This window comes from Paenibacillus glycanilyticus (genome assembly GCF_030161375.1).
GTDB classification, from domain to species: Bacteria; Bacillota; Bacilli; order Paenibacillales; family Paenibacillaceae; genus Pristimantibacillus; species Pristimantibacillus glycanilyticus_B.
In genome coordinates this window covers 57672-115342 of record NZ_BSSQ01000016.1, presented here as the reverse complement: position 1 = coordinate 115342, position 57671 = coordinate 57672, and the positions used below count along the sequence as shown (strand labels likewise).

At 49.3% G+C, this 57671-nt stretch carries 45 protein-coding genes, 1 pseudogene and 1 other annotated feature (2 of these 47 cut by a window edge); of the genes and pseudogenes, 15 read left to right on the top strand and 31 right to left on the bottom strand.

Annotation, left to right across the window (positions count from 1 at the left end; genetic code table 11):
- Window positions 1-811 carry the 3' portion of an MFS transporter gene (locus QQK89_RS20575; protein ID WP_284240545.1) on the top strand. The gene continues 743 nt to the left of window position 1, outside the view, so 811 of the gene's 1554 nt are visible here — the last part of the coding sequence; the start codon falls outside the window, past its left edge; the stop codon is at window positions 809-811.
- Between the two features lie 60 nt (window positions 812-871).
- On the opposite strand, the gene QQK89_RS20570 is transcribed toward QQK89_RS20575, so the two are convergent.
- On the bottom strand, window positions 872-1771 hold the full coding sequence (locus tag QQK89_RS20570; protein ID WP_284240544.1) for a DMT family transporter: 900 nt from the start codon (window positions 1769-1771) through the stop codon (window positions 872-874).
- Between the two features lie 220 nt (window positions 1772-1991).
- Here QQK89_RS20570 and QQK89_RS20565 point away from each other — a divergent pair, with 220 nt between their 5' ends.
- The 7 genes from QQK89_RS20565 (at window position 1992) to QQK89_RS20535 (ending at window position 12089) form a co-directional block, all read left to right on the top strand.
- Window positions 1992-3011, top strand: a complete 1020-nt coding sequence (locus QQK89_RS20565; RefSeq protein WP_284240543.1) for a glycosidase — start codon at window positions 1992-1994, stop codon at window positions 3009-3011.
- A 146-nt stretch (window positions 3012-3157) separates the two neighbouring features.
- Window positions 3158-4471: an extracellular solute-binding protein gene (locus QQK89_RS20560; RefSeq protein WP_284240542.1), complete on the top strand. Its 1314-nt coding sequence runs from the start codon at window positions 3158-3160 to the stop codon at window positions 4469-4471.
- A gap of 96 nt (window positions 4472-4567) precedes the next feature.
- Window positions 4568-5440 carry a carbohydrate ABC transporter permease gene (locus tag QQK89_RS20555; protein ID WP_284240541.1) on the top strand — a complete coding sequence of 291 codons (873 nt, stop codon included), beginning with the start codon at window positions 4568-4570 and terminating at the stop codon, window positions 5438-5440.
- Between the two features lie 15 nt (window positions 5441-5455).
- Window positions 5456-6286, top strand: coding sequence for a carbohydrate ABC transporter permease (locus tag QQK89_RS20550; RefSeq protein ID WP_284240540.1), 831 nt, complete (start codon window positions 5456-5458; stop codon window positions 6284-6286).
- A 96-nt stretch (window positions 6287-6382) separates the two neighbouring features.
- Window positions 6383-8170 carry a cache domain-containing sensor histidine kinase gene (locus QQK89_RS20545; RefSeq protein WP_284240539.1) on the top strand — a complete coding sequence of 596 codons (1788 nt, stop codon included), beginning with the start codon at window positions 6383-6385 and terminating at the stop codon, window positions 8168-8170.
- A 13-nt stretch (window positions 8171-8183) separates the two neighbouring features.
- Window positions 8184-9776: a response regulator transcription factor gene (locus tag QQK89_RS20540; protein WP_284240538.1), complete on the top strand. Its 1593-nt coding sequence runs from the start codon at window positions 8184-8186 to the stop codon at window positions 9774-9776.
- A gap of 6 nt (window positions 9777-9782) precedes the next feature.
- Window positions 9783-12089: a glycoside hydrolase family 3 N-terminal domain-containing protein gene (locus QQK89_RS20535; RefSeq protein WP_284240537.1), complete on the top strand. Its 2307-nt coding sequence runs from the start codon at window positions 9783-9785 to the stop codon at window positions 12087-12089.
- Window positions 12090-12189: 100 nt separating this feature from the next.
- On the opposite strand, the gene QQK89_RS20530 is transcribed toward QQK89_RS20535, so the two are convergent.
- The 6 genes from QQK89_RS20530 to QQK89_RS20505 all read right to left on the bottom strand — a co-directional run bounded on the left by QQK89_RS20530 (window position 12190) and on the right by QQK89_RS20505 (window position 18061).
- Entirely contained in the window at window positions 12190-12906 is a 717-nt protein-coding gene (locus tag QQK89_RS20530; RefSeq protein WP_284240831.1) for a GntR family transcriptional regulator, read from the bottom strand.
- Between the two features lie 9 nt (window positions 12907-12915).
- Entirely contained in the window at window positions 12916-13932 is a 1017-nt protein-coding gene (locus tag QQK89_RS20525; protein ID WP_284240536.1) for a sugar kinase, read from the bottom strand.
- Window positions 13925-14689, bottom strand: a complete 765-nt coding sequence (gene dagF, locus QQK89_RS20520; RefSeq protein ID WP_284240535.1) for a 2-dehydro-3-deoxy-phosphogluconate aldolase — start codon at window positions 14687-14689, stop codon at window positions 13925-13927. The genes QQK89_RS20525 and dagF overlap by 8 nt, the downstream gene beginning before the upstream one ends.
- A gap of 1 nt (window position 14690) precedes the next feature.
- Window positions 14691-15794: a DgaE family pyridoxal phosphate-dependent ammonia lyase gene (locus QQK89_RS20515; RefSeq protein ID WP_284240534.1), complete on the bottom strand. Its 1104-nt coding sequence runs from the start codon at window positions 15792-15794 to the stop codon at window positions 14691-14693.
- Window positions 15760-16905: an amidohydrolase/deacetylase family metallohydrolase gene (locus QQK89_RS20510; protein ID WP_284240533.1), complete on the bottom strand. Its 1146-nt coding sequence runs from the start codon at window positions 16903-16905 to the stop codon at window positions 15760-15762. Before QQK89_RS20510 ends, QQK89_RS20515 begins: the two co-directional genes overlap by 35 nt.
- Before the next feature lie 172 nt (window positions 16906-17077).
- Window positions 17078-18061 carry an aldo/keto reductase gene (locus QQK89_RS20505; RefSeq protein WP_284240532.1) on the bottom strand — a complete coding sequence of 328 codons (984 nt, stop codon included), beginning with the start codon at window positions 18059-18061 and terminating at the stop codon, window positions 17078-17080.
- 131 nt (window positions 18062-18192) lie between these two features.
- Between QQK89_RS20505 and QQK89_RS20500 the strand changes: the two genes are divergently transcribed.
- On the top strand, window positions 18193-18759 hold the full coding sequence (locus QQK89_RS20500; protein WP_284240531.1) for a TetR family transcriptional regulator: 567 nt from the start codon (window positions 18193-18195) through the stop codon (window positions 18757-18759).
- A 60-nt stretch (window positions 18760-18819) separates the two neighbouring features.
- Here QQK89_RS20500 and QQK89_RS20495 read toward each other — a convergent pair whose 3' ends face one another.
- Complete coding sequence (locus QQK89_RS20495; protein ID WP_284240530.1) at window positions 18820-19869, bottom strand: SDR family oxidoreductase; 1050 nt, start codon at window positions 19867-19869, stop codon at window positions 18820-18822.
- A gap of 116 nt (window positions 19870-19985) precedes the next feature.
- Here QQK89_RS20495 and QQK89_RS20490 point away from each other — a divergent pair, with 116 nt between their 5' ends.
- The 3 genes and pseudogenes from QQK89_RS20490 to QQK89_RS29740 all read left to right on the top strand — a co-directional run.
- Window positions 19986-20519 (top strand): TetR/AcrR family transcriptional regulator, encoded by a 534-nt coding sequence (locus QQK89_RS20490; protein WP_284240529.1) that lies wholly within the window; start codon window positions 19986-19988, stop codon window positions 20517-20519.
- A gap of 116 nt (window positions 20520-20635) precedes the next feature.
- A complete protein-coding gene (locus QQK89_RS20485; RefSeq protein WP_284240528.1) occupies window positions 20636-21718 on the top strand; it encodes a sensor domain-containing diguanylate cyclase in 1083 nt (360 codons plus the stop codon).
- Window positions 21719-22006: 288 nt separating this feature from the next.
- A pseudogene (locus QQK89_RS29740) lies at window positions 22007-22159 on the top strand (transposase); the annotation flags it as partial.
- A 111-nt stretch (window positions 22160-22270) separates the two neighbouring features.
- On the opposite strand, the gene katG reads toward QQK89_RS29740, so the two are convergent.
- Together katG and QQK89_RS20470 are read right to left on the bottom strand one after the other, a co-directional pair.
- Window positions 22271-24487, bottom strand: coding sequence for a catalase/peroxidase HPI (gene katG / locus QQK89_RS20475; RefSeq protein WP_284240527.1), 2217 nt, complete (start codon window positions 24485-24487; stop codon window positions 22271-22273).
- 165 nt (window positions 24488-24652) lie between these two features.
- A complete protein-coding gene (locus QQK89_RS20470; RefSeq protein ID WP_284240526.1) occupies window positions 24653-25543 on the bottom strand; it encodes a helix-turn-helix domain-containing protein in 891 nt (296 codons plus the stop codon).
- 164 nt (window positions 25544-25707) lie between these two features.
- Here QQK89_RS20470 and QQK89_RS20465 point away from each other — a divergent pair, with 164 nt between their 5' ends.
- Window positions 25708-26541 (top strand): phytanoyl-CoA dioxygenase family protein, encoded by an 834-nt coding sequence (locus QQK89_RS20465; RefSeq protein WP_284240525.1) that lies wholly within the window; start codon window positions 25708-25710, stop codon window positions 26539-26541.
- Window positions 26542-26606: 65 nt separating this feature from the next.
- On the opposite strand, the gene QQK89_RS20460 is transcribed toward QQK89_RS20465, so the two are convergent.
- Window positions 26607-27551 carry an MBL fold metallo-hydrolase gene (locus tag QQK89_RS20460; RefSeq protein ID WP_284240524.1) on the bottom strand — a complete coding sequence of 315 codons (945 nt, stop codon included), beginning with the start codon at window positions 27549-27551 and terminating at the stop codon, window positions 26607-26609.
- A 170-nt stretch (window positions 27552-27721) separates the two neighbouring features.
- Between QQK89_RS20460 and QQK89_RS20455 the strand changes: the two genes are divergently transcribed.
- Both QQK89_RS20455 and QQK89_RS20450 read left to right on the top strand, forming a co-directional pair.
- On the top strand, window positions 27722-28129 hold the full coding sequence (locus QQK89_RS20455; protein WP_284240523.1) for a MerR family transcriptional regulator: 408 nt from the start codon (window positions 27722-27724) through the stop codon (window positions 28127-28129).
- Window positions 28130-28182: 53 nt separating this feature from the next.
- Window positions 28183-28439: a binding site (T-box leader), on the top strand.
- Window positions 28440-28479: 40 nt separating this feature from the next.
- Window positions 28480-29484 carry a tryptophan--tRNA ligase gene (locus tag QQK89_RS20450; RefSeq protein WP_284240522.1) on the top strand — a complete coding sequence of 335 codons (1005 nt, stop codon included), beginning with the start codon at window positions 28480-28482 and terminating at the stop codon, window positions 29482-29484.
- Window positions 29485-29765: 281 nt separating this feature from the next.
- On the opposite strand, the gene QQK89_RS20445 is transcribed toward QQK89_RS20450, so the two are convergent.
- From QQK89_RS20445 to lpdA, 20 genes are all read right to left on the bottom strand, one after another.
- Entirely contained in the window at window positions 29766-31307 is a 1542-nt protein-coding gene (locus tag QQK89_RS20445) for an ABC transporter substrate-binding protein (protein ID WP_284240521.1), read from the bottom strand.
- Between the two features lie 7 nt (window positions 31308-31314).
- Window positions 31315-32076 (bottom strand): response regulator transcription factor, encoded by a 762-nt coding sequence (locus tag QQK89_RS20440; protein WP_284240520.1) that lies wholly within the window; start codon window positions 32074-32076, stop codon window positions 31315-31317.
- Complete coding sequence (locus QQK89_RS20435; protein WP_284240519.1) at window positions 32051-33811, bottom strand: sensor histidine kinase; 1761 nt, start codon at window positions 33809-33811, stop codon at window positions 32051-32053. Before QQK89_RS20435 ends, QQK89_RS20440 begins: the two co-directional genes overlap by 26 nt.
- Before the next feature lie 152 nt (window positions 33812-33963).
- Entirely contained in the window at window positions 33964-35481 is a 1518-nt protein-coding gene (locus QQK89_RS20430; protein WP_284240518.1) for an ABC transporter substrate-binding protein, read from the bottom strand.
- Window positions 35482-35587: 106 nt separating this feature from the next.
- Window positions 35588-36517: a carbohydrate ABC transporter permease gene (locus QQK89_RS20425; protein WP_284240517.1), complete on the bottom strand. Its 930-nt coding sequence runs from the start codon at window positions 36515-36517 to the stop codon at window positions 35588-35590.
- A gap of 15 nt (window positions 36518-36532) precedes the next feature.
- Window positions 36533-37477: an ABC transporter permease gene (locus tag QQK89_RS20420; protein WP_284240516.1), complete on the bottom strand. Its 945-nt coding sequence runs from the start codon at window positions 37475-37477 to the stop codon at window positions 36533-36535.
- Between the two features lie 271 nt (window positions 37478-37748).
- Window positions 37749-43412, bottom strand: a complete 5664-nt coding sequence (locus tag QQK89_RS20415; protein WP_284240515.1) for an InlB B-repeat-containing protein — start codon at window positions 43410-43412, stop codon at window positions 37749-37751.
- Between the two features lie 202 nt (window positions 43413-43614).
- On the bottom strand, window positions 43615-46698 hold the full coding sequence (locus QQK89_RS20410) for a BTAD domain-containing putative transcriptional regulator (RefSeq protein ID WP_284240514.1): 3084 nt from the start codon (window positions 46696-46698) through the stop codon (window positions 43615-43617).
- A gap of 203 nt (window positions 46699-46901) precedes the next feature.
- On the bottom strand, window positions 46902-48641 hold the full coding sequence (locus QQK89_RS20405; protein WP_284240513.1) for an ABC-F family ATP-binding cassette domain-containing protein: 1740 nt from the start codon (window positions 48639-48641) through the stop codon (window positions 46902-46904).
- A gap of 255 nt (window positions 48642-48896) precedes the next feature.
- A complete protein-coding gene (locus tag QQK89_RS20400) occupies window positions 48897-49691 on the bottom strand; it encodes an SDR family NAD(P)-dependent oxidoreductase (RefSeq protein WP_284240512.1) in 795 nt (264 codons plus the stop codon).
- A gap of 27 nt (window positions 49692-49718) precedes the next feature.
- Window positions 49719-50759 carry an AraC family transcriptional regulator gene (locus tag QQK89_RS20395; protein ID WP_284240511.1) on the bottom strand — a complete coding sequence of 347 codons (1041 nt, stop codon included), beginning with the start codon at window positions 50757-50759 and terminating at the stop codon, window positions 49719-49721.
- A 540-nt stretch (window positions 50760-51299) separates the two neighbouring features.
- Window positions 51300-51641, bottom strand: coding sequence for a hypothetical protein (locus QQK89_RS20390; protein WP_284240510.1), 342 nt, complete (start codon window positions 51639-51641; stop codon window positions 51300-51302).
- Between the two features lie 93 nt (window positions 51642-51734).
- On the bottom strand, window positions 51735-52169 hold the full coding sequence (locus QQK89_RS20385) for a MarR family winged helix-turn-helix transcriptional regulator (RefSeq protein WP_284240509.1): 435 nt from the start codon (window positions 52167-52169) through the stop codon (window positions 51735-51737).
- A gap of 209 nt (window positions 52170-52378) precedes the next feature.
- The gene (locus QQK89_RS20380) at window positions 52379-52948 is read right to left on the bottom strand and encodes an NAD-dependent epimerase/dehydratase family protein (RefSeq protein WP_284240508.1); all 570 of its coding nucleotides are present in this window, start codon (window positions 52946-52948) and stop codon (window positions 52379-52381) included.
- Window positions 52949-52999: 51 nt separating this feature from the next.
- The gene (locus tag QQK89_RS20375; protein WP_284240507.1) at window positions 53000-53821 is read right to left on the bottom strand and encodes an N-acyl homoserine lactonase family protein; all 822 of its coding nucleotides are present in this window, start codon (window positions 53819-53821) and stop codon (window positions 53000-53002) included.
- Window positions 53822-53826: 5 nt separating this feature from the next.
- On the bottom strand, window positions 53827-54201 hold the full coding sequence (locus tag QQK89_RS20370) for an ArsR/SmtB family transcription factor (RefSeq protein ID WP_284240506.1): 375 nt from the start codon (window positions 54199-54201) through the stop codon (window positions 53827-53829).
- 226 nt (window positions 54202-54427) lie between these two features.
- The gene (gene rlmH, locus QQK89_RS20365; protein WP_284240505.1) at window positions 54428-54907 is read right to left on the bottom strand and encodes a 23S rRNA (pseudouridine(1915)-N(3))-methyltransferase RlmH; all 480 of its coding nucleotides are present in this window, start codon (window positions 54905-54907) and stop codon (window positions 54428-54430) included.
- A gap of 34 nt (window positions 54908-54941) precedes the next feature.
- A complete protein-coding gene (locus QQK89_RS20360) occupies window positions 54942-55421 on the bottom strand; it encodes a nucleoside deaminase (protein ID WP_284240504.1) in 480 nt (159 codons plus the stop codon).
- A gap of 43 nt (window positions 55422-55464) precedes the next feature.
- Window positions 55465-56109, bottom strand: a complete 645-nt coding sequence (locus tag QQK89_RS20355) for an ankyrin repeat domain-containing protein (protein WP_434481731.1) — start codon at window positions 56107-56109, stop codon at window positions 55465-55467.
- 164 nt (window positions 56110-56273) lie between these two features.
- Window positions 56274-57671: the 3' portion of a dihydrolipoyl dehydrogenase gene (gene lpdA, locus QQK89_RS20350; RefSeq protein WP_284240502.1), read on the bottom strand. The gene runs 75 nt beyond the window's last position; only the last 1398 of its 1473 coding nucleotides appear in the window; its start codon lies off the right edge, out of view — the gene reads right to left on this strand; its stop codon occupies window positions 56274-56276.

Here is a 57671-nt window from a genome sequence, read left to right as displayed (position 1 = left end):
AAGAACGGTCAAGCATCCGATGATTCAATTGTCTATATTTAAAAACAGGTCCTTTAATGGCGCAAACATTGCGGCTTTTGTTCTTGGAGCCGGTTTGTACGGCGGATTCACCTACCTAACCATCCTTATGCAAAATTATATGGGATACTCCGCGTTTGAGACTGGCGTTAAGATGCTGCTCATTAGCGGTTTCACCATTATATTAGGACCCTTAGCCGGAATCATCTCCGGAAAAATCGGCAATCGCTGGCTGATCAGCGGCGCGTTGTTTATTGGTGCCATCGGCATCCTTGCCATTCGCCATATGATCAAGGCGCCTTTTGAATGGGGCTATTTGCTGCCCGGGTTTATTCTTCTCGGAATCAGCAATGCGCTCGTCAACCCGCCAATAGCGAATGCGGCCATGAGCTCCGTTAAGAAACAGCAGGTTGGCATGGCTTCCGGCATTCTTAACGTATTCCGTCAGGTCGGCATCTCGTTTGGCGTCGTTATGCTTGGCATTAAGTTAACCGAAGGCTATAACCATTCGTTGGATCAACATATTGCAGAGATTCACAATGCGGATCCGGAATTAAAAAATCAGATGCTGGAGCTATTTCATAAGGCGGGAGCTTTTGCCGGATCGCAAATGTTTGACAGCAAACAAGCGGAAGCTTTCAAGCAAATGCCTGCTTTTGACGACTTTAAGCGCATCGTATTTAACGCGTTTAACGCGGGGATACAAGACGTGGATTTGCTGATCGCCATTTTATTGCTTATTGGAGCATTGGCAAGCGCTTTGTTGATTCGCAAGAAAAGGGATTCCGTCTAATGTGGAGTTCGTATTAATAAAAGATCCGGGGGCTGCTTGCCTCCGGATCTTTCCCTTCTATTAGACCGGCTTCATTTGCCGGGACTGCGCCCCTTTTGGTTTTCGGCCTCCGAGGAATACGCCGCATAGAATGAACGCTAGCCCTGCGAATAAGGTCCAATGCACAGGCTCGTCGAGCAGCGTAATGCCCCAGATCAATGCTGTGCCGGGCACGAGATAAGTGACCATTGTCGCAAATTCGGCGCTGCCTTCCCGTATCATGTAGTAGAACAAGATATAAGCAATCCCTGAGCCGAATACGCCTAAGCCGATGCATAAGCCCATATTGGTCATGTCGGATAGACGTTCTAGATGAACCTTCTCCGTTGCGAAAGCCATTGCCCCGCTTCCTAGCATGCCGCCAAGCAGCGTACCGAACGTAATCTGGTACATCGTCACTCCTTGCAGACGCCTGGATAACTGGGATCCGAAAGCGTAACACAACGTGGCTGCCAACATCCCGATGAAACCAATCAAATGCACGGACCCGGCCGTCAGCGAACGTAAATCCAGCAAAATAATAAGGCCCGCAAACGCCACCCCCATGCCAACCCACTGCATGCGGTGCGTCGCTGATTGGAAGAACAACGCGCCAACGACAATCGTCCATAGCGGCGTTGTTGCATTAAGAATGGAAGCCATGCCGCTAGTCAATTTCGTTTCGCTAAAAGCAATAAACGCCCAAGGAGCCGCCGTATTGACTACGGCAACGATCATCATGGGCAACCACTTGATGCTTCGCAGCCCAAACGGCTGCCGAAGCACAAGCATAATAATCGTAATGGTGACAAACCCAAACCCCGACCTCAGAAACGCGATCGTCCAAGGGCCAAAATCATGCAATAACTCTTTAACGAAGAAGAAGGATCCTCCCCATATGAGGCTTAATAAAATAAGCGCCCCAGCAAGTCTTTGAGACATTCCTTAACCTACTTTCTCTTTCATAACCGACTGTAACTTTCCGACATTCAAGAATTTTAAATGAACCCGGCTGGATTGTAAATTAGTTTATCCTAATCGAATACACAGCCTGCGATTACTGATAGAATTCGGATGTTTTCTAAATTCGGTGGGATATAACTGCCGAACCTAGAGGGCTATAATGATTTCTATATTAAGTATGAAGCTGGAGGGGACATCATTGAATATTACAAGACACGCAGAAAACCCTATCGTCGTTCCGGGCTTGTACGACTGGCGATTGGCAACCGTTTTCAATCCCGCCGTCATCAAAGATAACGGCAAATACTACATGATCGAAAGAACGGCAGGCTCTCTGACGCCGTGCAAAAATTACCTTGGCCTGCTGGAAAGCACGGATGGCGTTCATTTCACCCACGTTGTAGACAAACCCGTACTGACGCCAGACGAGCTTGGCTTCCCTTACGGCAGCGTGCAGGATCCTCGCATGGTCAAAATTGACGATACCTATTACATGACAATAGCGCTCCGTCCTTGCGCTATGAACTATTATCCGACGGGCACCGGCATTCCGGAACGCTCCATTCCAACGTATCCAGACGGATGGGGAGAAGAAGAAGGACACTGGCTGACTCGCTCTATGCTTCTGTCATCCAAAGATTTAATTCATTGGGATTATGTTTCCACAACGACACCGCTTGAGATTAATGACCGGAACAACATTCTGTTCCCGGAAAAAATCAACGGCAAATACGCGCTGCTTCGTAGACCCGAGGAATACATCGGCGATGAATACGGCACCGAGCAGGCGGCGATCTGGATTTCGTATTCCGACGATTTGAAAACGTGGGATGAACCCGTACTGCTGGCAAAAGCGGAGCAAGAATGGGAAACGAAAAAGATCGGCAGCTCGACACCTCCGATTCGAACAGAGCAAGGCTGGCTTCTGTTCTATCACGGAGTCGATCAGGATACCGTCTACCGGCTAGGCGCAATGCTGCTGGATCTGGAAGATCCAACGATCATCTTGGCGCGTACCGAGAACTATGTCATGGAACCGGAAACATATTACGAGAAATTCGGATATCAAATCCCTAACGTCATCTTCCCTACGGGCTGTGTGCTGGATGAAGGTATCCTGAACATTTATTACGGCGTAACCGATACGGCTATCGCACTAGCATCTGTGCCGCTAGCGGACATGCTGGAGCACCTTCTCGCACCGGGAAATCGGAAGTAAGTCGCATTTTGTAGGATAAAATCGAATGATTATGGGATATTTCCGATTATGAAGATTTTTTATAATGAAAGCGTAGAGCAATTGGGCGCCCTGATTACCGATTTTCCTAATATAAAGCGATTACAACAAAGAAAAGAGGGTCAAAGATGAACCATTTCACGAAACGCACTCTTCTTGTCTCGCTAACGGCTGCATTGGCATTATCGACAGCGGCTTGCGGCAAATCTTCCGACAACAACGCCGACGGAGGAAGCTCTTCGGGCGATACCGTTACGCTTACGATGATGCATCCATGGACGACTCCAAACATTGACAATGATGTCTACAAGGCACGGATCGAACAATTCCAAAAGGATCATCCGAATATCGTAATCAAAACCGACGAGGTTCCGTCCGCTCAATATAAAACAAAGCTGCGCACGCTCGCTGCGGCGAACAACCTGGCCGACATCAACGTCGTTTGGCCCGGTGCCGACCTGGCGCCACTCGTCGACGGCAAACTGCTTGAGCCAATCAATGAATTAATGGATACGTGGAAAGACATCTTGCCTGAAAGCGCTTTAACCCCGTTTAACGTGGACGGACAGCAATATGCAATTCCAACCAAACAGACATTCGTAGATATTATTTATTACAACAAGGACATGCTGTCGAGCGTTGGCTACGATGCGTTCCCGAAAACTTATTCGGATTTCATCGACCTGGTTAAGAAATTAAAAGCATCCAACATAACGCCAATCTCGCTTGGCAACAAAGAGCAATGGCCGCTGCAATCCTCGATGCTGTCCGCTATCGGAGACCGCTTCACAGGCAGCGACTTCCTGCAGAAGGTGTTGACCGGAGAAGCTAAGTTCACCGATCCGGAATTCGTTAGCGCCATCTCCGTCATCGATGAGCTCAGCAAACTGAAAGCGTTCAACACGGACGCGAACAACATGGATTCCGTGCAAAGCCAGGATTACCTGATTCAAGGCAAAGCAGCTATGCTCTTCACTTCCTCAACAGTCGACGCACGCGTGCGGATCAATAACGAAGACGGCGACAAATTTGGTATCGCGTTGTTCCCGAGCGTCGACGGAGGCAAAGGCGATCCAGCGAAGAGCGCGGGCGTTGTCCAATACGGCATCGCTATTAATAGCAAGCTGGACGAACGCAAACAGGCAGCTGCCGAAGAGTTCATGAAATATTTCGTTAGTGAAGACCTGTACAAGGATCTGATCAGCAACGGCGTTGTCGTTCCGGCAAAGGTTGACGTCCCTGAAGATGCCAGCCCTTATCTGAAAGAAATGCTCGACTTAACGGGCAAAGGAACGGCACCAGTATTCGATAGCATCATTCCGACTCAAGTCGTCAGCGTCATTCAGAACGGCCTGCAAGCATTGACCATCGGACGCGGTACGCCGCAGGAAGTCGCACAAGATACACAAGCAGCTATGGATGATTACCTCAAGAAGAAATAACGTTCGCTGAGCAATAATTAGTGCACAGACAGAGAAAACCCGGTCTCCGGGTTTTCTCTGCATACAGAAGAGGAAAAGCTGGAAGGAGTAAGGCAAATGCATACGCTTAAACGGAGCAAGCTGGCGATCTTTATCGGATTGTTCCCGGCGCTCGTCATCTATCTTGGGATTGCCATCGTTCCGATCGGCATTTCCTTCTATTATTCACTCATGGATTGGAACGGAATCGGGTCCAAATCTTTTGTAGGTTTCGACAATTACGTTCGGATGTTTCAAGACGATACATTTTGGCTGTCGGTCAAAAACAATCTTCTCATCATGGTCACGGGCTTAATCGGTCAGCTGCCGCTCGGACTTGTAATGGCCTTGCTGCTCAACAAAGCGTTGAAAGGCTCGGGCTTCTTCCGTACGGTCGGGTTTATGCCTGTCGTTATCTCCTCGGTCATGGTCTCGCTCATATGGGGAATGATGTACAACACGGAATATGGCATGCTCAACAATCTCTTGAAGTTTGTTGGACTCGAAAGCTGGCAGCAAAATTGGCTTGGCGATCCCAAATGGTCCATCCTGTCGATCAGCGCAGCTTACATTTGGCAGAACGTCGGCTTATACATGGTCATGCTCCTAGCCGCGCTTCAAAATATTTCTGAAGAAGTCAATGAAGCCGCAGAGCTCGACGGCGCGACCGGGCTTAGACGAACATGGTTTATTACGCTTCCGATGATCCGGACCACGCTGATGGTCACGATCGTCTACAGCATCAGCAACTCCTTCCGGGTGTTTGACCTTATTCAAGTGTTGACTGGCGGCGGTCCTGCCCATCAAACCGAAGTTATGACCATCCATATGTATAACAGTGCGTTCGTCAATCTGGACTACGGTTACGGCAGCGCGGTATCCATCATGATTTTGCTATTCAGCTTGGTCGTCATCACGATTGCCAACCGGCTCGGCAAAGAAAAAGCCTAGGAAGGAGGAGAAACCATGAAACAAAAATCACCTGTATTCAAACTATTTGCTTACATCTTCTTGGGTTTGTTCGCTCTCATGAATTTAGTGCCAATCTTCTGGATGATTATTAACTCGTTCAAGTCTGAGCAAGAGTATGCCGCACATCCGTTTGCGATGCCGACCGGCATTCATTTATCGAATTACACAAAGGCGTGGGACATCGCCAACATGGATACGTATTTCATCAACAGCTTCTTAATTACGTTCATTTCGTTAATAGTGACCGTGTTTCTCGGGTCGCTTGCGGCGTTTTTCTTATCCCGATTCGAATTCAAGCTGCGCGGCTTCACTTACGCGCTGTTCCTGCTAGGCATGCTCGTACCGATTCACGCGACACTTATTCCGATCTTCCTGATTATGCAGAAGCTGAGCCTGATCGATACGTATATGTCGCTCATCTTGCCTTACACGGCCTTCCACTTGTCACTGACCGTCTTTATTCTGGAAGGGTTCATGCGCGGCTTTCCCAAAGATATGGAGGAATCCGGCATTATGGACGGTGCCGGTATTTTCCGCATCTTCTGGTCCATCATTCTGCCGCTGACGCGTCCGGCGATGGCGACCGTCGTTATCTTGAACTTTATTTACAATTGGAACGAATACCTATTCGCTTTAGTACTGGTAACCTCCAACAACCTGAAGACGCTACCGCTCGGACTATCCAATTTCGTCGGGTTGGAAACGGCGAACTACACGCTGCAAATGGCCGCTCTTACCATTGCGTTCATTCCGATCATCATCTTCTATCTCCTGCTTCAGAAGCAGTTGGTGACAGGCATGACGGCCGGCGCCGTCAAAGGTTAATTTGCGCGATTCGACAACATTAGGCAATCCATATACAATATGACGCACAAGCATCAGGTATGAGCAAGGCGCAGACGACATCGGAGGAGGAGCATTATGGCACACGGCGGGAAAGGCTTTGCAAGGCTAAGCCTTAGAAAAAAAGCGCTTATTATCTTCCTGTTGTTCGTCATTCTTCCGACAGTCGGCGTCGGCTTCATCGTACAATACAAATATCAGAGCGTTCTAAGGGATCAATACGTGAGCGCCATTCATCGGAATCTGGACAACGTCGCCAGCCAGCTTTCGGAGCAAACGAAGATGGTGACGGATATGGCCGACTATTTGATTCTGAGCCCGGACATGCGGCTTTACTTACGATCGTATCCTATGCTGTCCGAACAGCAGAAGGCGGATTTGAAGAACAATATCGAAAATTTTCTAACCTTTCAGCTTATGTCCAAAAGTTATATCCGATCCATTGAGATCGTCGGCAACAACGGCAACTCGATCCAAATGGGAGAGCCGTTCACCGGCGACGAGACCTTGTGGCAGGATAAGGCAAGAGCGATGAAAGGCGGATTGTTCTGGTCGCCAGGCTATGACTTGCATAGCGCCTGGTACGGTCAAGTAAAGCTCTTCTCGCTGATCCGGGTTCTTAATTCATACGTGAATATTACTGAGCCGCTTGGATTGCTCACGATCCGGATGGATGAACAGAGCATCGTGTCCGAGCTAGAGAAGGGTATTCTGGCGAACTCCGGCGGCACGGTATACCTGCTGGGGCCTGAAGGCGAATTGCTTCTGGCATCGAACGGCCAGAAGCCGCGGGATTATGAGCCTTACAAGGAACAGATCATGAAGCTTGCCCGAAGCGACCGCAGCATGAGCACGATCGACGTGGACGGCAAGCCCCATCTTGTGCTTTATAATCACATGCCGGTAACGGATTGGACGCTTGTTGCCATGATTCCGAAATCGCATATCTCTGCGCAGTACCAAGGCGCCGAATGGATGATGACGGCTATTTTGACGGCCATCGTCCTCCTGGCACTCGCGGCATTCTACGGATTCAACTACACAATCATTCGACCTATCCTGCGATTGAAGAAAGAGACGGTTCGCGTAGCCGGAGGGGACTTCAGCGTGCGCGTCCCTATTGAGTCGCAAGACGAAATTGCGGACTTGAGCCGCAAATTCAACGCCATGGTCGGCACGATCGAAGAACTGATTGAGCATAAATACAAGCTTGAATTAAGCGAACGGGAATCCGAGCTCAAGCTGCTGCAGAATCAGGTCGACCCGCATTTTTTATATAACACGCTGGACATGATCCGATGGACCGCAAGGCTGGAGAAAGCGGACAAGTCCAGTCGATTGATCGAAATGTTGTCCAAGTTTTTCCGGGCGCGGGTTGGTAATAACCAGCATTATACGACGCTGGCCAAAGAGATGGAGTTCGTGGAAGCTTACTTGTTCCTGCAGCAATATCGATTGGGCGATAAGCTGAGGTACAAGCTATTTCTGGAGCCCGAGCTAGAGGATGCGCCTAGCCTTAAGGCGCTCATACAGCCGCTGGTCGAAAATTACTTCAAACATGGCATCGACAAGGAGAAATCCGCCCATATCGTCGAGGTGATCGGTTATCGGCACGAGGATGAGATCCGAATCGACGTATCGGATAACGGGAAAGGCATTCCTTCCGAGCGAATGGCAGAATTAATGGAAGCTTTGCAAGACGGCCTGCAGATCGACGGGATGACGGGAAGACGAGGAGCGTTGTTCAACATTCACGAGCGGTTGACGATTTCCTTCGGCGCGCATTATGGCCTCGGCATTGTTGAATCTTCGCCGGAGGGAACTGTCATTCGGCTGCGGCTGCCCATCATAAAAGCAAAAAGCTAAGGCGGTGCACCTCATGAGCAATCAGATGGAGATGGAACAAAAGCTTGCCAGAATGATCATCGTCGATGATGAACCCGTCATTTGCCAAGGTCTGCGGTATACAATTGACTGGGCGGAGCTTGGCATCGAGGTTATCGGAGAGGCTTATGACGGTGAGCAGGCCTTGCGGTTAATGGAGCAGTCTCCGGCCGATATCGTGCTGACGGATATTCGCATGGACGGCATGGACGGACTTGAGCTTGCCAGCCGGCTAAGACAAGACTATCCCGATGTACGCATGGTTATCATTAGCGGCTACGAGGACTTTCAATACGCGCGCCAGGCCATGCGAATCGGCGTACACGATTATTTGCTCAAGCCCGTGGAGATCGACGATCTGACTAAGACGGTGACACGGCTAATTGAAGACATCCGATCGAGCGTACGACAAGACGGAGGGCAGGAAGCCAAGCTCTGGCTTACTAATGTGGCGAGACATGGCATCGCTTACAGTAAAGAGGCACCGTCGGTCTTGCATGGCCACCAATATCGGATCGTAGCAAGTCAATTGGAGAGCTATCAAGAGCGATACGGAGAGCTGACACGAGAACAGTCCGAAGAGTTGCAAGAGAAATGGATAAGCAATATGCTGCGCATCGCGGAGCAGCATCCAGAACTGCGCACGTTCTCCGTCTTCGACCATGAAAATTTGTTGATCACGATGCTTGTCGCCGCTCGAAAGCTGCAAGCATCGGAGTGGGAAGCGCTCCGCCAAGATGCAATGCTCGCCTGTCAAGATGAGCCTTCCATGTACATCGGCGTGTCCGGCATATACGAAGAGCTCGGCGGAACGGCGTCGCGATGCGCGGAGGCCGCAAACCTGCTCAACTATCATGTGTTTGAGCAAACTGCCGTGATCGATGTTCACGCGGAACTGAGATGGAGCGAACGACGGCAACCGGCGGCTCCCGACCTAGCTCAGATTGTACAACAGTTGACCTCAGCCTTGTTCAAGCAAAGTAAAGACGATATGGGAGAGACGATCAAGGAGCTATTCACCTTTTTCAGGGAACAACTTTACTTCCTGCACGAAGCATGGTCCGTTTATGAAGAATTGCTAGCATTGCTGCGCCAGCGTCTGCGCAAGAGCGGGATCGATGGACTGGAGTCTGGAGTAAGCTCGGGCGCTGATCTGTACCGCATGAACACTTACCAGTCGCTTGAACACGCCGTGCGGCGGGATATGGAGAAACTGTTCGATCGCGTCGCGGGGAGCGGAGGCGACCGGTCGTATTGGATCATTGAGAAATCTAAGCGGTATATTGACGAGCATTATACGCATGAGCTCAAAGCTTCCGAAGTAGCGGCATGGCTGAAAATCACTCCGAGCTATTTTAGTTACATTTTCAAACAGAGCACGGGCAAGGGATTCACCGAATATTTGAACGAGCTGCGGATGGAGCGTGCTAAATGCCTGCTCGCCGATACGCACGACAAAGTATTCGAAATCGCGGATCAGGTCGGCTACAAGGAATATAAATATTTTGTGTCGGTATTCAAGTCTTATATGGGGATGACTCCAAAAGAGTACAGAAGCATGCAGGCAGGCAATGCGAAATCGAGGTGAAGCTTAATGGAAACGTACAAACGGCAGGATATGCCGGTTAGCGAGCGCATCGACGATTTGTTGTCGAAAATGACGCTTAAAGAAAAGGTTGGTCAACTGAACCAGCGCATGTACGGCTGGGACGCTTACGAGAAAAAGGAAGACGGCGCCTATGCGCTGACGGACGCGTTCAAGCAAGAAGTAAGCCGATTCGAGGGTATGGGCGCTCTTTACGGATTATTCCGAAGCGATCCTTGGTCGGGAGTCGATTATTCGAACGGTATTTCCGCAGAACATAGCGCAACCGTAGCCAACGAAATCCAACGATACGTCAAGGAGAATACCCGCTTAGGCATTCCCGTATTATTGAGCGAAGAAAGCCCACACGGCCATCAAGCTCTGGACGGTACAATGCTGCCGGTCAATTTGAACGCGGGTTCGACCTGGAATCCGGAGCTCTTGGAACGGGCATATGGCTTAACCGCAGCCGAAATTCGCGGCAGAGGCGCCCATCTTGGTTTGGTCTCCGTCCTTGATATCGTACAAGATCCAAGATGGGGACGCACGGAGGAATGTTTCGGTGAGGATCCGTATTTGGCCGCAGCGTTCACAAGAGCAGCCGTACAGGGCATGCAAGGCGGCGAAGGAGAGCTCGCGAGCGATAAAAGAGTCGCCGTCGTGCTTAAACACCTTAGTGCCCAAGGAGCAGGCATTGGCGGTAAAAATGCCGGGCCAGCCAACATCGGGGAACGCGAACTGCGGGAAATCCATTTGCCCGCAGCGTTTGCCGGTGCGAAGGCGGGAGCCGCAGGATTCATGGCGGCCTATAACGAGATTGACGGCATTCCATGTCATGCGAACCGCAAGCTGTTGACGGATATTTTGCGGGAGGAATGGGACTTCGACGGTATCGTAATGGCCGACGGCCAAGCGATTGACCGGCTACTGGCGTTAACGGGTGGCCATGAAGCTGCCGCCGCGCTCGCTTTGACCTCGGGCGTCGACCTCAGCTTGTGGGACACGTCGTTCACAACGCTCGAAGCGGCAGTGTCGTCCGGAATCGTAGACGAATCTTATGTCGATCGGGCTGTCCGGCGCGTACTTCGTCTAAAGTTTGAACTTGGCTTATTCGATCGGCCTTATACGGACGAATCAAAAGCCGCTTCCGCCATAGGCAATACCGAGTTAAGAGAGCTTAATCTGAACATCGCGCGCGAATCGGTCGTGCTGCTCAAGAATGACCTTAACAGGCTGCCTCTGAATGCGAGTGGCAAGCGTATCGCTGTTATCGGACCTAATGCGGACCGTATGTATAATCAGCTTGGGGACTATACGAGCGTACAGCGGCCGAAGACGGGCTCAACCGTCCTCCAAGGTATCCGCATGACTGCCCCTGCAGATGCGTCAATCGTTTATGCACGCGGCTGCGGCATCCGCTCATCATCCGCGAAAGAGCTGGAAGAAGCCGTTGCGGCAGCCAAGGCGTCGGATGTTGCCGTGTTGGTACTGGGTGGCAGCAGCGCTAGACAGTTTGGCGATCTGTTCGATGGCAACGGCGAAGCGGTTATCGGAGAAGAGACAACGTCCGAGATGGATTGCGGCGAGGGCGTCGATCTAGCGGAGCTGCGGCTGGGAGAAGCGCAACGTCAGTTGGCGGACGCGGTTGCGGCAACCGGCGTGCCGATCGTCCTCGTGCTGATCCAAGGACGCCCTCATGCCATCGAGGAAGTGGACAAGCTTGCGGATGCGGTTCTATGCGCTTGGTATCCGGGTAAGGAAGGCGGCCAGGCGATTGGCGAAATCTTGTTTGGCATCGTAAATCCAAGCGGCAAGCTACCGGTCTCTATGCCGCGTTCATCCTCGCAGCTTCCAGTGTATTACAACCAGAAAGATCCGGGCCGGCTTCGCGTTTACGTCGATATGCCGTCCGCAGCGTTATATTCGTTTGGTCACGGACTCAGCTACACCCGATTCGACTACCCGGAGTTAAGTTTGTCCGCCGCTTCAATCGCCGCCGCAGAACTCGCAAGCGGCGAGCAAGTGAAGGTTCGCGTCCAGGTTCGAAATGCAGGCGATGTTGCAGGTCTAGAAACGGTACAACTGTACTTGAAAGCCCGAGAATCCGGCATTACGAGACGGATCGCGGAGCTAAAGGGCTTCACGAAAGTTGCATTGCAGCCGGGCGAAACGAGAGAAGTCGAGTTCGGTCTTGGTGCCGAGGAACTGGGCTTTTGGGACAATGCCATGAACTTTGGCGTGAAAGCGTGCAAAGTGGAAGTAATGGTTGGCGGCAGTTTGCAGCAAACCATTACAGCGGAGCTTACAATCGTGTAAAGGGTATCATCAGGCAAGCGCCTTATCGAGACATATTCGGTAAGGCGCCTTTTTTATATAAAAAAAAGACCGCTCAAAGCAAACGCTTCAAGCAATCTTATTAAACATCGTAATTGACAACGTACCGATGCAAAGCGGAGTTGTATAACCCTTCGCTATATTCGATTAGTTGGCCCGCCGAGTCGTACGAATAACGGGATCGCATGAGCAGCGGCGTTGCTGCGGCAACGCCTAACTTCTGGGCGATATCATCCGGCGCAAGCGCAACCGCGAATTCGTCGCGGAATTTCTCGGGCGCGGCCTCAAGCTCTCCGAGCATGTCGTATAAGGACTGTGAACCAAGGTCCGAAAGCTCGATGGAGCCAACGCGTTTCGTCACGTAGTGAGTGTAATGGATATAGGGCTCGTCATTAAGGTAGTACAGCCGCTCGATCCGGTAAGCCTGTTCCCCGAACAAGCTATGCGGCAGGTTGCCTGGCCCAAGCTCCGCAGCTTCGGCAGCCAGCAGTTCTTTGCGGATTCGATGGCCGCCTTCGACGAGCACTTCCGTGAACCGTTTTTGTTTGGACAGTTTGGAGACGGACGTGTTGCGAATGACTTTAGTGCCTTTGCCGCTGCCTTTCTCAAGATATCCTTCCTGCGCAAGCTCGGAGATAGCTCCTCGTACGGTAACCTTGCTGACCCCAAATTCCTCTTCGAGCTGAGGCTCGGAGGGAATGATGCTGCCAAGCGGATAGACGCCGTGGAGGATCCGGTCTTTAACGATACTCTTGATTTGCAAATATAACGGCTTTGATTTTCTGGACAAGTGTACGATTGAAACGCACTACCTTTCTATATCGCCGAGGGAGGTTGCCATTGCCTTGCGAATATCGCTTTCGGAGGACAGCGGCGTATCTCCGGTAATCGTGTGGGCAAGCATGCTGGCCGCCGAAGCGAAAGCGATGGTTTCCTCCGGCACCCAACCTTTAAGCTGGCCATGAATAATGCCGCTTGCAAAGGCGTCGCCGGTGCCAATCCGATCATGCACGGCAAACGTCAGCGGCTCCCCGAACGTGAACCGGCCATCCTTGAATAAGTAACCCTGCAGCGTATGCGTATTGTCTTTATTAATGGTACGATGCGTGCCTGCAATCGTTTGTATGCTATATTTTAACGCAACCTTAGGGATTAATTCCAGCAGCTGCTCGCGGCATTGCGCGTAATTGGTTTGCATACCTAACGTCAGCATGGCGTCTTTCTCATTCATAAAGACCATATCGGCCAGCTCCAGCATGCTCTCGTAATGCGTTCTCGCAAAAGCATGGGAGCCCTCGCCCCAAAGGCCAGGCCGGTAATTGCAATCGAACGATACTTTGCCGCCGGCTATTCGGACGGCATGGGCGAAGGCAACCATCTGAGCGCGTACCGTATCGTTCATTGCAAGCGTAATGCCGCAAAAATGCGCGGCGTCGATCTTGCTTGAAGCCGCAGCGAAGTCGTAACCGTTCAGAGCAGCCGTATTAAAGCTGCTCTGTTGCCGATTCGTGTACGTCACCCGGCTTGGCCGCGCTCCAAACCCGCTTTCAAGAAAGTACATGCCGATATATTGGCCGTCTCGCCTGATCAGCTCGGTTGCGAGACCTAGCTTGCGCAAGTGGGCTATTGCCGCGTCGCCAAGCGGATTGTCAGGCAAGGTGGAGACGATATAACTATGATGTCCCAAGTGGGATAACGCTGCGGCCACATTAACGCCGGTGCCGGAGAACGAATATTGAAGCGTATTGGACTGAGTCAACAGCTCAACGCCAGGCACTTGCAGGCGCATCATGATTTCGCCAAACGCAACGATCCGGTTAGGCATATTCGTTCACCAATCGTTTGATAGTGGCGAGTAGCTCGCGTACGTCTTCCACATTCGTCGCGCCGGTCGTTTTGTCGATGATGGACGAATAGACATGGGGAATAATTTGCTTAACGCCGGCTTCCAGACAGATGCGAACAATCGCTTCGAAGTTGTCTTTGTCGATGCCGCCTGTTGGCTCTAGGGCAAACCCCGTTTCCGCGCATGCCGCCGCCACGGCCCGAAGCTCATCTTCGCGGGCGAGACCGTTCATCGGGAAATATTTGAGCGCATTGCCGCCCATGTCACGCACTAGCGCGATGGCCGTTTTGACCGGTACGATGGCATGCTCGTCTTGCGCCGCGCTTACCGGTCCGGTCGAGATATTAACGTAACCTACCTTGCCGGTAGGGGAAACAAGGCTGTTGATCCAGCTATCTTTATCGCCAAGATTAGCGCGGGTTGCGCCAACGGCAGGGAACACTTGATTAATATGCGTGCCGCCGTATTGCTTGGCAATCTCGGCTACAACCGCCGCTTGCCGATTATCTCCCGCGCCAAGACCAATGGAGACTGCCTGATCGATGGCATCGCCATAGGCTTGCATGGCCGCTACGCCGGCTTCGACAGTTGGGTAGTCCTTAGACAATACGCCTACAAGCACATAACCTTCCGCCGCGTCGAATACGGCTTTTGCATTGTCGATGCTGTTAGCGAGCACATTGAGGGCGATACGCCCTTCATAAAATCGTTTTGTTATCGTTGCTGCCCCTGTCATGCTAATGTCCTCCCATTATTTCGCGAATTCGTTCGGCGATTACTTCCATATCGTCACCCATAAGCGGGCGAGGATCTATGTCAAAATAGCCCTGGCGCACGCCATAATCGCGCGTATAGACGGCGATGTCTCCACCTTGCAAACCGTCAACAACGGCTTTGGCCGTCGTGCCCGACAATGCGGGATCGATGGCTACGCGCGCCCGGAAGATGGCTCGGCCGGCTTCGTCCTGCACAATAGTAATTGTAACGCCGGCAAGCTCATTCAACCCCATGAGCTGCTGCAGCGATTCTTTCTCTTGCTCGCTATTGTCTGCCTTCACGCCGTATTCATCCAAAGCCTGCAGCAAGCCAAACGTCGTTTCTTTGCCAACTTTCATGCTTCGTCCAATGCCGTAGAGCTGCGTTTTGAGCCATTCGACGTACGTTCGCTTGCCTGCAACGAGACCCGATGAAGGACCTTCAATCGCCTTAGATCCGCTGTAGATGGCAAGATCGGATACCTTGACGTATTTCTGCAAATCCTCTTCCGCTGCCGCATCAACGATAAGCGGAATGCCTGCACGCTGCGACACCGCCCACGCTTCTTCAACGGAAATCATATTTTTTTGCACGGCATGATGCGATTTGACATACAAAATAGCCGCGGTGTTAGGTCCGATGGCGTCTTCGATATGCTCGGCTTTGCCTTCGTTGGCGTAGCCAACCTCAACAACTTTGCCGCCGCCGAGATAGACCATCGTTTCAACAGGCGCCCCATACTGTACGTTGTGGCCTTTGAGCATGATGATCTCATTCTTGGCGATTGGCTCTTGATGCAGGCGCAGACTAGCCCGTTTGTTGCCTTGCGTCACGATAGCCGCTACGGACAAAGCGATGCCGCTCGACGCGGAGTTAACGACAACCGCCGCTTCGGAACCTAGTATACGTGCGATGTAATCGCCCGCTTTGTCGACGAGATCGGCAATTTCAACGTAGTTTTGCCCGCCGTGCCGCATGGCCTCCATGACGGTGTCCGTTGGCGCGGATACGCCTAGAATACTCATTCGTCCGCTTGCGTTAATAACCCTCTTAAGACCGTAATTCGCATGCAATGAACTTGCCATCCACCACAACTCCTTTTGCTTGTATATGTTGATTTGCCATTCGCTCATTTCCTTCGGAATCGACAAGCTGGACTTGCTCTTCCCGAACTTCAAAAAGCGTTAAGTTAGCGGGATCGCCGACCTCTATTCGTCCAAGCTCCGGTCTGCCCAGCCAATCAGCAGCTGTCGAAGTTACGGCGGCTACAACTTGCTCCAGCGTGTAGCCCAGATACAAAAATTTAGTCATTACATTCGCTAAGCTGTAAACCGGCCCGTTGACGCGATTGCTTCGATAAATATCCGTACTGATCGTATGCAAAGGTATACCATGCCGCGTGGCCGCTTCGGCTACCTTAAAAGAGAAGCTGGCCGTGCCATGCCCAACGTCGAGCCGCACTCCCCTTCCAAGCGCATCAAGCAGCACGGGGAGCGGCTCGTCATCTTGCCCAAACAGATTGTTGGACTTGCCGTTCAAGTAATGCGTAATGATATCTTTGCTCGCCAGCAACTCCACGACCTCTTCGATGGCGGGAGGGCCGGAACCGATATGTACCATCAGCGGCAACCCGGTCTCCTCCGAGAAGGAACGAGCCAATCGCAGCGGCTCGATGCCAAGCTCTTTGACGACGCTTCGGCTAATCCGCGCTTTGAGGCCAACGATATATTCTCCGTACTCTCTTACCGCATGCAGCAACTTGTCGCGATTAATCCACGAGAGCTCCGATAGCTCATCAACCCGGAGTAAGCCGATATGCGAAATATTAAGAAAAGCAAGCAGCTTGGTCTGTGCTGCTCTGGCACTTGCGAGTAACTCGCCGATCCGGTCCGCGCCGCAGCTTCCCGCATCCACGATCGTAGTAACACCTTGCTCCACTCCGATTGCATCAATCTCGTCGCCATACGGCTCAAGCTCGGAGAACGCATGAACATGCATGTCGATCCAACCGCTCGACACGTATAGCCCGGCGCCGTCTAGCTCGGCGAGCCGCTCCGATTCCCGATGAACTTCTGACGCAGACCTCGGCTTACCGGTCTCCGCAATACGCTCAATCCATCCGTTATTAATCGTAATATCGATCTGCCGCTCATCCACAAGCTTCAGGTTGCGTAATACGTACCTTTGTTCCTTCACTAAATCACCGCATTTCGTTATGACGCCGCAAAGCGACTATCCATTGTAATGAGAATAGGCTAACATATAATTTTGGATAATTCAATATAACGTTATAATGTTTTGATTAAAAAAAGAACGAAGGCCCGCATCGTTTTCGTAAATGCGGCTTTCGCTCTTCATCATTCATCGCCTATTTCCCCAGCTTATTCGACACAACAGCCGGATAGCGATCGCCAACGATCTTGATTTTGGACAACGCGCTGTTTAAACCGCTTAGTTCCTCAGGTGTCAGAATAACTTCTGCAGCGCCAAGATTCTCTTCCAAGCGCTCCAACTTCCTCGTGCCGGGAATGGGAACGATCCACGGTTTTTGCGCAAGCACCCATGACAATGCGATTTGAGCTGGCGTTATCTTCTTCTCAGCGGCGATTATACTTATTAGATCAACAAGCACCTGATTAGCTTCCAAATTATCCGCATGGAAACGAGGCGAGATCGCTCGGTTATCCGCGCTGTCGAATTGGGTATTGCTACTGATTGCTCCGGTCAGGAATCCTTTCCCCAAGGGGCTGAACGGAACAAAACCGATTCCAAGCTCCTCTAACGCGGGCAGCAAATCCTCTTCAGGGCTGCGCCACATCATCGAATACTCGCTTTGAACAGCAGCTAACGGTTGTACGGCATTCGCACGGCGTATTGTAGCTACGTCCGCTTCCGAAAGTCCCCAATGTCTGATTTTGCCTTGTTTAATGAGATCCTGCATGACACCCGCAACCTCTTCTATAGGAACATTCTGATCAACGCGGTGTTGATAGTATAAATCGATCATATCAACGTTAAGGCGCTGGAGAGAACCTTCAACCGACTGTCGAATCTTCTCCGGCGTGCTATCCAGTACCGGTCTGCCGTTATCCGACATTAAGCCAAACTTCGTTGCAATCGTAACTTTCCCTCTAATCGGGGCAAGCGCCTGACCGACCAACTCCTCATTGGCATAAGGACCATACAATTCAGCCGTATCAAAAAACGTTACTCCTCGGTCAAATGCCTTGTGGATGAGCGAGGTCATCTCCTTCTTATCCGATGCTGGACCATATCCCATGCTCATACCCATACAGCCAAGTCCAATCATAGAGACCTCTAGACCGTTTTTCCCTAACATGCGTTTCAACATAATGGATATTCCTCCTTCAATATTTATAACTAACTAGTTAGTTAACTTTAATCCCTGACTAACCGTTTAGTCAAGTGTGATATACTAATTCGTAATATTAAAGCGATAATATACAGTAAGGATGATTAAGAATGAGAAATGCCGAAGCAACTCGCGAACTTATTCTGAACGCTGCCATGGAAGAATTCTCGGCGCTTGGAATCGCGGGGGCACGTGTCGATCGCATCGCCAAAGCCGCGGGCTGCAATAAGAATTTGATCTATATTTACTTTGAGAATAAAGAAACGCTCTTCGCAACCGTCCTGCAAAAATATATCGACCGGGCGTTTGAAGCCATTCCTTTTACGCCCGACAATCTCCCGGATTATGCGGCCCGGGTATTCGACTTCGCTATGGCGAACCCCCATCTCATGCGGTTGATGATGTGGTCTAATCTCGAACAGATGACGGTTAAACCGATCGAACGAGGCGCTCTCCATGATCAGAAGCTGCAACAGATTAGCGATGCGCAAAGTAACGGCCGCATAGGTTCGGCGTTCGAGCCGAAGTTCATATTAACGTCCCTTATGGTGCTCGCTACCGCATGGACGGCAACAAATCCGTTCGGGGCTGCGATGACGGCGGAAGCACCGAGTACTCCGGAGTTGCTTAAAGAGTCGATTACGAAGGCCGTTTCGTTAATCGTTGAGGCAAAATAAATGAAGCAGCAAGTTAAAGAGCCATCCCCCGGGATGGCTCTTCCTTTGATTCGTTTATGTTCACGGCTTCTTCTGCTCTTTCATGATTTTGACCATGCTCTTGCCCGTTGCGGCAATCGCTTCTTCGGCCGAACGCGGAGACCATCCAAGCAGTTGTTTGGCCTTGCGGTTACTGGTGGACATGTCTTGTCCCAGCAGTGAGGCAACCATTCTTAATTGGGGGTTAAAGATCGCAATTGCCCGAACGACTAGATTGGGGAGTTCGCCCGTAGGTGCGTTTTTAGCGTCTTCCCCCAACTGTTTTCTTAGAATAGCGGCAACATCCAGCATGGAGAGATTTTCTGAGCTGGAAGCGATAAACCGCTCTCCGTTTGCTTCGGGACGCAACATGGCGAGCAGATGCAAATCAGCAACGTCCCGGACATCTACGTAATCGGAGTAAATTTTAGGGACGGACTTTAGCTTGCCCTCCAGCATCTGGCGAACGCTGCTATTGGAATGCGAATAATCATTGCCTAAGATTGGCCCCATGACCCCCACCGGATTCACTGTCGAAAGTTCTAATCCATTGCCTTCTTGGCGGACAAATGCCCAAGCCGCTTTCTCCGCAATGGTCTTGGATTTCTGATAAGCATGAACGTTAGCAGCATCCGTATTCGACCAATCTTCTTCGGTATAAGGTCCTTTATGATTCTTGTGCCCTACTCCAATCGCTCCGAAAGCAGACGTTAGAACAACCCGTTTCACTCCTGCATCACGTGCCGCACGGAGCACGCGCAGGACGCCGTCACGCGCGGGTTGAATCATTTCATTCTCGTCTTTATACGCTTTGTTCGGCGTTGGAGAAGCAACATGGATGACATACTCCGCCCCTTTTACAGCTTCGTCCCAATGAAGATCCGATGATAAATCGGCTTGTATAAATGACAGATCGTCAAAACGGGTTATTCCCCCCGACCGCAGCATGCCTTTCACTTCCTCTTGTCTGCCCATTGTCCGCAGAGTTGTCCGCACACGGAACCCTTGCTCAAGTAATTTCAATATAATATGAACCGCGATAAATCCTGACCCCCCGGTCACTAACACTAAGGGATTGTTATTTTCCGGCATGATAGACACTCCTTTTTATTGACGTTACACCTGTAACGGATGTACACTATTTTAGATCCGAACAGGATCCAAAACAAGTAGACAACAAGCATCTGTGACAAATCGGAGGAAGTGTAATGGCAGCAACGGACCACGCCCAAAACATAAAAAAGGATACAAGAGAATGGATTACGATTGCTTTGCTGGAGCTTCTGCAAGCCAAGCCATTATCCAAGTTAACCGTTTCGGAAGTCGTCAAAAAAGCCGGCGTCAGCCGAATGGCGTTTTATCGGAATTTCGATACTCTGGAACAAGTATTGAAGGAGTATTACGAACCTAAATTTGCGGACATCTTTCATAAAGTCGCTTTTAAAGAAAGCCACGAACAGAAAATCACGGATTTGACGAGCTTTTTTCTCGACTTGTCCAAGGATTTTCAAATGGCTATCGAAAGCGATTATAAAGAGCTCCTCTATCAAATATTCAAACGCCATATCGCTCGATTTTACGATGAGATTATTCCGTTTCCAGACTGGACAGGCGCGAGACGAAGCTATTGGATTGACTTCATGAGTGCGGGCGTATTCGAAATTTGGGTAATGTGGTTTAAGAACGGGCAACAAGAAACCATTGAGGAAATCTCGGCTCTGATTCGATTATTTCATAAATAATCGACCGCTTGCGGCAAGTTTGACAGTGCTGACAAACCCTTATAAAAGTGCTAGCATGATAGCTAATATGTAGTGTAGGACAAGATTACGATGCAAGCATGGAGGGGAATAGGACGATGATTGAGAACCATCGCCTGAACGTCATCATGGAAGTTCAGCAGCAGATGCTGTTATCCAACTTTGATTTAAAGCTGTTTATGCAGACGATCTGTGATCGGATGTGCCTATTAACCGATGCCGACGGTTCCACGATTGAGATGTTGGCTGGCGATGAGATGGTGTATGCCGCCGTCAGCGGCACTTTGCAGCCTCATTATGGCATTCGAATCAGTAAGAACGGCAGTTTGTCGGGGCTCTGCGTGACGGAGAAAACGATTCTTTATTCGCCGGATACGCAGCAGGACGACCGCGTCAACAAGGAAGCGACGATGAAAGTTGGCGCGCGGAGCATGGTTTGCGTCCCCCTATTCGAAACCAGCAACGCTGTTGGCGTCTTGAAAGTCATCTCCGGCCGACCTGATGCATTCACAGACCGGGATATCGAGACGTTGCAGTTATTGTCGCTCGCTCTGGGCTCAGAGTTAGGCAAACAAATCAACTACGACGAAAAAGTTCGGATACTGAACGATTACGAGCAATTATTGATTCAATTAAGATCCGAAATTCAAAGACGCGAGAAACTGGAGAGCGAGCTCATCCAATTGACGGAACGCGACATTCTGACGGGATTGTTGAATCGCAGAGGCTTTAGCGTTCGAATCCAAGACTGGATGAAACGCGCTGGCCGGGAAGAAGCCGTATTCGGGATGTTCTACCTCGACTTAAATAAATTCAAGCAATGCAACGACACTTATGGACATGAAGTCGGCGATCTCGTGCTTGTGGAATTCGCAAACCGCATTCAGAATGCGATTCGCGAATCCGGTCTGGTCGCTCGCGTTGGCGGCGATGAATTTGTGGTTGCGGCATGGTTGCAAGACGACTACGACTTGATGCGAATGGCCAACCAGCTGATCAAGCAATTGGAGTCGCCGATGTCGATCAAAGAACTCCATCTTCCGATGACGACTAGCGTCGGCTGTACGAAATGGGTGAAGGGCATGACCGAGCTTGATCTCATACGCGTGGCCGACCAATCGATGTATGTCGCCAAGTCGAACGGCACCAATCGAATTGCCGTAAATGGCGAACTCGTATAAAATCACCACGGGGGTGTCCCATAAGTCATGTAAATGACGATGGGACACTCCTTTGTTTGTATTTGGGCTAAACAGTAGCCTGCGCATAAAATGTTCTTCCGATCGCCATTGCTCAGGGATTCCTTCGAATCAACGAGGTATGGTTGGCATCCCTTCACAAAAGCGAACGCTGACGCTTCTCCAGAATCATTTAATGCTCCGTCTACCCTTAACCTGTTCATAAAAAGCTCAAACAAAAAGAAGCCGACCCTTGTTAAAATGGAGGTACCACCCAACCAACACGAACCGGAGTGTGTGTTTAGCCAAATAAAGAATAACCGGGGATTCCGCCGGTTCCTGCTTCGTGGCTTACCGAAAGCCACCCTAGAGGTCGGGTGGCTTTCGCTTGCCCATAATTTGCTGAAGAAAGCAGCAAAAGCAAAAATATCGCTACAAGGGTAACCCTCTTGCAGCGATATTTCATAAAAAACACTCTTTAATTGCTAATGCGAGCCGTCTTCACAGTGAGCGATCACCTTTTGGGACGGTCCCGTTCCGTTTGCCATGCTGTTGTTATTTCACGTCAAAACGATCCGCGTCCATGACTTTTACCCAAGCGGCGATAAAATCTCGCACAAACTTCTCCTTGTTGTCATCTTGCGCATACACTTCCGCTATAGCGCGAAGAATCGAATTTGAACTGAACACTAGGTCAAATCGCGATGCCGTATGCTTGACTTCACCCGTCTTGCGGTCTCGGCCTTCATATTGATTGAAGCCCGCCTCTTTCCACTCCAACCCCATATCAAGCAGGTTTATAAAAAAGTCGTTGGTCAGCGTACCGACGCGATCCGTAAATACGCCTAGCTTGGTGCCGCCATAGTTTGTGCCAAGGACGCGCATGCCGCCGAGAAGAACGGTCATTTCAGGGGCAGTTAGGCCAAGTAGCTGCGCTTTATCGACCAGCATTTCTTCCGGGCTTGTTGCGTACTTCTGCTTCTGATAGTTACGGAATCCATCCGACACCGGCTCCAGAACTTGAAAGCTATCCGCATCGGTTTGCTCCGCTGTTGCGTCGCCCCGACCGGGCGTAAAGGGAACCGTTACATCGAAACCGGCATCCTTTGCCGCTTTTTCGATAGCTGCACTTCCGCCCAATACGATTAAATCAGCAAGGCTAACTTTGTTGCCAAGCTGGCTTTGAATATTCTCGTATACGCCAAGCGCTTTCGCAAGCTGTTCCGGCTCGTTGGCTTCCCAGTCTTTTTGAGGAGCTAGACGAACTCGTGCGCCGTTGGCACCTCCGCGCATATCAGAGCCGCGATAGGAGCTTGCCGAAGCCCAGGCTGTTTTTACAAGCTCGCTTACGGTTAATCCGGAGCTTAGGATCTTCCCTTTCAGATCCGCGATTTCGCCTGCTGATAGTTCAGAATTCCCCTTAGGGATTGGATCTTGCCAGAGCAACTCCTCGCCTGGAACCTCTGGACCGAGGTATCTGACTTTAGGCCCCATGTCACGATGCAGCAGCTTGAACCAGGAACGAGCGAACGCATCCGCAAACTCGTCGGGATTCTCGTGGAAATGACGTGAGATCTTCTCGTACTCCGGGTCCGTGCGCAAGGCCATATCGGCTGTTGTCATCATCGTCAGAACACGGATAGAGGAATCTTCCGCGTCTGGAGCCATATGCTCTTCCGGCATATTGACCGGCGCCCATTGGTAAGCTCCCGCAGGACTTTTATTTAACTCCCACTCGTAGCCAAATAAAAGATCGAAGTAGCCGTTGTCCCATTGCGTCGGGTTGGTCGTCCAAGCCCCTTCGACGCCGCTGGAAATCGTGTCCCGGCCTTTTCCGCTTCCATGGGTGCTAAGCCAGCCTAAACCTTGCGTTTCAATCGTTGCGGCTTCCGGATCGTCGCCAACATGCGAAGGGTCTCCGGCACCATGCGCTTTGCCAAACGTATGGCCGCCGGCGATAAGGGCAACCGTCTCTACATCATTCATTCCCATACGTCCGAATGTATCGCGAATATCAAAGGCGCTTGCCAGCGGATCCGGTTTGCCGTCCGGGCCTTCCGGGTTGACGTAGATCAGACCCATCTGTACGGCGGCAAGCGGATTTTCAAGCTCACGGTCGCCCGAGTAACGGTTATTGGCTAACCATTCTTTTTCGGTGCCCCAATACACATCCTCTTCCGGATGCCAGATGTCCTCGCGTCCCGCACCAAAACCAAATGTTTTTAAGCCCATAGATTCCAGCGATACGTTGCCCGTTAATAGAAGCAGATCCGCCCACGAAATCTTGTTGCCATACTTTTGTTTGATTGGCCACAATAAACGGCGGGCTTTGTCCAAATTCACGTTATCCGGCCAACTGTTAAGCGGCGCAAAACGCTGCGATCCCGTTGCTCCGCCTCCGCGTCCGTCCGTTGCTCGATATGTACCCGCTGAATGCCAAGACATGCGGATAAACAGGGGCCCGTAATGGCCGTAATCTGCTGGCCACCAATCCTGGCTGTCCGTCATCAATGCGTGAAGATCTTTTTTCAGAGCCTCGTAATCCAGCTTCGTGAATTCTTCTCTATAATTGAAGTCTTCACCCATTGGATTGGATTTGCGGTCATGCTGGCGAAGAATGTCCAAGTTTAACTGATTGGGCCACCAGTCTTTGTTGGTCGTATGTCCAAGACCCGGCTCCGTCGTAATGGCACTATCTTTGTGATGGGTTACCGGACATTGTCCTGCGGCAGCCGTATGTTCTTTTTGATCCTGGGGTTTATTCGTTTCCAAAATTACAATCTCCTTCCTGCTTTGCAACATTCAGTCCATATTATAAACTTTCCATTATTTTATTATCCGCGAATAATAAGACTCCGAATTTCGAGAAGAACGGCAAATAACCCCTCGTGCTCGAACACTTACGTTCAAGCCTAGGGGCTGTCCGTTTATAAGTGATTATTGCTTGAATTCCGTAGGCGTCAGGCCGGTCTCCTCTTTAAAATTGCGGGAAAAATAATGAACACTGGCATAGCCAAGGCGTTCTGCGATCAATTCCATCTTCTCGCCGCTCAGCAAATAGTATTTCGCTTTACGGATCCGTTCATTGATGAGATATTGCTTTGGACTATCGCCGGTGCATTTGCGAAATAGCGAGGAGAAATAGTTGACGTGATAGCCGCATAGCGCCGCGAGTTCGTTCACGGTCCAGTTCTTCTCCGGCTCTTTATTGATCGCTTGGAGGGCCGGATCAATCTTGTCTTGATCCGGAGACCTCGGCCGCTTCGACAGCTGATTGCGAACCAAGGTGGTAATCAGCTCCGTCATTAATGAACGCAGCACAATGCGATAACCCGGCTGCTCGTTCAAGTATTCTTGTACGATGCGCATCAAGATCGGCTTAATGCCCGGAATGGTAAAGAAAGGCGGCAACTCCAGCAGCTCTTTATTAGGGAGCTCAAGCTTGTAACTGGGACGGATGCTGGCCTCAAGCCTCTCCTCGCTGCACGCTTCAATAGAGAATGCCGGATGAACGGGCTCTGGCGACAAATGCCGGTATGCAAAATGGATGCCGATGAAGATAACGCCCGTTCGCGTGATAATTCGATGCGGACAATGGGGTCCATACAACGCGATGTCTCCTGCTGCTAGCTTATATTGCTCCTGGCCGATGCTTATTTCGGCCTCGCCCGATAGTAGAAAAAATAGCTGATAGTCCGGGATGATACGCGGTCCCCATTGCTCGGCGGCGGGCACTTCGGCCTGGCTCGCAAAGTTAACCGTTGGCTGCAGATCATCGATCTCGCCCAGAACGATATCTGTACGGGAATGCGGCGGGTCTTGGAACATATGGCACAATCACCTCCATGCGGGAATGATCCATCATATTTGAAAAGTGCAAAGACCTGTTTCGTATCTGTAAATACACCGCTTACAAACTGCGGTAAGCTTAGCTCATCAAGTAATCAAGCAAGTTCAAATTCATCCAAATCATTCAAAGAGGAGTTGTATCTATGTTAAGTCAAGCACAAATCGCGGAGTTTGAAAACAACGGTTTTTTAAAAGGCGGGGTCGTGCTGAGCGAGGCCGAGGTAGAGGAGCTTCGCGAAGAGCTCGACAAGGTGATGAACGGCGAGTCCGTCAATAAACCTACCTTGAATCGCAACATGCTGGATTCGGATTCCCCGTACGACAATATGAAAATGACGACGAGCGAGAGCGTCGTCCAGATCGTTAATATCTGGCTTGCCAGCGACCGCTTCCTTAAGCATGCCGCGCATCAGGTCATTTGCGAAGAAGTTGCCCAGCTGTGCCATTCCGACTCACTCCGCATCTGGCATGACCAAATACAATATAAGCCGCCGATTACGGGCGGGCCTACGAACTGGCACCAAGATCACCCGCTATGGCCGATTATCCAGCCTGCCGACCTTGTCAGCGCATGGGTGGCGCTTGACGACGCCGTTATTGAGAACGGCTGCATGTGGATGGTGCCGGGCAGCCACAAATGGGGCAATCACCAGCGTTACCTCTCGAACACGCCGGACTTCATGCCGTTCCATAAACAACCGGAGATGCTGCCAAATAACGCGGCAGTTAATGCCGTGCCGTTCGAGATCAAGAAGGGTCAAGTCGGCTACCACCACTGCCTGACTTGGCACGGCAGCCCGCATAACCGCTCCGAGATGAAGCGCCGCGCCATCGCCGTGCATTACATGCCGGGCCACACCCGATACGAGCCTGTAGGCGAGCACGTCATGCTCTCCTACGTCGACGTGAAGCCGGGCGAGCTGCTCGTGGGCGATCATTTTCCAGAGGTGTACCGGAAACAAGGGGTTCAGGTTTAACGATTGTGCAAGAAGAAGCCGCGCGGACTGCGCGGCTTCTTCTTTTGTGGCGCAAGCTTGCCGTCTCATCTGTTATTTTGAACAAGCATACTGTTAAAGAGCCAGCGAAAGTTCCATCTGAAATACTGGGGTAAATGCCAATCCTCATAGCCTTCTAGTACCCCTTGTTCCAACCAGCAAGACTCTGCTTGCCCGCTTGTTGCAGCTCTAGAAACATAAGCGATCGTGCTCTCCAAGAAACGCATAACATCCGTGATTCGATCTGAATTTGACACATCTCCATGTCCCGGAACGATAGTATCGATTTTGAGGTCTTTTTGAATGCGTTTAAGGATTCGTATCCAGGCGTATGGATTACCGTAAGGCATGACCGGGATCGTCTTATTTGTTATTAAATCGCCGGCGATCAAGGTTCTCTCCTCTGGAATATACACAACAGCATCACTTAAAGAATGGCCGCCTCCGTAAGAAAAAACCTCAATGGTTCGCTTTGTTCCTTGAATAACGAGTTTATCGTCAAACGTAATCGTGGGTACTACCCTGCAAAGAGAAGGGATGGCATCATATAGAGCTCGTTGAACAGAAAGATCGTAGTCGATTTCGGTTAGCATGTGGGGATCGCTTTGCTGCGAACGTAGCGCATTTAGGCTAGCTATTAATTTCCGAATGTTTTGTTGCATGAAATCAACATTCACTTCACCCATATCGGATAGCAAATCTCTTGTCCAAACGGTAGATATAAATTCGCTATTCCTAAATTCCTGATTGCCGTTAACATGATCTCCGTGAAAATGTGTATTCACTACATATTTAACCGGTTTATTTGTTAATTGTTCTGCGGTATGGCGTAATAAAGCACCTGATTGCGGCAAGTTGGTCGTATCCACTACAACCGTTAAATCGCCAAGATCAATAATGGCGGCATTCCCGAGCGAGCCGCTGCCCGGAACCGAAACAGCGCCCCAGACCCCTTCCGCCGCTTGTTGAATCGTGAAATATTTGTTGTTCATTGTTATACCCCATTCAAGTTTGTCATGACTTTAACTTACAAGTTAGAGTCAACTAGAAGTCAAGAGCTTTGAAAGGGCGAAGTTAGGGGCGAGTGCAAACATTGACTTTGAGTTAGCTGCAAGCTATATAATAGTTTTCAATATCCGCTAAAAGGAGTGGCATAAATCGGATGCTTACGATCAGTCAGGTATCAGAACAAACGGGATTAACTCCTTATACAATTCGTTATTATGAAAAAATCGGGGTGCTTCAAGAACCGCAGCGCAAAAATGGAGGAGCACGCATCTACGACGATAGTGAGGTTTCCTATATTCAATGCCTAAATAAACTTAAAAAATTGGGTTTATCACTGGAAGAGATTACGGAGTTTACCCGCGAGGGCTGCGTAATAGATAAAATTCAACACGGGGAAAAACTTTCTGCTGTTAAACCTACGCTGCATAAACGGATTGAAATCCTGGAGAATCATCTGAAGGGACTGGAAGCCAAGCGGCAAGAGATTGAAAGCCATATTTCTCTCGCGTTAGAGAAGCTTAACCTGTATCAAGAACTTATAGAGGAAAACATCGAGAAGTAAATAATTGACATTGATTCGATTATGTTGTAAAAATGTAGTAATTCATTTTATATAACTTTGCAATGATGAAGAGAGTACGCATAACGAATACTCCAGAGAGCTGATGGATGGTGCGAATCAGTGTAGGGATTATGCCGAAGTGGGCTTCTGAGCATCCAAACCGAAAGTTCATTGAGTAGGCTTTGGCGAAAGTCTCGTCGTTACAAGAGACGCGTATTCAAACATATGGCATGTTTCGATACGTTAAAGCGAGTCTGAATTTAAATTCGGGCTAATTAAGGTGGTACCACGGGGTCTTCTCGTCCTTTCAAGGATGAGAAGACCCCTTTTTTATTTTAAGGAGGGGTAACATGAATGACGAAATTGTATTAACCGGAATTAAGCCTACCGGTAAAGTCCATGTGGGGAATTACATCGCAGCAATAAAACCTGCACTACAGATCGCAAAAGATAGTAATTGTACCGCCCTTTACTTTATTGCTGACTACCACGGCTTAACATTCATTCAGAACAGCAATGAGTTTAACGAGCTCTCTTACGGTATTGCTGCAACGTGGTTAGCACTAGGACTTGACCCGGAAAGGGTAGTCTTTTATAGACAATCGGATGTACCGGAGATATTCGAGTTAAGCTGGATCCTATCATGTCTGACTTCCAAGGGTTTAATGAATCGTGCCCATGCTTATAAGTCAGTTCTTGATAAAAACGAACAATTGGGCGTGGATATGGATACCGGCGTTAATATGGGCTTATTCACGTACCCTATTCTGATGGCAGCGGACATTCTACTGTTTCAAACCGACAAAGTGCCCGTTGGCAAAGACCAAATACAGCATGTTGAGATTGCAAGAGACATTGCAGAAGGATTCAACAGAAATTATGGGGAAACCTTCAAGCTGCCTAACTATATCGTTGATGATAATACGGCTGTAATTCCTGGTCTCGATGGCAGAAAAATGAGTAAAAGTTATAGTAATACGATACCGCTTTTCGAATCGGCCGATGACCTTAGGAAGCTTATAAGTAAAATCAAAACAGACTCTACCCCTCCTCATGAACCTAAAAACCCTGATACGTCTAATATCTTCTTACTGTATAAAGAATTTGCGACACCTGGACAAGTGCAAGATTTAAGAGATAAATTTCTGAATGGTATTAGTTGGGGAGAAGCAAAGCAGGAGCTGTTTCAGGTCGTAAATGCATTTCTGGAAGAACCACGTCGCAAATATAATGACTTGATGGCATCACCAGATAAAATTGACATGATCCTAGATGAAGGAGCCAAGAAGGCAAGGGCCATGGCTGCGCCTTTACTTGAGGAGGTCAAACGTAAAATTGGGCGTTATAAATGCTGACAACAAAAATTGCGCTAACCCATCCCAAAGGTTAACGAAAAGAATTTCGCTATTTAGGAAACCATCTTCCTTAACCTAGGTGGTTTCGGCCCATTTGCTCCATCTTATTTACTTTTTGCATGAGTAGCGGAAAAGCATTTCCGTATTAGGAAATAAAATTCCTAATACGGATGAATGCATGCAAAGAGGTGTAGCATTAGCTGATATAAGGAAATATGAGCAGGATATAAGGAAAAATATTTCGCAACAACTAGAATGAGCTATTCCATCTTCTCAACTTCTCACTGCTCAGCAGTTTCCTTCGACGGATGCGCCGCGCGCCAAGCGTCAAGTTGCTTTTGCACCTCGGCCCGCACCTCGTCGATGCCTGCCTGCCGAAGCTCTTGATTAAACTTCGGCAGCACCGAAGCGACGTCCACGCTACCCGTCATCAGGCTGGGAAAGTATTTCTCCCACACCATTTGGATGTTCTGCATCTGTATGGGCATCCGGGACAAGTCCGGGGTGAAACCAAGCGTGCTCGATACAACCGCCTCCTTGTTGCCGGCGCGGAATTGATTCCATTTGTCCAAGGGGTCCGGGTATTCTCCGCCCATGGTCTTCAAGATGAACCAATTGCCCTGCGTATACTGCACCCCTCCATAGCTTGGCTGCGCGTCCGGGATCGGATTGCCGTTCTTGTCCTTCGACGGAATGGGCACCACCTGGCCGTTATTATCCAACGAGTAGTGTACGCCTTCGATTCCGAAATTGAACAGATTGCGCACCTCGGGATCCGTGTTCAGCAGATTGAGAAACTTGACGGCCTCGACGGGATGCTTCGTTTCCGCGCTGACGGCCATGACCCCGCCCCGAATGGATTCCGTCGTGATGAGCGCAGGTGTTACGGGGTATGCCACCAGCTTGTAACCGCGGTCTTTGCTCCAACTATTCTCCGAGAGAGGCCCTCCCCCCGCGGCTTTCCAGAATACCAACGCGCCCGGCTTCAATCCTTCGGTTTCCCGCATGGCCGCGTCTTCATTGATATAGCCTTCCACATAGTAGTGGCGAAGAAGGTCCAGTACTTTCCGGGCTTCGCCCGTTTCGAATATATTCACAATCGGAGAATCAGGATCCAGAACATTCCTCATAAGAGGAAGCGTCTTTAGCGATACGTATTCGTAGCCGTCCAAGGCAAAAAAGTTTTGAGATTCTTTATCGAGTTCCATCGGCAAGTAACCCGGTTCCTTCTCCTTGATCATCCGTAACAGCGGCTCGAGCGAAGCGAGCGTTGTGTACTTCGAGATGTCGATACCGTACTTCTTCACTAACGCATCCGGGTACATCCACTGGTCGCGCACGGCTAGTTCTTTATTGGTCGGCACGCCGTAGATGCCGCCGTCATCCATTCGCACGCCTTGCCAGAAAATAGGGTCGATGGCATCGTACATATCCTTCCCCTCTTTGGACAGGTAGTCGTTCAGCCTCAGCCACGCGCCGCGCTGCGCGTAGGTTGCGTACTCCGGCGCAAAAGCAATGTCAAAAGGGGTTCCTGCCGACACTAGGGTATTCAGACGGTCTTCGTACTCTTGCCAACCCACTTTGATATACGTAATGGTAACGCCGATTTTCTTGACCAGGATCTCGTTGATCTTGTCGTTGACCATCTTAAGATCCTTGTCCGGATCACCAATCGTGTAATAGATCAAATTTACCGTATTGCCCGTCACAGCGGCATTCTCTTCATTGCCGGATGCAGAGAAACAGCCGGATATAGGCAGCATCAGCATGGTGACGAGCGCAAAGGATGCAACGAGACGACTCAACTTCCGTTGTTCCCGCATAGCGACGTTATTCCTTCTTCCGCAAATCTGAAGGAGATTTGCCGAAATAAGCTTGGAAATGAGAATAGAAATAGTTCAGGTTGGGATAGCCGACCGAAAGCGCAACGCTGACAATCTTCTCGTCCGTGCACTGGATGCGCTCCTGGGCGCGAAGCATTCGGTAAGCCATTAGATACTCCGAGAACTTCTTCCTCGTCTCCTTCAGGAATAGCTGCCCGAGGTACGTTCCGTTCATGCGGAAACGTTCCGCCACTGATTTCAGGCTAAGGTTCTGGGCATATTCCGCTTTGACGATTAACAAAATGCGATTGGTCAGCTTGGACAGGCTATCATAACGCACGCCGAGTACCGGGTCCATATCCAGGTCGCTGTGTACCGCATCTGCCAGCTTGCCGTTCAGATCTTCTACGATAATCTTCTCGACCAGCTGCTGCAGCTTCGTACGGTCGACGGGTTTGAGCAGGTAGTCCTTCGCCCCGCAGCGAATCGCCTCCAGCGCATATTGGAATTCGCCATAGCCGCTCATAATAATATATTTCGAGGGAAGGCGCAGTTCGTTAAGCCTGTGGATGGCGTCATAGCCGCGCTGCTTGCCGATGCATACATCGAAAATCGCTAAATCCGGCAAAATCTCAACTGCTTTCGAGATCGCACCTTCATACGTTTCGCTCGTCTCGATGCGGCCAAAACCATATTTCTCCCAATCCAGCGTTCGCTTCATTCCTTCCAAAATCTGCGGCTCGTCATCTACGATCAGCAGCTTGTACATCGTCAGTCGCCTCCTTGGATAGGATTACGGTTATTTTAACGCCAGCTTCCTCGTTATTGTCGATTCTCATAGAGAAACCTTTCCCATAGAAAAAGCGCAACCGGGTATAAACGTTACGCAGGCCAATGCTGTCAACCGAAGCGTCATCGCCTCTGGAGAGCTTTTGCCTGATTTCAGCCAATTGCTCTTCGGAAATCCAATTTCCGTTGTCCACAATCTCCAGCACGAAGCGCCCCGCTTCCTCCCAGCCGTTAACAAGGAGAAGGTTAAACTCGCTTTCCGGATGAAAGCCGTGAATGAAGAAGTTCTCTGCCAGTGGCTGCAGCCAGAATTTGACCGTAGGCAAGGAAAGTAAAGCCGTGTCCACATTAAACTGATAGAAGAAGCGGTCCGGATATTTGAATTCCATAATTTTTAAATATTTTTGCAGCAAGTTTAGTTCACTGCCAAGCGGAATGATATTCTCGTTTTTCACGATATCGCGGTACAGTGCTCCCAAGGTAGCGATAGCGTCGGAAGTATGATCGGCGCTGTGCACCAACGCAGAGGAACGAATAACCTCAAGCGTATTGTACAAAAAATGAGGATTGATTTGATGCTGAAGCGCCTTCATCTCGGTTTCTTGCTGCTTGAGCTTGAGCAAATAATTGGTGCGGATATGACGGTCGAGCTGACGGATCATATCGTCCAATTCCCGGGCGATCATGCCGTATTCGTTCCTTCGGTAACGGGCTGGGTTAACCGGCGTGAAATCCGCCGTCTTCACGCGTCCGATGGAAGCGATAATCCGCCGCAGGAAGTTCGCGTCCTCGCGCAGATTGTAAACGATAAGCAGCAGGACGCAGATCATTGCGGCCAAGACGATAAGAAACACGATAAGCAGCACATTCGCTTTTTGACGGATGAGCGATGCCAGATCCACGGTGCTGACGAACCGATAATCGAATTCGTTGGAATGGAACGTCACGAAATACGTGCGGTCCATGAATCCCGTCGATAGGAAGCCATGCGTGCGGCCATCCGCCATAATCCGGCGAATCAGCTCCTCCGAGCCGCGGCCGTTACCGGCGATCAAATACACGTCTCCGGAATCGCTGACAGCGGCAGCTTCATCCACATGGTAATTTTGCACCGTCTTAAATATACGGTCGCTGCTGACCAGGAATCGGAATTCGCCGATCTGACGGGAGATTTGGTTCGGATCCGAAAGCTTCTTGTGATAGACGAATCCCCTCTGGATCGTCTCGCGGAACGTTTCATCCGAGTTCGGCAGACGGAATTGATAACTCGTATTGCCGTTATTGTCGAAGCTCACCACGTTGCCCTCTTGCTCGGTATGCAAGCTGATTTGCGTGATGTCTCCCTTGCCCCCGTTGCTTAAGAACGATTTCATATCGTCGGGAAAAGAAACAAGCGGCCGGTTATACTGGCTGCCCTGCAATCTGCTCGTCAGATAGCCCTCCGCGTTATTGCCCAAGAAACTGCGAATGTCGGACACAAGCCCGCTGTTGGAATAGACTCGCTGCATAAACGCTTCGATACGGTCGGAATCGTACTGAAGGCTGTTTTCCACCCGAGAGAACGCTCCGGATGCCTCGTTTCTGGAGTTTCCCACCCATTGGTCCAGCAGAATCGCGCAGGTGAGCGCGCCAAGCGCGAGGCCAATGGACACTACGAATACCGCATATGCAATAAACTTGCCGCGATAGATCTTGATCTGCATAAATGAACGCATGCGGCGTCTCCTTTGCAATAGGCTTTTGCCCTTCCCTACTGCTCAAACATATAACGCGGTTATCGATAAAGGCAATCTTAAATTTCATGTGCCAGAAAACCCGAACGGCGATTTCCGTTCGGGTTTTCCGGATGTTAATAGATAGACAAAGCTTATTTGAAATACGTATCCACTTGCTCTTGGGCGGCCTTCGTAATCGCATCCATGCCGGCAGCCTTCAATTCCGAGACGATCTTCGGTACCATCTTCTCCGGATCGGAAGCGCCCGTCATCAGCTCATACCGGTATTTATCCCATACCGCTTTCGTATTGGCCACTTCGGTGCTCAGCTTGCTGATGTCCAGCGCAAAGCCCAAGTTTGTCGAGGAAGTCGCTTGGTCGTTCAGCTTGCGTACTTGATCCCATTGATCTACCGGTGCGCCTTTCGTTACGGCGAGGTTGAAGAACGTCCCTTGCGTATAAGCGGCCAGCGGCCATGTATCCGATTTGCGCTCAACCACTTTCTCGCCGTCCACGTTATCATAATCGACGCCCAGCTCGCCGAAGGCCAGCATATTGCGCAGTTTCGAATCCGTATTGACGAGCTGTAAATATTTCAACGCTTCATTCTTATATTTCGAATTCGCCGAGATGGCGTTCAGGGAGCCTTGGATCGTGCTTGTCGTATAGATCGGGCCAAAGATCTGGAACATGTCGTATTTCTCGACACCCTCCGTAATCTGCCAGCCTGCCTCCGCACCCGGGAATGCCTGCGCCGCGAAGAACGGACGGGCTTTGTCTGCCTCCGTCTTTGTTGGTGCGTCCGGATTGATAATGCCGTCTTGGTACCATTGGTGCAGCTGCTTGAGTCCGTCCATAACATCCGGCTGTTCCAGCACGGAGACGACCTTGCGCGAAGCGTCGTCGACTTTCACGCCGATCGGCGGAAGACCTAGCGTCATATCGTCGTAGCCGTTGAAAAATCCGTTAAATCCGTCGCCTTGCGTGAGCGACAGCGGGTAGAAGCTTTTGCCTTCGCCTGCCTTCATGTCGCGGAACGGTTTGTCGAGATCCTTCAATGTCTTGATGCTAGCCGTGTCGATGCCGTATTTCTGCACGTACTTATCGTCGAACACCCAGTACTGGGTTAAAGACGAGTCTTTGTACGTCGGCACGGAGTAGATCTTCCCTCCGATCTTCGTTCCGTCCCACACATTCTGAGGAATAAGCTTGAAGAGATCCGGCGTTTCGCTTTGCACCAAGTCGGTCAGATCGGCGAACGCGCCCAAGGTTACTTGCTGGCTATACTTGGAGTTGTTCGTAAACATGATGTCGAACGGTTCGCCGGTATTTACGATCGTATTGATCTTTGTATCCCAGTCGCCCCAGCTTGCTACCTTAATATCAATCTTCACGCCGATCTTCTCGGCCGTGTATTCGTTCATTGCGGCGATCGCTTTATCGAAGTTAGCGGGAGTCTGTCCGCCGATCGTCCACCATACCAGCGTAGGCACATCGCCCGAATTAGCGGGCTTGCTTGTTTCCGTCTGCGTGCTTTCTGTAGCGTTGGCGTTCGAAGGCGTGCTGTTCTTTGAATCGGAATTCGAATTCGAGTTGCCGCAGCCCGCAAGAGCCGTTGTCAGTAGCGCTACGGCACTTAACGCGAGCCATTTTTTCTTCGTCCTATTCATTTACATTTCCTCCCTTTAATTGCTTTCTTTAATTGCTTTCTTTATTCCCGCCGTCTACATGGCGCGGCGGATATCATAAACCGGACGGTTGCCGGCTTATTTCGAATTAACCTTTCACGGCGCCTACCGTTAGTCCCGAAATAAAATATTTCTGGAAGAACGGGTAAGCAACGGCTACGGGAACGATAATGACCATGGCCACCGCCATACGCGCCGATTCCTTAGGCATGGTTGCGACAAGCTCCGCATAACTGATGCCCATGCTGGAAGCATTTTTCGCCAGGGCATCCACGTTGGTCATCAAGCTGTTCAAGAGCGCCTGCAGCGAGTACAAGCTTTGGTTGTCGATGTACAGCATCGATTGGAACCAGTCGTTCCAATAAGCGAAGCAGAGGAAAAGACCAATAGTCGCCAGAACCGGCAGCGAGATCGGCAGCACGATCGAGAAGTAGATGCGCAATTGGCTCGAGCCGTCGATTTCGGCGGATTCGATCAGCGCGTCGGGAATCGTGCTTCGGAAGAACGTTTTGCAAATGATAACGTTGAACGAGGAGACGGCCAGCGGCAAAATAAGCGACCACACCGTATCTTTGAGGCCCAGCAAATTCGAATTGATATAGTAGCTGGATACTAACCCTCCGTTGAACACCATCGGGATAAATACGATCCAGGTCAGTAGCCCTTTCAGCTTGTAATTCGGCCGGGACAGGACGTAACCCATCGACGTAGTAAGCATGACGCCCAGCACGGTACCGAGGGCGGTAACAAGCACGGAGATGCCAAGCGCTTTCGTAATCATCGTCCCTTGCTCCGCAATATAGCGATAAGCATCACCGGAGAAAGCCGTCGGGAAGAGATGATACCCGCTCTCCCGAATCGAATCCTCGCTGGTCAGCGATATGGACAGCACCACAAGGACAGGTATAAGGCAAATCAGCGCCAATACGATAAAAATCAGATGGAAAACTACGTTTGTGCCGGTTCGAACCCGGTTGAACTTGTCCAGACCCGAGTTGAATTTTGCTCCTGATGACATTTCCCGCTTCCCCCTTTACATCATTGCGCTCTCTCGGTCTACGACACGGACGACCCAGTTGGCAATTAGAATGGTGACGCAACCAAGCACGGATTGTAAGAATGCAGAGGCCGATGCCATGCCTAACGTAGCGGACTTGAGCTGCTTATACACGAGAACGTCAATCGTCGTCGCTACATTAAACAACGAGTTGGAATCCCTCGGCACTTGGAAGAACAAGCCGAAGTCGGTGTAGAAGATGCGGCCTACAGCCAGGATGAACATCATGACGATGACTAGTTTCATGAGCGGCAGCGTAATAAAGCGCGCTTGCTGCCACTTGGACGCGCCGTCGATGACGGCAGCCTCGTAATACGTGCTGTCAATGCCGGCGATGGTTGCCAAGTAGACAACCATGCCATAACCAAGTCCCTTCCATACGTTCATAAATACCAGGAAGTACGGCCAATATTTCGGCTCCATATACCAGTTCACCGGGTCATTGCCGAGAACATTCAGGAATTGATTGGCGATCCCTTTATCGAAGCTTAGAAACGCCCACACAATGGCGGAAACCACGACCCAAGAGAGAAAGTACGGCAAGAACATTAACGTTTGATAGATTTTACCGGCCTTGCCGCTATGCAGTTGACCGATCATTAGCGCTAACGTAACGGGGACCGCAATGCTCAGCACAATAAAAATCAGATTGTAGCCCAGGGTATTGCGGATTACGACCCAAGCGTCGTTCGACTTGAACAGGAATTCGAAGTTTTTGAAGCCGGTCCAATCGCTGTTGATGACGTTGCTCAGAAAACCGCCGTGGATCTTGAAATCTTTGAAGGCAATAATAAGGCCGAACATTGGCAAGAAACAAAACAAGATGTACCAAATAGTCGTTGGCAGAGCCAGAAACGTCAGTTCGGTATCCTGCGTGCGCCAGCGTGTTCGCAATCGTCTTTGTCCGCTCTTCTTGTCCATGTTCGTCACTCCTTGCTTGTGTTTATGTTCAGCCTATACGCGCTTCCCGCACTGCGTAAGCGCATTCATAAGTGCGTGCTGATCCATCTCTTTAATGTAATTTTATAGAAAATCTCCTGCCCAGTTCTAGACTAAAAACATGAGACCGCAGTCAACAAACGTTAGATTTTGGAAAGGATGTTGATTTTCAACCATAAAGGTCGTTTGTAATAGATAAAGGGGCTTTCCATTATCGGAAAGCCCCTTCACTACGTCATCCAAGCGATTCTCGTTACAAGGTGATCGGAACGTTACCTGTAAACGAGCCGCCGCCGTTGTTGATTATCGCGTCTTCTATATTAAAGATTGAACCGTTGTTCGTGATCATGCCGGCGTTCGTAATCGTACCGAAGTTCGAGATGACGCCGGTGACTGAGTTTGCGATTGTGCCGTTACTCATGATCGTACCGGAGTTAGAGATGCTGTTGTTGTTCGTGATCGTACCGTTGTTTGTGATGTAGCCCGTACTTTCATAACCTGTAATTGTGCCGTTATTAATAACAGTCGCCGAGCTTGGAATATGGAATGTACCGTCAACGACCAACGATGCTGCCGTAGCCAGCGTAACCGTACCGTTCACATTCAGCGCGGCATCCGCCAAAATGTCCCAAGTGTAGCCTTCGTCTAACGTTGTATCCGTCACGTTCAGCGTTGCTCCTGCCAAGACCTCAATATTGCCGTCCACCGTAGAGTCGCTTATATTCAGCGTCGAACCTTCCGCAATGGTCAAGGTATGGTCATTCAACGTCATATCACTCATATTCAAGGTGACGTCTTCCGGAATTGTCCAATCATCCGTCAGCGCAGCACCGCTTATGGATACCTCTGTTGAAGATGCGACAGTGACCGTCGCCGAGGTTAAATCTAATGCCTGAGCGCTGGTAATCCATTCAGGAAGAGGCCCGGAAATTGGATCGGCAGCCTGCACATTATTCGTTGCTGTGCTGAGTACCATACCGAGGCCTTCATTGGCACCGTACGCCCAAACTTGCAGCTTCTTCCCTACGTCGGCTGCCGCAACCGTATAACTCGCTGTTGTTTTCCCTATGCCTGTAGCTGACACATACCGGTTGCTTCCGGCTATATCTTCTACCATCCATTCATAAGTCACGCGATCGCCTGCCGTCTTCCCATCGGCCATCGTTGCAGTAGCTGTAAGGATATCGCCGACTTGAGGTGACGTGTGGTCAATCGTTACCCCGGTAATCTCATCAGCATCTGCCCACTGTGCCGTGTAGGTAACCGCCTGAGCGGGCATTGTTTCTGGCATTGGAGACAGCGAAGACGACCAACCCGTGAATATATATCCCGATTTTGTTACTTGTGGCTTAGGTATGTTGGATATAGATGCTCCATACGCCACATTTACCGTACTGCCGCCTGTGCCGCCATTGGCGTCGAACGTCACCTTGTAGGTGTCACGCTTATAGTACAACTTAAGGACCGTTGTGCCGCCAGCCACTATTTTGCCGGATAGAACGGTACCCGCAATCGTCTTGTCAAAGCTAAACCCCTCATAGCTCTTAGGCGTTGCCGTGCTCGCGGTTGTATCTGTTACACCGACATAAGATTCCGTATCCACGACGGTGTAAGTATTCGCGTTAATATCCTGCTGCAAGTGTACGACTGCGTAAGGAGTATCCGTTCTAGGTGTCCACAGTGCGGTGTACGTGCCCCCGCCACTTGGCATTTTGCTCGGAATAGATGGCGACCATCCAACGAACTTATACCCGGGTCTTGTCAGCAGCGGTACCAGATTAGAGATGTCTTTGTCTACTGGGGCGGTCACTTTACTCATGTTGTTCGCCACAGAATATCCCCAGTTGAAGTATATTGTGGAACTAAAAGGGTTGTAATACAGCCTAACAATCGTTGAGCCGTCTCCCTTGATCACATCTCTTACGGGAGATGCTATATTGCCGATGCCTGCAGCATAATCGTTGGCCTCGTAATAAATTCCCGCGCCTGTTGTTCCCGTCTTGTACTCTGTTGACTTAAGAACGGCATTCCCCGTGTCAGGGTCAATCAGATAACGGAGAACCGTATACGGCGTGTTCTTATTCGCTATCCAATGCGCATACAGGCGGATATCCTCCGCAGGCATTTTACTTGGAATCGTATACTTGGTCCCATAAGAAGCATCTGTATACCAACCGTCAAAGGTGTATCCTAGGTAGGTTGGCGTTGCCGGAGCCTTAATGGTTGCGTTATAAGGCGCCGAGATAACTAGACTGCTTCCATCGTTCTGCGGATCCAGCAGGATCGTAATGTTGCCTGATTTGGCGGACCAGGTCAGTGGGATCGTGCGCTTAATTGGCGTAGTGGTGAACGCTAGAGGCGCATTTTTCCATGTGATGACCAAATTCCCCGTACTCCCTGCGATGGTCTTGTCGACCACTGAGATTGTCTTGGTGTTTGCATCAAACTTGAAATTCGAATTATCCACTTGAATATCGAAGTTGGAAGGGGGAAACGCCTTGCTATCCATATCTCCCGTCTTCAAATTCAGCACACTCATCGTGAAAAGATAGGATACTGGGAGAGACGTCAGGCTGCCTGCGAATGTTAAGCCAAGCGTATCATCCTGCAGATAGTCGAAATCAAAGACATTTTCGTATGCCCCCGCTGAGAAGAGCGGCCATTCATTGTCATAGATCGGCACCTCGGCTGAGAGCATTCCATCGCCCAATTGTGCGCCAAATGCGGATTCCAAGTAAATGCCAAGTTCCAAATACAGTGCGCCCAGAGACGTTGTTGCCTTATTGCCGGCTGTATTCTTTAATTCGTAGTAGAAATATCCCCTCAGATTCAAGTAAACGCCAGGCTCAACGGAGATGCCAATACTATCCCACTTGACGCTTCCAACCCCCGCCTTCAATTCTACGTTAACCCCCGCTCGTAATCCGAGCGTACCTAGGACATAAAATTTAAACTGGTAATCCCCATCGCCAGGCAAACTTACGGTGTTGCTGCTGCCTGTGATACTAAAAATGCGCACGGTAGCCAAATAGCGCTTGGCACTCTTGTAATTGAAATCAATGCCCACCGTCAGATTTACGTTGGCACTAACAACGAAGTCAACCGAGAAATTGACCTCAACGATACCAATACACACTCTTACGCTTTTATCGACGAGGTTTTTGTTGATTAGCGGAACCCATTCCGTCTCGTCCTGCAGCATACTTTGGTACTTATCCCTCAGTGTCTTCGCGTCTACTCCGGTATCTTCTACACCTGCGATCAGCGCTTTGAGCTCTGTCGCGATGTTCTCTACTTGCCCTAATGCCCCATTATTCTCGGCTTTATCCCAGTCCGCTAACGCAGCCTCCAACTGCTCCGCATCGACGGTGGCGATCTCGGCCGTAATGTTGATCCCGGTATACGTATAGGCGTCTAGGTTAGCGGTGATGATGTAATCATCCAATATCGGGAAAATCCAATACCAATGCCACTGAGTATCCCCATTGACACCAAGATCAAAGTACATTTCTTCGACAAAGGTGCTGGTCAGATGGATGACAATGTCACTCTTGTTGTTAATAGGAATGACAATATCGGCACCCACTTGGAGTGAGACACTTACACCGGAGGTATGTCCGGAGATGTGCTTCAACGTAGTGGTAACGGAAGGTACGACCGTCAGATTCTTCACATCTACTTTGGAAGCAGCGCTTGTTGCAGCCATTGGCGCAAGCCTACTGTACTGCTGCTTGAAACTGTCGGTGTGCAGCGCCAAATCAGACAAATAATCGGCGGCCTCATCGACGAATCCGCTGGCTACCGCTTGCTGCTTGACTTGCCCTTCCAGCGCCGCGACATCCTCATCGGACAGTAACTGATCGCCATCAAGCGCTTGCTGCTGATAGACATTTAGAGCGCTCGTGACTTGATCCAGAGTGGCATCGGTGTACGCAATAATATCCATTTCCGCGTCATGCGTGATCGACGTGATAAGACCATATCCCGCCGAAGTGCCTTCTCCACCGAATTCACCATCGTAGAAGGCGATAAAGTCGCCGGCATTAACCACCGTGAGTTCATTCAAACCCATTGGCGCATACTGGCTGTTACTATAGTTCATCGCAGAATGCTCTACCGTGATGGATTGGTTGGTTGTATCCCCATCCGTGTCCGCCGCCACACTCACAGGCAGAACATCCGGTTTGTTCAGTACTTTCTTGGAATCCGCATGGGTATAGGCGTAGGTGCTGCCATTGATCGATGGGATTGCTGAGATCCGCACATAAGCAACATCGCCGTTATCCGCATCGCTTGTCTCCGCAGTACGCAGATCAGGGCGAACCCCTTCATAGATAGCGACGGTATCGCCAACTTGAATCTCTGTTTCCCCGGTATAGTCGAATGTCCCGTTGGTCGCATTCGCTTCATTTAGCTTTGCTCCGCTATCCCCTACCCCTGTCGTAATTACCGGAATCGAAGGGGAGTCAACATCCGCGCCGTCCAGCATCATATTCGATACATCTTCGAATGAAAGATAGATCATATCCGGATTGAGCGGTACATTCAGGACCGCTTGTTTAGCAATGCTAAACCCATAGATGGTGGTCGTAGCATCTTGACCCTGGAAAGAAAGGTTGGAATCGGTCAGCGTGATTTGATAGGTGTTGCCTTCCTCGAATTTGCCGTCTTGAGCCGCGGAAGCTACTCTGAAGCGACCATTCGAACCAGTGACGATAATACCCGCAAACGCGGGGTTTGCCGAGGATTCGAACAACATACCCGCTTTCACTTGCGCAGCCGTCATCTTGCCTGTAGCATCGTTCACTTGAATAGAAAAGCTCGGTGCTTGATCCAACACCGTTACACTGGGAATACTCGCCACAGCCACATCGGGGCTTGAAATATAATTGGCAAAGAGCGTCATGTTGCCGGTAACGGAATCGTTATCCTTTACAGGCTGAGTAAGCCCGCTATCTTTGTACCAACCTTGAAAAATAAACCCTGCCTTTTGCGGTGCCGGAAGATTATTTAGCGGTGCACCCTGAGACAGCATAAGGTTATTCATAGCGCTGCCGCCGTTGGTTTCGAACGTAATGGTATAGCTGGTGGTGCCTGTCCCACTACCACTGCCACTGCCACTGCCACCAGAACCTGGGTTTGTTGTCGTTGTCGTTGAAGATGGTGTTGGCTCTGTTGGATCCGGGGTTGTTCCTGCCTTCACAACCTCGTTGCTACGCATGCTAAAAGTGGCAGCTTCGGCACGAGTCGCATGGGAGTGTGGATTGAAATTTCCGTTTGCATCCCCAGTAAGCAAGCCTGCCTGCCAAAGCTTGACGATCGCATCAACCGCCCATGGAGAAATGTCGGTTATATCGTTTGGTTTAGAGGTTAAGCTGGCATTCGTCTGATAAGGGATGTTATAGACATCGAAAAAACGCAAAGTCAGCGTTGCCATCTGTTCTCTTGTTAGCGTTGTATCCGGCGAGAACTTATGGTTGCCGGTTCCACCTGTAATACCTTTGTCAACGGCCCATTGCACATAAGGCATATACCAAGCATTTGACTTTACGTCTTCAAAGGTAGACGTTGTATATTGGCTTACATCAGCGCCTGCCATACGCCCAAGTACTGTTACATACATAGCGCGGGTCATTGTACCGTTAGGCGAGAAGCGATCATGATCTGTACCGCTGAATAGTCCATTCTGTTGTACGTATGTTACAGCGTTGTAGAACCAGTCCGATGATTTAACATCCTCAAACTGAAGCGGTTGTTGCTCATCAGAACCGTTTGCGGCAGAATCTAACGACAGTTCATGCCAATCAACTGTCGAAGGTGCATCGACAGTATTACGCTCAGCAGCAAAAATCTGAGTGGGTACTAACGATACGAGAATAGCGAACGTTAGTAATAAACTTAGTAACCTTTTATACACGATGTTTCCCCTCCAGCAGTTTGTCTACGCATGTCTACAAAAATAGCAATTTCGGAATATTTGGCTTCAGCCTATCAAAATCAGTCTAAACAAACCCTAAACAAATAGCGGTCTACGTAGAATTCTGTCGAAATAGGCAAAAAAAAGTGTCCCTTGGTCATCTTTCATGACCAAGGGACACTCCCTTCATAGCGAAAACATATTAATTTATATGCGAATTCGTCTCGCTAACTATGTAATAATCAACCAGTCTTTTGACCGATTCTTTCGGCTCAATCCCGAATTCAGTCCGAAGCATCTTCCTTAGCATCTCATACTGCTTCATCGCGGAAATACGGTCATCCGCCAACACCAGTACACTAATAAGCTGCTCATGAATGTCCTCATTCATCGGATCGTGCGCAAGCGCCTTCCGGAGCAGTTCTGCAGCGGCGTAGTACTGTCCCCGCTTCCCCTCACGTTCATGCAGGCGCAGCAACATGTCGACGAACTGTCGTTCCAGGCGAATCCGCGTCGGCTCTGCCCACGCGTAAGAGGTGCCCGCCATAAAGCCCTCTCCGTAACATTGAACCCATTGAGCGGCATAGTCACTTAGCGCAATGTCATCTATTTGCTTTCCAACGGCCAGTAAGCGATCCCACTCATCCAGATCGCAGTCCAATCGGCTCGTATCGATACAGTAACCGCCTTCCACATGCTGAACGATGCCGTCTAGCCCGATTTGGCTTAGACCTTTTCGCAAATAGTAAGTCGTTGTATTAAACTGAGCCCCCGCCCGGTCAACCTCCACTTCACCCCACAACGAATCGAGGATTCGATCCCTGCTCACCGTCTCGTTGCGATGGTAAATTAAAAATGCCATCAACTCTTCGGTTTTGGATGTCCGCCACTTGATCGCATCCCCATTCTCGGTCTCTATGCGCAGCCGCCCGAAACATCGGATCTTGATTCGAGGGAGCGCATGATCAACATGGAACGCTTGTAGGATGAGACGCACATAACTTGATACATCCGTCGACGACTGCACATAGATAGACAGAAGCTCCGCCATTGCCGGGCCTTCGTCCACAAAGCTGCGAATGAACCCTTGCGGTTCAGCTAGACGCAGAACGTCAGCCAACTTCGCAAGCGCCGGCTTCATCTGATTGCCCCGGTATAATGCCATGCTTTGTAATAGCATAACGTGAATGCGGTCCCGTAGACGCTCTTCCTTGTTCAACAGATGATACAATCTTTCCGCAAGTGATAGCGCCGGTTCGAATTGCCCGCAGGCGGAAAGCACGCGAACAAGCGTCAATTGTTCCGACACTTTGTCCAGCGTTGCTTCGTCGGAGTGCGACAGTCCGCATTGCTGTAACCACCACCAAGCAGACTCCAAATCACCTTGCCGGACCGCCAAGCTCGCTTGTTCGGCTTCTATTTTGCGCATAAAAACATCATAATCAGGGGAGTCAATCTTCAGCTTCAGTTGTTCTAGCAGCGCCGCGGCTTCTCTTGGGTTTCCCTTGGCTTGATGAATTCTCGATGCAGCCACCGTGAGTTGATACCGATTGCGAGGAACCGGCGCGAAACCGTCCGCATGCATAATGCGGCCTAACCAGTCCTCCGCTTCCTCCAGACGGTTCCACTCGTACATAACCTTGGCATAGGAAGCATACATCGGTGTCGCATACGGATGGTTAACGCGGTCCCGCCAATACGTTATCATTCTGGTGAAAAATTGTACTGCACTTTGATATTCGTTAATGTAGCACAGGTGATCATCAAACTCTTCAACCGAATAATGCTTATTGTTGCCGCCTTGAATAAAGAAGCTTTGCTCGGGTGCTAACGTATCGCCGCGGATAAAATAATCGGCCGTGCCCGCAAGGTCTCTTCTCACAAAGGCAGCGGCACCGCAGAAATAATAGATGTCCCCCATCGTCAAGCGCCATGCGTCAGCATCCATATGATCCTTCATCGCTTCGACACGGATTCGAAGCCGTTCCGCTCGATCCGGAATGTTATGGAACTGCCGTACTCCGACCATTACGAGCAAATAAAAAAGCTCAACAAGCGGGCGGTTCGCTACATATTGCTCAGGCACTTGCATCACCCAACGGGCAACGACAATGTTCTTGCCTCCAATAAGTTCGTACAAATGCTCTTCAATCAGGCGAACGACATCTTCATACTGCCTTCCCGCCAAATAATGCTCCGCCGCTTCTACGATATACCTGTTGTGCTCGAGCCATTGCGCAGCACGCACATTGGCCTGAATCCACAGCTTGGGCTCTGTTCGAGCGAGCACCGACTGCAGGAAATCCGACAGCAGAGGATGATAGCGATACCAGATGCGCTCGCCGTCCAGCGGAATAGTGAATAACTGAAGCTGCTCCAGTTGTTCCAGCTGCTGCTGACCTCTCGATTGTCCCGTCACCGCCTCGCACAGAGCATGATTCATCTGGCTTAACACAGAAGTTTGCAGCAGAAAATCGTACATCTCCTCCGGAAGGTCATGAATGACTTCCTCCAGCAAGTAATCGGATATAGGCTGCTGATGGCCGCTGAATTGAAGGATTGATTCCGCCACATTGCTGCTCCGTTTCAGTGCAATTGCCGCGAGCCGCAAACCGCTAATCCAACCCTCTGTTTGGTTGTATAGAATATAAAGCTGCTCCGCCGACAGCTTCAATTCCGTCGTCTCTTGGAAGAAATCATGCGCTTCCTCCAGCCGAAACCGCAATTGCTCGGTTCTAATCCGCTGCATCTCGCCTTTCGCAAATAACCTTGCTGTCGGAAAGGGGAGGTCGTTACGGCTTGCGATATATACATGAATATGATTGGGGAGGTACTCAAGCAAGTAGCTCATCGATTTCTGGATGGCTGGCATCGTCGTAAGATGATAATCGTCAAACATGATGACCAGCTCGCTCGGCAGTTGATTCAGCTCGTTAAGCAGCGCCGTCATCGCCGGCTCCATTGATGATGAAGATGCGGAGGATCCTTCTGCTAGCAGTGGCCATACGGTCTGGCCAAAGCCGTCGACACGACTCTGAATCGAAGCAATGACAAGATTCCAGAAGGTGGTCCAATCGTCGTCCTGCTTACCCAGCGATACCCACGCAACAGACTTGCCGCTATGTTTGGCCCATTCGCTTAACGCCGTCGTTTTCCCATAGCCGGATGGAGCGAATAAGAATGTCAGCTTTGCATCCATACCCTCATCAAGCAGCCGAAGCAGTTCCGAGCGTTTAACCAGGGTATGCCGTTCATGAGGGATGTATATCTTTGTTGTGGCAATCATTAATGATCCTCCAAAATAGGACAGATAATGAGTAATTTAGTTAATTTAGTTGTAATTTCGACACCAATCCGTAAATTCCTCTGCTGTGTGCATTAGGCTGCACAACATTGGCGACTGTATCGGCACGCAACAAAAAAAGACACTGGGAATATCTCCGTCAGTGTCTTTTTCATCGTTGAAACCAGAGGGTTTCTATTTAAAATTTACAGCAGCTTAATCAGCTCTTCCAGCTCGCCAACTAATCTTTGTGCAAGCTCGAAATTATTATCTTTTAAAGCCAATTCTATTTTCATTTCAACAGATTTCTTGTTTTGTTCTTTTTCTAGATAGTCTTTATCGAAATGGCTGGCATAAATCATTTGTCTAAATTTGCGCATGCTCATCTTTCTCATCGTCTTATCGTCAATGATCAGAACATAATCCATGCCATTTACAACCGAGTAGAAATCATGGGAAATCATGAGAATGGCGCCTTTATAGTCTTCAATCGCTTTCTCCAGCGCGATTTGCGAATAGATGTCTAAATGGCTTGTTGGTTCATCAAGGAGCAGCACATTTGCGTTTTTGGCGGAAACTTTCGCTAATTGAAGCATGTTTTTTTCTCCACCGGATAAAGACGCTATCTTCTGATTAACGATTTCTCCTTCAAAGCCATAGTTTGCAACATACGATCTAACCTCATCATACGTTTTAAACCCAGCATCGATGAATTCCTCTAGGATGGTATTCGAATCCTTTAGCACTTCGCCTTGATTCTGAGACAAATAACCCACTTTAACATCCGCGTTTATTTCAATGGAAGCCTGGTTATTCTTAAAGATATCCCGGAGTAAAGTCGTTTTCCCCGTACCGTTTGGACCAATAATGGCTACTTTGTCCGTAGAATTTATCTCGAAGCTAACATGGTCAAGAAGCAACTCATCAAAGCTAACGCTGTAATTATTGACCTTTACAACAACCGTGTCTTCCATTTCATTCTCAATTCCAAAATGAATATTCGGTTGCTTAATCTCAACAAATGGCGCTTTAATTCTGCGCGCTTCCAATCTTTCTTGGAACCTAACCCTAGCTTTTAACGCTCTGCCTCTAGATGCTTCTGAATTATAAGCTGCAATAGCTCTAAGATTATCGATGATCTTATCGTTTCGCTCCATTTCTTCAGCTTCGGCGATTGCGATTTCTTGTAACTCGATCTTAGTCTGAAGCAAGGAGAAGTTATACTCAATATACCGCCCGTCAAACTCTTGGATCTCCATGTTTTCAAGGTGGATGATTTTGTTGAAACAATGATTCAATAGATAACGATTGTGCGTAACAACTAACAGCATTCCCTTGTGGGAATTAATAAGATTTTTTAGAGCATTCAGGTTTTCGAAGTCCAGAAACACATCGGGCTCGTCCATAATCAGCAAGTCCGGACCGCTAAGCATTTCCTTCATTACTTGAATAAGCTTGAATTCTCCGCCGCTCAGGTCGGATACCCTAAGATCTTTTAGCTTCGTGAGGTTGGCTAGATTTAGCTTCTTATTAATGATGCTTTCAAAATCAGCCCCGCCGATTGCATCAAATGCGTCTAAAGCTAATTGATACTTTTCCAATAACGCATCCATGTCCGATGATGTTTCCATCTCCACGCAAATCGCTGTTATTTCATCTTGCAGCTTAATAAATTCTTCCCCTATATATTCAAAAACAGTTGTTTCTTTTGTTTTATCGAATTGCGGGAATTGACTTACATGCCGAATTTTGCAGGTCGGATCTATTTCTAACTTGCCTTCGAACAAATATCTTTCCGGATCCATCAAGATATCGATCAATGTACTTTTCCCACTGCCGCTTGTTCCTATAAAAGCGCAATGCTGCGCCTCTTCAAGCGTAAATGAAATGTTTTTATATAATTCTTTTTGTGGAAACGAGAAGGATAAATTATCGACTTTTATCATAAGTATGACCTTTCTTTGCAAACCATAGTTTTTGAGTTTACCGCTGTTAGGGTAACACTGTTTACAGCTAACTTCAATTCCATTTTATTCTACTCACTATGGGGCAGCGAATCAAATCCATGTCGAGATGTATCGCCTCATATGATGCGGGTATTCCTACCGGGGTGGCGCGGCCAACCTTTACGATATAAAAGCCTCCATTTTCATCATTCAATGAAAATGGAGGCTGGATTAATGTCCTCTGGTTGAGCATAATTAGTAAATCGTCGGTACTAGTCCTCCATCCATACGGATAGGCGAGCCTTTGAATGGCGTCGCATAAGGGCTGCAAACAAATGCCGCAAGTCTGCCGATCTCCATCGGCCTGATAAAACGCTGTAACTCGGAGTTCGGGAGATTAGTAGCCATGAACGTTTTTTCTTTTTCCTCAAAAGTCATGTTCTCATCCGAAAAGACGCTCTCGATGATTTGTTGAACATTCTCCGAGAGTGTTGGCCCGGGCATGATCGTATTGATAGTTACCTCCGTCCCCACTGTCAATTTAGACAGACTCTTCGACAAAGATAGAAGCATGGATTTCGTTACGGCATATTGCGGCATCTGCCCGGAAGGCATCACCGCTTCTTCGCTCGCAATAAAGATAATCCGACCGAAACCATTACTAAGCATATTGGGCATATAGAATTTGCACAGCCTGTTTGCGGCAAGTACGTTAGTCTGAAAGTATTGTTCCCACACGGCGTCGTCTACATCATCATAGGACATGATTTCATAAATTCCTGTGTTGTTGACCAGAATATCAACCTGTGGAAACTTTTCAAACAAGGCTTCTCGCTCAGCTGCATTAACGATATTCGCTGCCGCATTTTGGGGAGAAGTATTCGGGTACGCGGCCTTGATTTCGTTAACTACGCATTCTGCCTCTTTATGATTTCGTCCATTTACAAGTACATTAACGCCTTCTTTAGCTAACTCTAAGGCAATGGCTTTACCGATTCCCTTTGTTGATCCTGTTACCAACGCCGTTTTATTATTCAATCCCATATCCATGATTCAATTCTCCATTTTCCTAATAAGTTAATAAGATTTCAGTCTATCTTCTGCGTGATCATGTGCCACCACATGTTCGCTTCGCCATTTGGCAGGCGTATCGCCTTCCCAAGCGCGAAATGCGCGATAGAATGAGTTCTGGTCTTCATATCCAACTAAGAATGCCACTTCCTTGATATCGAGCGATAAGTCCGCCAAATACATACAAGCCTGTTCATGCTTTGCTTGCGTGAGCAGATGGTTAAAACTTGTGCTCTCATCGGTTAACCGGCGTTGCAACGTGCGCTCGCTCATACCCAATTCATTGGCTACCGTCTGTACATCGGGACGTCCGCCGCTGAAGTTGCGCTTCAGAATCCATTTGACCGTATCCGAAATGGAAGGATTGCCTTGTTGTTCATGGAGCGTACGGTCCAAGGCAGGAGTGAGAATCTCTAGAAGTTCCTTATTGTAGGTAATAAAAGGACAGTCCAGGTCTTTCAAATGCAACGTCAATCGATTGCGATCGGCATTCGTACGGATGCCGCAACCGAAATAAGCTTCAAGGGCTTGTACATCTCCCATTGGCTGGGAAAACTCCACGGCGCTTGCCGTCAAATGCCGACCTGTGCCACGTCGTCCCAATTCAAGCAGGAATGCCAGCGTAATGCCAACCAGCAATGGCGGACAAAATTGATTGGCATCGAGCAATTCCAATTCGATCATGCATTCCTCGTCTGATTCAAGCATCCTCAAGCTTTCGGGGGGACAGAACTGTTTATATCGGACCATCCGCTGCAAAGCATCTCGGTAATCACGAGCGTGATAGGTCGCCATTATAGGTGGTGGGTATTTCGTTACATCATAAATGGTTGCAAGTTTGATCATCCCTTGGGCAATATCGCCTGCCAAGTCGGAATACGCCTGCCAGATTGCGTAATATTGAGCGGTGTTAACGGTCTGCTCAAAAATAACAGTGAGTGGCAAGCCGGCTTTGCGGGCTACATCATGGGGGGCTATTCCTAATTGATGTAATCCTTCCCAGAAACCCTGCGGCATTTTGATACGGTCAAATGAATGAGTCGTCATTTTGGAGCACCTCCTTCTGCTAACTAACACATTCGGATGAGAAGCATCATTCCCTTGACTTACGGATTTAATGATAACCTTAACGATTAGATATGTAACTAGCAGAGGGTGTCAATAAACATGCAACTTACGCCATCATCCAATAACACTTGTTGAAATAAACAGTGTCCCATTCATACTAACTAGCGTCTCCACTACTCCGAAAGCCTACACCGTTCCTGTCTGTAAGGGCAAATTAAAGGACCATCCCCCTAAAGGATGGCCCTTGCGTTGTTTCGATTTGCTCGTGCTCGTTTAATCTCCCTAGCGAGATGGTACTGATTAGTTTAATCCCCCGTAAACGGTACGGACGAACAGCTCGTCATAGCCAAAATCCGCAGCCAGTCTTGTTTTGCCGGGCTGTCCAACAGTGCCGAGCACAAAGAGAGGGAAGCGCCGCATGGATCATCAGAAATGCCCCGGTCAAATTCGTATCTAATTGATTATGCCAATCGTTCATCAGCAGGGGCGTTTGCTAAAACAAGAAACCATTCAGTAGCACTAATTCAATAACAAAAGAATCAACACGATTCCGTTCCCTGCAGCTGTTGCAAATGGACCTATCGTTTTAAACGTATCTTTTATTTTTATGCCAATAAATCCATCCAAAACTTGTACGCAAATCATTGCAATCGTGACGGTCAATAAATAGGAATACGTCTCATAAAAAAGCGGAATAACGCTTGCCAATACTAGAGAGAAACTCCTCGACATTGCGTACATCGAATTCGCAAAAGCGTCGGTGCTTTGTTTTTTAGCCTTTAAAAAAGCATTAATCGAGAAGCCGAAACTTACAGCAGCACTTATCAAGGTAACCGCTGCACATAAATAAAAGTATGCCACTTACTAACCCTCCCTATGAAATGCAAATAAAGAAAACAGGAATTATATTTAGTTTAACTAAATATAAAATCAAAGTGAATCTTGATTGTCCTGTTATTCACGCGCTATATTCTGATGGATTTTTTTCATCCAGACGAGCAACAACGAAATTTCTTCCGGTGACAACCCTTGTCTGATAACTTGTTCGAGTTCTGTTATCATATCCATGCATACCTTGCATTGACTCTTGCCTTTGTCCGTTAGGAAAACTCTATTCGTTCTTGCATCTTGCGAATCCGACTTACGGAAAATCCAATTACCTGCAACAAGAGCATTTAACAAATTGGTAAGTGATGCTGGACGAATTTTGAGTCTTTCGTGCAGATCCTTCTGAGTCACCCCATCACCATGAACCCATAATAGCTCCAACACATTAACTTGAGCGGAGGTTAGTCCGTATACCTCCAGTTTCTGTTCATATAGATGAGAGAAATCCTTATAGATCTGCTTGACCCAATACCCGACATTGTTGCCAAATGGATGGCTCATTTATTTAGCCTCCCTAAATTAATATAGCTTATTTTTTTCTCATGTGTCAATTCCATATCACACAGCAATATTATTTCGCCATCACTTATGGTACGGTTCACCTTAATATATCTAAACACAAACTGCGATTTGACCACAAGATATACACCTCAATATAAACAAAAGCCCACTTCTTTAACAGAAGAAATGGGCTTTTAAACAGAACTTTCCTAACGCACCAACTTTTCAACCAATTCTTCGGCTACTCGTGTAACAAGAACTGGTTTTAGTCCCTTTGAAAAAGTCCCCAAAAACTTAAATATCGGAACTAACTTAGACAAACCATCATTACGATCTTCACCATAGACCAGTGTAGGTTCAACAACTTCTAACCTAATTCGACTATTTTTTAGTTGCTTTATAATATCCGATTTTATTAAAGTAAATGATTTAGGACCTAGAACGCCTCCAATGAACCCCATTGCCCTAACCTGTTTTTCTTCTGCAATTCTTTTCATTATATTCGCCGGCAATCTATTTACTTTTTCCAAAGCGGCGGTATCCTTTTCAGGACGTCCAACAAGATCAACAATATAATCAAACTTTTCTGGCATCACGGCAACGACAGAATCGTAGTTAGTTACATCTGCAGTTACATTCCGAATACGTGAATCCTTAAGTTTATTATTCCCAGATCGCGACACTACTACAAATTCTACTTGACGATCTTTTGCTAGCCACAACTTGGTCACGGCTCTCCCTATATAGCCGTTCCCTCCCAATAATACAACTGTTGTCATAACAATCTCCCCTTCCAATTATTGTGATTATGCTTACTCATGTCCCTTGAATTACAACTCAATTACATGAGGTAAAATTTCGGGATCGTGATTTGCTAAAGCTTCTATGCAATTCGACTTTAAACTCATGTTTTTGACCCACTTCAATGACTCAAACGCATGTTTCTTGTTAACCACAATTCCAGGGAGAATCATCTCCTCCCAGGATTCCTTTGAATATCCGGTATCATTAGCCAACAGCACGAATTTCCCGTTATTCTGCACAATGGTAGAAACCATACCATGGGAATGACCGGGCGTATGGACGAACACAATCGACTCATCATTGAATAAATCAAATGATTTGCGCATTGGGCCATATTCCGAATCAGTCATCGAAAACGGCTTTATCTCTATTCCTTCCCACATGTGCTGCTTATAGCGGAGTTTATTTTTCACTGTTGCCTGCCACTCCATATCGCTGGTCATCATGTTCTTTGCTTCATTCAACAACTTGATACCACTGGCATGATCGGCATCCATATGGCTTATCACGACGTAATCCAAATCCTTCGCCTTTATCCCCATCTTCAGCAACTGCTCATGAACGGCTTGACCTTCTGGAAGAAAAGCTTTGCTGATCCTATAGGAAATTTTACCCAAATACTTAGCCTGATCACCTCGTACATCCGTATGCCAGCCAGTATCCACTAAAACAAGTCCTTTCGGATGTTCGATAAGATATGCGGATACAGGGATTACAATCTGATGTTTTGAAGAACGAAATAAACCAGTAAACGCAAGCGGATTTAACGTTTTTTGCTTAAATGGTACTGCTATATCTACTTGAACTTGTCCACAATGCAACACATGAACTTTAATTGTAGATGTCATTCATTTTACTCTCCTTCATCTGACGCGATCCCCTGCTGATATTCATGTATAAAGTCAGTAATATTGTCGAAAAGCTGCTTAAGCTTGAAAATATCACTATTCACAATATCCAAATAGTAATAATTCATCGTACCTACTCTAGTCATACCAATTAATTGGGCATCTTTTAATACCTTCAGGTGATGGGATACTGCCGGACGAGACAAGTTGGTTCTTAATTTCAGTTCCCCAACTCGAATACCTTCCTCACATTCGCTCTCGCCTTCGATAAGAGCCATTATGATATGTTGACGCGTTTCATCACCAATGGCGGTAAGGGCGTCCTTACACTCTCTAAATTCTTTAGCAATATTCTTTAGACGCTCCTTTCGTTCTAGCATTGTTTATCACCTCTGATTAATGGATTGATTTATTGGACCAATAATAACAAAATAAAATACTAAATAGTCATTGGGAAAGTAAATCGAGACTAACAAGTATCTCCATGTAGTAATGTACACTTCACAAAAAACGATTTAACTATTCTGTACAATGCAGGAAACCATCCAACTAAAAGAAGCGTCAAAGACATGGTCTTTGACGCTTCTTTTAGTTATGAGTTTACGTTTATTTATGATACGGTTCCCCGCGGTTAATCTTAACCGCGCGGTAGATCTGCTCGATCAGCACCAGCCGCATCAACTGGTGCGGCAGCGTCATGCGCCCGAAGCTGAGCTTCTGCTGGGCGCGCTGCAGTACCGCGGGAGCAAGCCCCGTACTCCCGCCAATCACAAAAGCCACGTGGCTCTTGCCATACGTGGCAAGCTTATCGAGCTGGCCCGCGAGATCCTCGCTGGACCAGAGCTCGCCTCCAATCGCGAGCGTCACCACATGGGCGTCCGGCTTCAGCTGAGCCAGAAGCCGTTCCCCCTCGCGCTCGCGCACTTGCGCTTCCTCCGCCGGACTCATCGTCTCCGGCGCCTTCTCATCGGGCACTTCCGTGAGCGTAAGCTTCACGTAAGGCCCGAGCCGCTTGGCATATTCCGCAATGCCTTGCACCAAATATTTTTCCTTAAGCTTGCCAACCGTGGCAATCTGTATATGCACTTTCGTTCATTCCTTTATGTCTGATTATGGTCGATTAATTCTTGGCGCGGGATAAGCGATGAAGCTCCCTCACTTGCTCCGCCAGCTCCGGGTCAGGACCATCCACGACGGTGTCCGCAATAACTTCCTCAATGCGGAGCGCCCGGACGCGCGACGGAGGAACGCCAAAATCGCCTAGCCACTCCACCAGTTGCGCCGACGAACTTGCGTAGACGATTCGGCCAAGGCCCGCCCAGCCGTGCGCCGCCGCGCACATCGGGCAATGTTCGCCAGAGGTGTAGACCGTCGCGCGGGCACGCTGCTCCTCCGTCAGATGGTTCGCCGCCCAACGGGCAATGGCAAACTCGGGATGCTGCGTATGATCGCCGCCGCTCACATGGTTATAGTCTTCCATTAACACGGCGCCGTTATCAGCAACTAGTACGGAGCCAAACGGTTCGTCCCCCTCTTCCAGAGCGGTTCGCGCCAGTTCCACGCAACGTTTCAAATAGTTCCGATCCCTATCGTTTATCATCTATGATCCCTCCCGTATGTATTCACGATTCCATTTCAATGGCCTACTTCGCTCCTGCTGCCAGAAGAACTTTCTCGATTTCTTTGAACCCTTTCGTACGGGCATGCCGTAGCGGAGAAACGCCGTCGCCGTCGGCCAGATTAACATCAGCGCCATGCTCAATAAGCAATTGCACCGTTTCAACCTGCCGTTTGTTCCCGTTATTCAAAATAATCGCCTCTAGTAATGCCGTCCAGCCGAGATTATTGACATGATTCACGTCGATATCCGTCTGCTCAAGCAGCTCACGGACGACTTCCACATAACCGTGCTCGGAAGCCGGAATGATCGCTACGCCTCCGTACCGGTTCGTAATTCTCGTATTCGCGCCGGCCTTGATGGTCAGCCGCAAAATATCCAAGTAGCCTTCCGCTCCCGCGTACAGGAACGGCGTATTCCGCATGTTATCGAGAATATTCACGTCTGCTCCCGCTTCAACCAGCACTTTAGCCGTTTGAAAATCCTTATTATAGGTTGCAATCATAGCCGGCGTACGCCCTCTTGCATCCTGCACGTTCAGATTCGCGCCATCTCCAATTAATTGCCGTATTCTATCCACGTTACCGCTCTCTGCCGCTTGCAGCAGCTGTTCGTTAATAGCATCCATTTGTTCAACACGCTCCTCTTCCTGATTGTGATTGTCCTGCAACGAGCCACTTTCGGATAAAGTGCCCCTAACCGGGCTACGATCAACTCCGTATCTCTGTCCATATAGTGTAACGCCTCACGAGAGGAGAGTAAAATGATTCCAAACAACCGGTTCTATATAAAAAAAGCGCCCCGCTCTTAGCGGCAGCGCCATTCCCTTCCTTCTTACATCCCAAGCGCCAGCTTGTCAGCGCCAAGCATCGCTTCCCCGATAATTTCTGACAACGTAGGATGAGGATGAATCATCCGCCCTACCTGCATGGACGTTGCCTCCAGCAGCTGGGCAAGCGCCGCCTCGCCAATAAAATCCGTCACATGCGGCCCAATCATATGTACGCCAAGCACAGCCCCGTTCGCCGCATCCGCGACCACTTTGACGAAGCCGTCCGATTCCCCGAATACAAGCGCCTTGCCGATCGCTTTAAAAGAAAACTTCCCCACCTTGACCTCGCGCCCGCTGTCCACCGCCGCTTGTTCGGTAAGCCCAACGCTCGCCAGCTCCGGACGGCTATACACGCATTTCGGCACGGAAGCCGGGTCCGGCGCATGGGTCTCGAGTCCGCAAATCGCCTCCACGGCCGCCACTCCTTCATGACTCGCTACATGGGCAAGCTGCAAGCCGCCGATGACATCACCAATCGCGTACACATGCGGGTCCGCCGTGCGCATGGAAGCAGGGTCCACTGCAATAACGCCCCGCTCAACCTTCGCGGCCGTCCGTTCAAGCCCGAATCCTTCAACGTTAGCGGCACGTCCTACCGACACCAGCATCCGCTCTGCCGCAAGCCGATCCACCTTGCCGCCGCGTTCAATCTCCAGCGTTACGCCCGCTTCACCGGCTGCAACGCTCTCTGCAAGAAGCTTCGCACCCGTCAGAACCTTGATCTTGCGTTTCGCGAATAGTCTGCTCAGTTCGCGCGAAATATCCGCATCCTCCGTAGGGACAATGCGTTCGGCTGCTTCAACGATAGTCACTTGAGCACCAAAGTCGCTTAGCATGGACGCCCATTCAACGCCAATTACGCCGCCGCCAACAATCACAATCGAAGCCGGCACGTCCGTCATTGCGAGTGCTTCATCGCTGCTCATGACGCGTTCATGCGAAGGCAAGCCGGCAATGCGCCGCGGCCGGGAGCCCGTTGCGACAATAAGGTCCCGATAACCTATTCGAATGGCTTCTTCACCTGTGTCTCCCGCTATATCGACGCCATCATTCCCCTGAATTGTTCCACGTGTAACGTTTATAACCCCATTGCAACCTGCCTCAGCCGCCTCCCGGCCTGTCCCGTCTACAATATGACCCGTGCCGGAATAGACGTCGATGGCGTTCTTTTTCATTAAGAACTGTACACCCTTTTCAAGCTGCTCAACAATGCTGTCCTTCCGGCTTTGCACGCCGCCGAAGTCAAGCGACAACCCTTCCGCGCGGATCCCAAAGCTACCGCTTCGCTTCATTGTCTCGAACAGCTCCGCGCTGCGCAGCAGCGTTTTGCTCGGAATACATCCCTTATGCAGGCAGGTGCCGCCCAGCTTCTCTTTCTCGACAAGCGCCGTACGTTTGCC

Excerpts from the sequence above, each read along its gene's own strand:
- QQK89_RS20570 (WP_284240544.1), bottom strand. The coding sequence starts at position 1,771 with ATGTCTCAAAGACTTGCTGGGGCGCTTATTTTATTAAGCCTCATATGG.
- QQK89_RS20560 (WP_284240542.1), top strand. The coding sequence starts at position 3,158 with ATGAACCATTTCACGAAACGCACTCTTCTTGTCTCGCTAACGGCTGCA.
- QQK89_RS20555 (WP_284240541.1), top strand. The coding sequence starts at position 4,568 with ATGCATACGCTTAAACGGAGCAAGCTGGCGATCTTTATCGGATTGTTC.
- QQK89_RS20550 (WP_284240540.1), top strand. The coding sequence starts at position 5,456 with ATGAAACAAAAATCACCTGTATTCAAACTATTTGCTTACATCTTCTTG.
- QQK89_RS20545 (WP_284240539.1), top strand. The coding sequence starts at position 6,383 with ATGGCACACGGCGGGAAAGGCTTTGCAAGGCTAAGCCTTAGAAAAAAA.
- QQK89_RS20540 (WP_284240538.1), top strand. The coding sequence starts at position 8,184 with ATGAGCAATCAGATGGAGATGGAACAAAAGCTTGCCAGAATGATCATC.
- QQK89_RS20535 (WP_284240537.1), top strand. The coding sequence starts at position 9,783 with ATGGAAACGTACAAACGGCAGGATATGCCGGTTAGCGAGCGCATCGAC.
- QQK89_RS20525 (WP_284240536.1), bottom strand. The coding sequence starts at position 13,932 with ATGCCTAACCGGATCGTTGCGTTTGGCGAAATCATGATGCGCCTGCAA.
- dagF (WP_284240535.1), bottom strand. The coding sequence starts at position 14,689 with ATGACAGGGGCAGCAACGATAACAAAACGATTTTATGAAGGGCGTATC.
- QQK89_RS20515 (WP_284240534.1), bottom strand. The coding sequence starts at position 15,794 with ATGGCAAGTTCATTGCATGCGAATTACGGTCTTAAGAGGGTTATTAAC.
- QQK89_RS20505 (WP_284240532.1), bottom strand. The coding sequence starts at position 18,061 with ATGTTGAAACGCATGTTAGGGAAAAACGGTCTAGAGGTCTCTATGATT.
- QQK89_RS20500 (WP_284240531.1), top strand. The coding sequence starts at position 18,193 with ATGAGAAATGCCGAAGCAACTCGCGAACTTATTCTGAACGCTGCCATG.
- QQK89_RS20495 (WP_284240530.1), bottom strand. The coding sequence starts at position 19,869 with ATGCCGGAAAATAACAATCCCTTAGTGTTAGTGACCGGGGGGTCAGGA.
- QQK89_RS20490 (WP_284240529.1), top strand. The coding sequence starts at position 19,986 with ATGGCAGCAACGGACCACGCCCAAAACATAAAAAAGGATACAAGAGAA.
- QQK89_RS20485 (WP_284240528.1), top strand. The coding sequence starts at position 20,636 with ATGATTGAGAACCATCGCCTGAACGTCATCATGGAAGTTCAGCAGCAG.
- QQK89_RS20470 (WP_284240526.1), bottom strand. The coding sequence starts at position 25,543 with ATGTTCCAAGACCCGCCGCATTCCCGTACAGATATCGTTCTGGGCGAG.
- QQK89_RS20465 (WP_284240525.1), top strand. The coding sequence starts at position 25,708 with ATGTTAAGTCAAGCACAAATCGCGGAGTTTGAAAACAACGGTTTTTTA.
- QQK89_RS20460 (WP_284240524.1), bottom strand. The coding sequence starts at position 27,551 with ATGAACAACAAATATTTCACGATTCAACAAGCGGCGGAAGGGGTCTGG.
- QQK89_RS20455 (WP_284240523.1), top strand. The coding sequence starts at position 27,722 with ATGCTTACGATCAGTCAGGTATCAGAACAAACGGGATTAACTCCTTAT.
- QQK89_RS20450 (WP_284240522.1), top strand. The coding sequence starts at position 28,480 with ATGAATGACGAAATTGTATTAACCGGAATTAAGCCTACCGGTAAAGTC.
- QQK89_RS20445 (WP_284240521.1), bottom strand. The coding sequence starts at position 31,307 with ATGCGGGAACAACGGAAGTTGAGTCGTCTCGTTGCATCCTTTGCGCTC.
- QQK89_RS20440 (WP_284240520.1), bottom strand. The coding sequence starts at position 32,076 with ATGTACAAGCTGCTGATCGTAGATGACGAGCCGCAGATTTTGGAAGGA.
- QQK89_RS20435 (WP_284240519.1), bottom strand. The coding sequence starts at position 33,811 with ATGCGTTCATTTATGCAGATCAAGATCTATCGCGGCAAGTTTATTGCA.
- QQK89_RS20430 (WP_284240518.1), bottom strand. The coding sequence starts at position 35,481 with ATGAATAGGACGAAGAAAAAATGGCTCGCGTTAAGTGCCGTAGCGCTA.
- QQK89_RS20425 (WP_284240517.1), bottom strand. The coding sequence starts at position 36,517 with ATGTCATCAGGAGCAAAATTCAACTCGGGTCTGGACAAGTTCAACCGG.
- QQK89_RS20420 (WP_284240516.1), bottom strand. The coding sequence starts at position 37,477 with ATGGACAAGAAGAGCGGACAAAGACGATTGCGAACACGCTGGCGCACG.
- QQK89_RS20410 (WP_284240514.1), bottom strand. The coding sequence starts at position 46,698 with ATGATTGCCACAACAAAGATATACATCCCTCATGAACGGCATACCCTG.
- QQK89_RS20405 (WP_284240513.1), bottom strand. The coding sequence starts at position 48,641 with ATGATAAAAGTCGATAATTTATCCTTCTCGTTTCCACAAAAAGAATTA.
- QQK89_RS20400 (WP_284240512.1), bottom strand. The coding sequence starts at position 49,691 with ATGGATATGGGATTGAATAATAAAACGGCGTTGGTAACAGGATCAACA.
- QQK89_RS20395 (WP_284240511.1), bottom strand. The coding sequence starts at position 50,759 with ATGACGACTCATTCATTTGACCGTATCAAAATGCCGCAGGGTTTCTGG.
- QQK89_RS20385 (WP_284240509.1), bottom strand. The coding sequence starts at position 52,169 with ATGAGCCATCCATTTGGCAACAATGTCGGGTATTGGGTCAAGCAGATC.
- QQK89_RS20380 (WP_284240508.1), bottom strand. The coding sequence starts at position 52,948 with ATGACAACAGTTGTATTATTGGGAGGGAACGGCTATATAGGGAGAGCC.
- QQK89_RS20375 (WP_284240507.1), bottom strand. The coding sequence starts at position 53,821 with ATGACATCTACAATTAAAGTTCATGTGTTGCATTGTGGACAAGTTCAA.
- QQK89_RS20370 (WP_284240506.1), bottom strand. The coding sequence starts at position 54,201 with ATGCTAGAACGAAAGGAGCGTCTAAAGAATATTGCTAAAGAATTTAGA.
- QQK89_RS20360 (WP_284240504.1), bottom strand. The coding sequence starts at position 55,421 with ATGATAAACGATAGGGATCGGAACTATTTGAAACGTTGCGTGGAACTG.